We start from the raw sequence: 57,671 nt of genomic DNA on the forward strand, positions 1-57,671 counted from the left end.
CCTGCGTTGAGCATGGCAGGGCCGTACGTGTACGTCAGTTCCACGGCATAGGTGGCGCCGAGACCGACCGCGCCCGGCTGGTTGCCAAAGCCTTAGAGGGCATTGACATCCAGGCCATCGAAGCTGCCCTTGTACTTGACCGAGTTGTTGACTTCGAGGTAAGGGCCGATGCCGTTATACATCCAGCTGTTTTGCCAATAGTTCCCAACGGTCAGCGGGTCGAAGATATCGCCCAAGGTGTCATAGGCCGGCGCATATTGCCTGCCAAAGGTCAGCGAGCCCCACGTTTTGTTCGACAGACCCACGAAAGCTTGCCGACTGAACAGTGTGCCAGGGACGTGTAGTTGCCCATTAAAGGCTTCGAAGCCGTTTTCCAGACGGAAGACTGCGGACCAGCCGTCCCCCAGATCCTCACTGCCCCTCAAGCCCCAGCGGCTGTGGGTTTCCGGGCCGGACGTCATGGCGACCTGGTCGTTGCCACCCGGGCCAGCATTCGTCTGATACCGGATTGCTTCATCGACGATGCCGTACAGCGTGACCGAGCTTTGTGCGAATGCCAACGCCGCCGCGGCAGCGAAAAGCGCGCCAGTGGCGCTGGAAATGAGTATTTTTTCATTAGCAATCCACAGTAATTGGTAAGCTGACTGGGAAAGTTTTTCAACGTTCGAACAATAAGACCGTGAAGCGAGCGTAGCGTGTCATTTCATTGAGGCACAGATATTAGTTACGGAGTGTTGTTTATTTGCAGTGTCGGGACAGGTAAACCTTTTTCGCTCGGGCCTTCATGAAGTTCGCCAGGCCTGATCTTTGTTCGCGGCCGGAACGGCTGCTCCAGCGAAAGCGCCATTGGCCTGTTGCGTGTGGCAGACTTGCATTTACGGTCTGCCTGGCAGGTAATGCGTCCCGCGCTTCCCGCGCCAGCTGCGACCCGCTTAATGGGGAGGCACCAGTTGAACCCGGTTTTTCGGTTCGGACCGCTTGGGGACGAGAGGGTCGAGGTCTTGCTGGAGGACGGCGAACTTGCCTTGTACCGCATACGGCGTCAGGACGCCGACGGCAATGAGAGCGCAGTGCTGGGAGTGCTGCCCGCCGACGAGCACCCCAAGCCCGCCATTTTCGATCGCCTCGCCCACGAATATGGCCTAAAGGACGAGCTGGACAGCGCGTGGGCAGTGCGGCCGCTACAGCTCGTGCGCACAGGCGTTCGGCCCCTGCTGCTGCTGGAGGATCCAGGCGGCGAGCCGCTCGAGCAACTGCTCGGCCTACCGATAGAGACCGAAGGTTTCCTGCGCCTCGCTGTCGGCATCGCCTCGGCCTTGGGCAGTGTCCATCAGCGCGGCCTCATTCACAAGGACATCAAGCCGGCCAATATTCTGGTGAACCGCGCAAACACGGAGGTTAGGCTCACCGGCTTCGGCATCGCCTCACGCCTGCCTCGCGAGCGGCAGGCGCCTGAGCCGCCCGAGACCATCGCCGGCACCCTCGCTTATATGGCCCCGGAGCAGACCGGGCGCATGAACCGTTCCGTCGACGCCCGCAGCGATCTGTACGCGCTCGGCGCTACGTTTTACCAGATGCTCACGGGCGTTCTGCCCTTCACGGCGGACGGCGCGCTGGAGTGGGTGCACTGCCATATCGCGCGAAAGCCGGTGCCGCCCTGCGAGCGGTTGGAGACGGTGCCAGCGCCACTGTCCCAAATCGTCATGAAGCTGCTCGCCAAGACGGCCGAGGAGCGTTACCAAACCGCGGGCGGCGTCGAACACGATCTGCGGCGCTGCTTGCGTCAATGGCAAACGGTGCGCCGGATCGACCCATTTCCGCTCGGCGAACGCGACATCCCGGACCGGCTGCTGATCCCCGAGAAGCTGTACGGGCGAGAGCGCGAGGTCGAGACGTTGCTCGCGGCCTTCGAACGCATCGTCCATGGCGGAGCGCCCGAACTGGTGCTGGTATCCGGCTACTCCGGCATCGGCAAGTCCGCGGTCGTCCATGAACTGCACAAGGTGCTCGTACCGCCGCGCGGGCTTTTCGCCGCAGGCAAGTTCGACCAATCCAAGCGTGACATTCCATATTCGAGCCTCGCGCAGGCTTTTCGCGGCCTGGTTCGAGCCCTGCTGAGCAAGAGCGAGGCCGAACTAAACGGTTGGCGCGACGCCTTGCTTGAAGCGCTAGGCCCCAACGGCCAACTGATGGTCGATCTGGTCCCCGAGCTCGAACTGATCGTCGGCGAGCAGCCGCCTGTGCCGCCGCTCGAACAGAAGCAGGCACAAGGCCGTTTCCAGCTGGTTTTCCGCCGCTTTCTCGGTGTTTTCGCCCGGCCCGAACATCCCCTGGCGCTCTTCCTCGACGATCTGCAATGGGTCGACGCGGCGACGCTCGATCTCATCGAGGATCTATTGACCCGGTCGGATGTGCAGTACCTGATGCTGATCGGCGCCTACCGCGACAACGAAGTCACGGTCGCCAATCCGCTTAAGCGCAAGCTCGCTGCCATCCAGACCGCCGGCGGACGGGTCGCGGAGATCACACTGGCGCCGCTCGCCCGCGAGCATCTTTTGCAGTTGCTGGCGGACGCGCTGCGCTGCGATCCCGCGCGCGCGGCGCCGCTCGCTCAACTGCTGCACGAGAAGACTGCCGGCAATCCGTTTTTCGCGATTCAGTTCATGACTTCGCTTGCCGATGAGGGCATGCTCAGCTTTGAGCATGAGGCCGCGCGGTGGTGCTGGGATCTCGATCGTATTCGCGCCAAGGGTTACACCGATAACGTCGCAGACCTTATGGTGGCAAAGCTCGATCGCCTGCCGGCAGCAACGAAGGTCGCCGTGCAGCAGCTGGCATGTCTCGGCAACGCCGCCGAACTCGCGACACTAACGGTCGTCCTGGAAGCCTCCGAGGAGCAGGTTTGCACGGCATTGTGGCCGGCCGTCCGTCAGGAATTCCTCGAGCGCCTCCCGGGCGCCTACCGGTTCGTCCACGATCGCGTTCAGGAGGCCGCCTATTCGTTGATTCCGCGTGAACGGCGCGGCGCGGCGCACCTGCGCATCGGCAGGCTGCTGACGGCCCACACGCCGCCCGACAAGCGCGAGGAGGCCGTCTTCGACATCGTCAATCAACTCAACTGCGGCGCGACATTGATCAGTTCACCCGAGGAGCGCGAAGCGCTCGCCGAAATGAATCTGCTGGCAGGTAAGCGCGCGAAGGCTTCCACAGCCTACGCCTCGGCACTCAGCTATCTCAATGCCGGTGCAGCGCTGCTCGTGGAGGCTGACTGGGAGCGCCGTCATGAGCTGACCTTCGGTATTCAGCTGCTCCTCGCCGAATGCGAGTTTCTGACGGGCGCCTTGACGGCTGCGGAGGAGCGGCTGAACGAGCTTTCACGCCGCGCTGCAAATGTGCTCGAACGCGCGAATGTGACGTGCTTGCGCGTCGACCTATACATGAGGCTTGATCAGGCCAGCCGCGCCATTGCAGTAGCGCTCGACTACCTTGGGCATCTGGGGATCGACTGGTCGCTGCATCCCCCGGAAGAAATTGCGCTAGACGAATATCAACGGATCTGGTCCCAGCTTGGGGACCGCAAGATTGACGACCTCATTGAGCTGCCGGTGATGACCGACCCGGAATCGCTGGCGACAATGGACGTCTTAACAAAAATCGGGGCCGCGGCATTGTTCACGGACGCCAACCTGTGGTGTCTGGTCAACTCCTGGGCAGTCAACCTGAGCCTCGAGCGCGGCAATTGCGACGGATCGGCCTCCGCCTACGTCCGGCTCGGCATGCTGGCCGGAGCGCGTTTTGGCCACTACAAGGTCGGATATCAATTCGGCCAGCTGGGTTACGACCTTGTCGAACAATGCGGGTTCGAGCGTTTCCGGGCAAGGACCTACATGCATTTCGGAAATGTCATTTTGCCCATGGCCAGACATGTCCGGGCGGGCCGGGAACTGTTGCGCCGCGGCTTCGAGGCTGCAAAGACGGTCGGCGACCTCATTTGCGAGACGTACTGCCACGGCCATATGACTTCCAACATGCTCGCCGCGGGGGATCCGCTCGCCGACGTGCAGCAGCAAGCCGAAGCCAGCCGGACGTTCGCGCAAAAAGTACATTTCGGATTCTCCGTCGACGTCAGTACCGCTCAGCTCGGGTTGGTACGAACGCTGCGAGACCAGACGGCTTCCTTCGGTCATTTTGATGATGAACAGCTTGATGAGACGCAAATCGAGCGTCACTTCATGGAGAATCCCGACGTGGCGGTTGCCCAGTGCTTGTACTGGATCCGGAAATTGCAGGCGCGCTTCTTTGCAGGCGACTATGCGGCGGCCGTCGATGCCTCGTCGAGGGCCCAACGTCTTTTATGGACATTAGCGTCTTATCTCGAAGAAGCTGAATATCATTTCTTCAGCGCGCTGTCGTTGGCCGCCCGCTGGGACACCGTTTCCGGCGACGAGCGGCAGGCGTACCTCGAAGTAATCGCCGCTCACAAAAGACAGCTTGAATTACGAGCAGAGACTTGTCCCGAAAACTTTGAGAATCGTGCGGCGCTGGTCGGTGCCGAGATTGCCCGCATTGAAGGCCACGATGCGGAGGCGATGCGCCTTTACGAGCAGGCCATCCGCTCGGCGCACGACAATGGTTTCGTCCACCATGAGGCGCTCGCCAATGAACTCGCTTCCGGGTTCTACCGGGCGCGCGGCTTCGATCAGATCGCTGACCTTTATCTACGGAACGCCCGCTACGGCTATCTCTGCTGGGGAGCGGACGGCAAGGTGCGGCAACTCGACCAGAGGTACCCGGTCATCAACCGGGAACAGCCCACAACCGGCGCGGTCGGGACGATTGGGGCGCCGGTCGAGCAACTGGATCTCGCCACCGTGCTCAAGGTCTCGCAGTCAGTCTCGGGTGAGATCGTGCTGGACAAGCTGCTCGACACGCTCATGCGTACTGCGATCGAGCAGGCGGGCGGCGAGCGGGGGCTGCTGGTCCTCGCGAGCGGGGGCGAACCGCGCATCAAGGCTGCAACGGCAGTCGAGGGCGGCTCGCTCTTCGTGCAGGTGTGCGACGAGCGTGTGACAAGGGCGATGCTTCCCGAATCCGTGCTGCACTACGTCATGCGCACCCGCGAAAGCCTGACGCTCGACGACGCCGTGAACCAGGACCCGTTTCGCGCCGATCCGTACATTTGCCAACAACAGGTCCGCTCCGTCCTCTGCCTGCCGCTCATCAACCACGGTGAAGTCATCGGCGCGCTCTATCTCGAGAACAATCTGACGCCGGGTGCGTTCGCGCCGGCCCGCATCGCGGTGTTGAAGCTGCTGGCGTCGCAGGCCGCGATGACGCTCGAGAACGCCCGCTTATACCGGGATCTGGCGGAGCGGGAGGCAAAGATCCGGCGACTCGTCGACGCCAACATCATCGGGATCTTCATGTGGCGGCTTGAAGGCGAAACGCCTGAAGACGCCGACGCAGTCCTCTATGAAGTGAACGACGCGTTTCTGAGGATGGTGGGATACGACCGCGACGACTTCCTGTCCGGCCGCGTACGGCGTTCGACCCTCACGCCGCCGGAATGGCGCGCGCGCACGGCACAGGCGCACGACGAGCTGCTGAGGACTGGAACGTTCAACGCTTACGAGAAGGAGTACCTGCGCAAGGACGGCACTCGCGTACCCGTGATGGTGGGCGCGGCCGCCTTCGAGGGCGGGAGGCAAGGCGTTGGGTTCGTCCTCGATCTGACCGAGCGCAAGCGGGTGGAGGCCGAGATGCGCGAGGTCGAGCGCCGCTACCGTGAGGCGCAGACGGCGCTCGAGCATGCGAACCGGGTAGCAACCATGGGGCAACTGGTCGCATCCATCGCTCACGAAATCAAGCAGCCGGTTGCCGCGAATGCCATGAGCGCGCAGGCGGGGCTGCTCTGGCTCAGCGCTCAGCCGCCGGATTGGGAGCAAGCCCGGCGGGCGTTTGATCGGATCGTCAAAGACGCGAAGCGCGCAAGCGAGGTCGCCAACTGGATTCGCGGCCTCATCAAGAACGCTCCGCCGAGTAAGCAGCAGTTGCAGATTGGCGAGGCGATTGCCGAGGTCATTGCCCTGACTCGAGCCGAGGCCGAAAAGAACAGCGTGTCGCTGCGAACGCAACTGGCCGACAACTTGCCGCTGGTGGAAGGGGACCGCATCCAGCTCCAGCAGGTGACGCTGAACCTGGTGCTCAACGCCATCGAAGCGATGAGCGCGGTTGACGACGGGGCACGCGAATTGACCATCAGCAGCGGCAGGGACGATTCGGGTGACGTCCTCATTTCCGTGTGCGATTCGGGGCCGGGCGTGGCGGCCGAGGACGCCGAGCGCGTCTTCGAGCCGTTCTATACGACGAAGGCTAGCGGAATGGGCATGGGGCTGTCGATCTGCCGATCCATTATGGAAGCGCATGGGGGCCGGCTGTGGGTCGCCGCGAACGTGCCCCGTGGCGCGATATTCCAGTTTACCGTGCCCGCCCTTGCCCTCACCCGCAGCGCCTCCGCCGGCGCAATCGAATCAAGCTGACAATGATCCTCGCCATCACTGTCCGGTGTCGCGACAGTTCCAGACGGACGCGCACTTTGTGCGATGGACAGAAATGGGTCGGACAGCGCCCGATGTCGGCCGGTGCAGACTAGCTCTCCATTCACTTGAAAGGAGATAGTCATGAAAGCCACAGACGATGCGGCGGCCGCCAGGATACCTTGGAACAAAGGCAAGCTCACAGGCCAGAAGCCTCCGCTGAAGCTCAAGGAAATCTGGGCGATCCGTATCCGCCTTCAGCTTTCGGCAAGCGTTCGCGACCTCGCGATGTTCAATCTTGCAATCGACAGCAAACTGCGCGCATGCGATCTGACGAGGCTGCGGGTTTGTGACGTTTGCCATGGGCAGCACGTCGCGAGCCGGGCAACGATCATGCAGCAAAAAACTCAACGGCCGGTTCAATTCGAGGTTACCGAGGAGACCCGGGACAGCGTCGAGGCGTGGATCAAGTCGGCAGCGCTGGCGTCGACTGACTTCCTGTTCCCGAGCCGGCTCCGCGAATCACCGCACATCTCGACGCGTCAGTATTCGCGCGTGGCGCATCGGTGGATCGCATCAATCGGGCTGGATGACACCGCGTACGGCACCCACACGATGCGCCGAACGAAAGCGTCACTGATTTATCGCCGCACGAAGAACCTCCGCGCCGTTCAGTTGCTCCTCGGCCATACCAAGCTTGACTATGTCCGGCGCTGAACTATGTCCCGTGGCGCACGAGACTGACATGACGTCATCAGTTGGCCGCGCAGCGCGGGATATAGTCCGGACCTACAGGCCCTTCAGAAACGCCAGCAATCGGTCATCCGGCCGATACCGTCCCGGCTTGCCGTTGGGGGGCGTCGTCCGATCTAGGACCTCCTGTTTCAACGTGAGGTTAGCGTCGAGGTAGACCTGTGTTGTTTCCACCGATTCGTGACCGAGCCACAGTGCGATCACCGAGGGTTCGACGCCTTCTTGCAGCAGATCCATCGCTGTCGTATGTCGCAACACATGCGGGCTGACGCGCTTGTTCTTTAGCGAAGGGCATCTGTCTGCTGCCGCCACGACATACTTGCGAAGCAGGTAGTGCATGCCGTGTGCGCTCAGCCGGCCCCCACGTGCATTTGGGAACAGTGGCTGATTCGCGGCCCGCGGCGGCTCCTGAACCCACGCGGCCAAGACGGCACGAGTGTTCTTGCTCAACGGCGTGCAACGCTCCTTGCGCCCCTTGCCGAACACGCGGACATGTGCACCAGCGCCAATGTGCAGGTCCTCGCGCCGAAGGCCGGTCAGCTCAGACAGGCGCAACCCCGTCTGAACCGCGAGCAGCAACAGGGCGTGATCGCGACGACCTGACCAGGTGTGTTGGTCAGGCGCGGCCAGCAATGCATCGACCTCCTGTCGGCGCAGGAAGGGGACCAATGCGCGGCTAACCCGTTTAGCCGGGATGGCCAGCACTCGCTGGATGTGCGCAGCGTGTGACGGCATCTCGAAGGCCGCATACCGGAAGAACGAATGCACTGCAGTCAGACGCAGGTTTCGCGTTCGAGCTGTGACGCCGCGCACCTGCTCCTGTTCATCGAGGAAGTCCATGACCAGCGGCGCGTCAATGTCTTCCAGGGCCAGAGTTGATGGCGCTTTATGCAGGCTTCGCTGTACAAACTCCAGCAGCAACCGGAATGTGTCGCGGTACGAAGCAATTGCGTGAACGCTGGCTTGACGCTGGTGCATCAGGCGCTGGATGAAGAACTTCTCCAGTAAGCTGGCGAAGCTGGGTTCCATCGTCATGATGACTCTCCCCAACGGCGTTCCAGGCGAGCCATCGCTTGTGCCATCAATTCGGGCGAGCCGCTCAGATACCAGTATGTGCCGGCCACGTAGATGTGCCCAAGATAGGTCGACAGCACCGGCAACAAGCGCCATGCGTCCTGTCCCGACTGATACCAATGTGTCAGCACTTCAACTGCGAAGCGATGCCGGAAGTCATGTAGTGTCAATGCCGCCCGTAATTTCCCCACAAGGGGGTGCGGCGGAAAACTTGGACTACCTGGAGGTAGTTCATGTACTCGTACGAAGACCGCATTCGAGCGGTTCGGCTTTACATCAAACTGGGAAAACGCTTAGCGGCGACCATTCGACGGCTGGGATACCCGACAAAGAACTCGCTTAAGTCCTGGCATCGCGAATACGAACAATGTCATGATGTGCGGAGCGGCTATGTACGTTCGAGGCCTAAGTATTCACTCGAACAGAAGGAGGCGGCTGTCGATCACTATCTAAACCATGATTGTTGTGCTGCTGAAACCTTGAGGGCTTTGGGATACCCGGGGCGAGGAACGCTTGTAGCGTGGGTTGAAGAACTGCGCCCGGGAACCGTGAAGCGCATTGTCGGCAAAGCTGGGTGCGTTCCGAAACCCCGCGAGGTGAAGCAGGCGGCAGTCATCGAACTGTGCACCAGAGACGAAAGTGCAAGCGTGGTTGCCCAAAAGATAGGCGTGAGCAGGCCGACGCTATACAACTGGAAAAACAAGCTACTCGGTCGTGAGGTTCCGGCATCCATGAAACGCCCCAAGAATCCAGCATCGACCCCTGAGCGGGCAGAACTGGAGCGGCAGGTCGAATCGCTTCGACGCGACATACGGCAGTTGCAACTCGAACACGACATCCTGAAGAAGGCACATGAACTGTTAAAAAAAGGCCTGGGCGTCGACCCGCAACTCCTGAGCAACCGGGAGAAGACGATGCTGGTTGATGCCCTGAGACCAATCTATGCGCTGCCAGAACTGTTCGCCGTATTGGGGCTTGCCCGCAGTTCCTACTTTTACCACCGCGCACGACTGCGGGTGTCTGACAAGTTTGCTGACGTGCGTCGTACCATCACGAGCATCTTCGAGCTCAATCATCGTTGCTACGGATATCGTCGGATTCGGGCGGCTCTCGGTCGGCAGCAGGTCTTCATCTCGGAGAAAGTCGTGCGGCGTCTGATGAAGCAGGAGCGCCTGGCCGCTGCCACCACGAGGCGGCGTCGCTACGGCTCTTACCTGGGAGAAATCAGCCCTGCGCCGGAGAACCTCATCAATCGCGACTTCCAGGCGGCAGCCCCGAATCAGAAGTGGCCCACCGACATTACGGAGTTGCAGATCCCGGCCGGCAAGGTATATCTGTCACCCGTCATCGACTGCTTCGATGGACTGGTCATCAGCTGGTCAATCGGCACGCGTCCGGATGCCGAGCTTGTGAACACCATGCTGGACGCCGCCATCGAGAAGGTGGCCAACACCAACGATCGGCCAGTCATTCATTCTGATCGCGGTGCCCACTATCGCTGGCCAGGGTGGCTCTCACGTATCCGCAATGCGAAGCTCATCCGCTCGATGTCGCGCAAAGGATGCTCGCCTGACAATGCGGCCTGCGAAGGCTTTTTCGGCCGGTTGAAAACCGAACTGTTCTATCCTCGGGACTGGCAGGCTACAACCATGGACCAATTCATTGCGGCAGTTGATTCCTACATCCGCTGGTATAACGAAAAGCGGATCAAAATCTCGCTTGGCTCACTCAGCCCTCTCGAATACCGTCAGAGCCTTGGGCTTGCAGCATAACCAATAAACGAGTCCAGGATTTCCGCCGCACCCCCATGCGACGCGCGGCTGTTTCGGCGACCAGGCCTGGCGCATGGCGCGCGCGCATGCCGGGCTTCTGCGCGATGAGCGGGCAAGCGATCAATCCCGGCGACGCCGTCTACAAGCCGACCTCACGCCCAACGCCCATCAATGCGGAAGCGATGATCCTGGCCTGCGTGGTGCACGACGCGGCGACTCTCTGAACCGCGCACATCGTTTTTTGCCGCAGCGGACGATGCCTGCTGCAATTTTGGCCGCGCGGCGTGGATAGCGTGTCCGCGGCTTGCGTACGATGGATTTGGCAGTAGAAGTGATTGCCAGCGCGCGGCGTGCATGACGCTGGAAGGCGTTGCCGACCACGTTGCGGTGCCGGCCCTGGTGATCTTCGGGACAGCGGACGCGTTGCTGGACGCCGGCCAGCACGGTCGGCGGACCGCCAGCGAGATGCCCAAAGGAGAGCTGTGGATGTTCGAGGGCGGCAACCACGGCGTCAGCAACTTCGCGGCTGAGCATCTTGGCCCCGGCGCCGACTGGCTCCTTGTCCACATGTAGCCGCGAGGATCTTTCTACCTATACGTTCACATGTGCGCCTCCCGTGCGGACAACGCCTTTCCGGTCAGGAGAGAGGTCATGGACAAAAGTGTCAGCTTCCCGCGGATCTCGAATAATCACAGTCTGCGGGGTTGCCAACGTAATGGCCGCTGCACGCAACCGCTTGAGAATGTCGAACAGCAGGTCGCTCCTCGTATCGCCTGCTATTCTTGGGCTGCGAACATAGCCGGTGACACTCAATGTGATGCCGTCGGCGGCGAGCTGACTGAACATGACCGACGGTGCCGGATGGTCCAGTATCGACGGGTGCGCTTCGTACGCCGCGAGCAGCAGATTGCGCACCTGTTCGGGATCGATGTTCAACGGGAAGGTGAGCGTGAGGGTCGTGACACCCTGGGTCCGGTTTCCCATCGTCACGTTGCGCACGGTTTGCGAGATCAGGTGGGAATTCGGGACGATGACCGTGGACCGGTCGGCGAGCTGGATTTCGGTAGCGCGAACGTTGATGCGGCGGATGTCGCCCTCGACGCCCGCAATACTGACGATATCCCCGACCTTGACCGGGCGCTCGGCCAGCAGGATCAGCCCGGAGATGAAATTCTTGACGATTTCCTGAAGCCCGAAGCCGATGCCGACCGACAGCGCGCTGACGATCCATGCGAGGCTGGTCCACCGCACACCCAGTATCGACAGCGTCAGCAGCGTGACAAGCACCCGGCCCGTGTTGACGAATAGCGCGAGCAGTGTGGCTCGCATGCCGACGCTCATACCGGTTTTCGGCAGTAACTCCTGATCCAGCCATTTGCGCACGGACCGGAGCAGGTACAGGCCAACACCCAGCGTGAGAACCGCGTTGACAATGTGTTCGGGAACGATGTGCAGCCTGCGCAGCCGGTTGCCGCCGACGATCTCGAGGATGCTGCTAGCCAGGCCGGCGGGCGTGGTGCCGAAGCCGCCGGTCAGCAGCGCGATGACCGCGATCGCCAGCAGCAGGCTGCGGCCCACCGCGGACATCACCGTCGAAGCCTGTTCGAGGTGGATGTCGTCCAGCCCGAATAGCTGCTTGATGGTTTTGCCGCTGGCATGATGCGCCGAGAAGAGGTTTTCGCAGATGTCCTCGGTGAGCCTGCTCAGCAGGTAGAAGCTGCACAGGACGAGGTCGAACCAGACGAGTTCATAGGTCAGGAATCGAGCAACCGAAATGTAGCCGGTAAGCAGCGACAACAGCGCCCCCACGACGGCAATGGTGACACCGGCGTGGATCAACCCGGCGACGGTCGAACGGACCTCCGGCGGTTCTCCTGCGGCGGCCAGCGCATTACGCACGCGGTTTGCCCGCAGCAGAGCGGCGCCGATGGTCAGTGCGACCACCAGCGAGACCACTCCGCGTCCGAGCAGCGTCATCTGCACACTGGTATCGACTGTTCTGTTGAACTGCTCCACCGTGCCTGAGAGCATGAGCAGGGCGGCAAGTATCCTGGGGAATGGCTCAATGGCGCGCGCCACCGGATCGGCCATGACCGTCAGGCGCCACGAGGGTCGGTCACTGCACAGCAGCGCCCGGCCCAGTCCCGCGATCATTGCGCAGGTCAGGGCAAGCGTAGTCAGTTCGCTGGCGAAATCCCGCAGGTTGGCGTTTAGTGGCTGCTGATGAGTCAGGGCAAGATAGATGAGCCGGACTGCGCATGCAGCGGCCGCCACGCTGGTGAGCGTGGTCGACAGCGCGATTGCGCTGCGTCGCAAACGGCCCTCGGCAAGGCGGTGCAGGCAGAACCATACCAGTGCCCGTTCGAGAAGATGGGCGCCTGCTGTCCATGTTCCGAGCGCGAGCAGCAGCATCAGTCCAATCGTGAATCGCTCGCCGGGTTGCCACGCCGACTGCAGTTGACCGGTAAGCAGCGAAATGAATGCCTTCAGCCGGTCAAGGTCGGTCGGTTCGGTCTGTAAGAGCGGTGCCCAGAACGCAGGGCCTAGAATGCTGCCGGAGCGAAAAGCGAGCTGGTTCTTGAGATGGTCATTGTGCAGCCGGCCAATCTGGGTAGTCAGGTTCGGCAGGTTCTCCCTGATGTTTTCCGCCTGCCCGATCTCGGCGTTGAGCCGCGCCCGCTGTTCCGCCATAGCGAGGCGCTGCTCCGCGACCGCGGGCGTCTCGACACTGGTGCCCGGAGCCGGCGCAGGACCGAGCACGTCAAACTGGGCCTGCAATTTCGCGCGCCCGGGCACCAATGACGTGGCCAGGAGGTTGTCCACCCGGGCTGAAAGCTGCTGGATTGCTGTCTGCAGCTCGACGAATTGCGCGTCGCTTGTCGCCGTCGATGCCCGCTGCTTGATCTGGTCCTGTTGAGTCTGCAGCTCCCCCAGAATTGCCAGGGTGTCAGTGCCATCGCCAGGCGATGCCAGAGGCGCAATTGCGATGAACTCCGACGGAGTGGCTGCCCAGACTGTCGGGAGAATCAGGCTGAATAACGCCAGCAGGGCGAGACGAAAGACGAAGTCCGGTACTTTGCGCATGATGGTGGACCCGGCAAGGGCACGTAATTGCGTATGGGGTGTGATGGCTCAGGCCTGTGGCGTGCAGCCACGCTGTCGCGACTGCGCCCAGCCTCGCGCATCCTCCGTGATGCGGCCGGCCAGGCTCGCAATGGCGAGTTGCTGCGCGCGCACCAGGTCCGCGTAACCACCCGGCGCCGCCTGCTGCAGCTGCGTATGGCAGCTCAGGCGGACACCGTTGGGGTCCTGCGCGAAACCGAGGCTCCAGTCAGCCTCGAGCTGCACCGCGTGCCCCGGCCAGGCGTCGAGGCGCCGGATCTGCAGCCTGATGCCCAGCACCGGTTGATTGATCGGCCGGGTGAGACCGGCCACGTCCTGGGTGCCCAGGCGGCGCACCAGTTCGGTGGATAGCGCGGCGCGCAGTTGATCGCCCAGCGGTGCGACCCAGCGCTCGTCGTCGAGCACCGCAACGCCGCTGTCGCCCTGCCGTACGACCATCGCCTGCTGGTCGAGCTCGGCGGGAACGCCCACTGGCAGCACGTCGATCGCGAACGGCGCGGCTGGCTGGGCGGAAGCGGGCTGTGCTGCCGGGAAAACCAGCGTGTAGTAGTGCACCGGCGCGGACGAGCAGGCGCTCAGGGCCAGCGCGACGGTGAGCGTGACTGCGCGCAGGCTGGCGCGGGCTGAAAAACTCATTGTTTGGACTCCTGTGAAGCGGAGGGGCTGGCCGCGGTGACCGGGGCCACGGCTGAACGGTCCGCTGCATGGCCGCGCAGCAGCGCTTCCGGATGGCGGCCGAGCAGATCAGTGAGCGTGCGCAGCGAGCGGGCAGTGCGCTGCACTTCCTGCAGCGTCTGGCCCAGGTTTTCCTGGAGCGGCCCGTCTTCGGCCAGCATGCCCTGCGCGGCGCCGAAGGTCTGGCGAGCCTGCTCCAGGGTCCGCGTGGTCGCCGGCAGCACCTGGCCGTTGATCTGCTTCAGGGTGCTGTCGAGGTCCGCCAGACCCGTGTCGAGATGGCGTGCGATCGAGTCGAGCGGCATCTTGTCGATCTTGCCGACGATGCTTGCTATCTGCTCCTGCAACTGGTCGAAGCCCCCGCTCGCGGTCGGTAGCGTAAGCGGTCGCGCGTCGACGTCGTATGAGACCTTCGGGGCGTTCGGTACGAACTCGAGCGAAATATAGAGCTGTCCGGTCAGCAGATTGCCGGAGCGCGCCTGTCCGCGCAGACCGTGCGCGACCATGGTGGACAGGAATTGCGCTACCTTTTCGATATCGCCATTTATTTTGGGCAGCTTGTCGAGCACCGGTCCGAGCCGCTGCGGATAGACCTCGATGCCGACGATCATGGGAAAACGCTGCGTGGCCGGGTCGTAATCGAGTTTCATGGAAACCACGCGCCCGAAGTTGATTCCCGAAAACACCACGGGAGCGCCCCTGGACAGGCCGCGCAGCGACTGTGCGAAGCGCAACTCGATGTACTGGGCCGGACCGTCTGGCGGCGCCATCGCGGTCTCTTCATCTTTCGCCAGAATGAACCGGCTGCCGCCTGGGCCGGCGCTCGTGCTGCCGACGGGCGTGGCGAACGCAATTCCGCCGCCAACGATCGTGGCCACGGATTGCGTCTTGAGCTTGAAACCGTCAGCACCCAGCGAGAGGTCGACCCCGCTCGCATTCCAGAAGCGGGTATCCGCCGTGACAAACCGGTCATACGGTGCATCGACGAAGATCTGTACGCTGACGCCGTGGCCATCGGCGTCGAGCCCATACGACGCGACGCGGCCGACCTGAATGCGCCGGTAGTAAACGGGCGAGCCGATGTCGAGCGAACCGAGGTCGTCCGCATGAATCGTGAAACTCGTTCCCGGCGTCCCACTGATGACGGCGGGAGGCGTCTCCAGCCCCGTGAACGCTGTGCGCGCGACCTCCGAGGTGCCGGTGTCCACGCCGATATAGGCGCCCGACAGCAGCGTGTCCATACCCGAGACACCGGTCATGCCCAAACGAGGCCGGACGACCCAGAAGCGGCTGTCCGCGCGCGCCAGGCTCCGCGCGCTCCTGGCAAGCGAAACCGAGGCGACCACGTGCGAGCCATCGTCGCTGAGCGCGACCGTAGATACGGTTCCGACCGTCACGTCCTTGTATTTGACAGGGGTCTTGCCGGCCTCCAGCCCCGCAGCGGTCCTGAACGAGATGGTGATTTCCGGGCCGGCCGAGAGCCACGCGTGGATCACCATCGACAGCCCGATCAGCGCGGCGACGAGCGGCACGAGCCAGACGGGCGATACCCGCCAGCGGCTACGGGTGACGCGAGGATCTCGGGGTTCGGGTAGCGGCTTGTTTGATACAGGATTCATGTTTCCTCAGCGTCCCAGATGAGTCGGGGATCGAAGTTCATGGCGCAGAGCATGGTGAGAATCACCACGAGGCCGAAAAAGAGAATGCCGATGCGCGGCTCGCTGTCGGACAGCGCCTGGAAGCTGACCAGCGCGCAGACGATTGCCACCACCATCACGTCGAGCATCGACCAGTAGCCGACCGCTTCGACGAGCCGGTACAAACGGGCACGCTCGCTCATTGCCCAGCGACTGCGACGTTGCGTGGTCGCGAGCAGCATGCTGAGGATCAGGAACTTGGCGCACGGCACGACTACGCTTGCAATAAAGATCACCGACGCAATGCCCCAGGACCCTGCTTTCCAGAACTCCACGACGCCGTAGAGAATCGTGCTGTCGCTGCCGTGTCCCAGAAGGCTCGTGTGCATGACCGGCAGCACATTGGCGGGGATGTAGAAAATCAGGGAAGCGATCAGGAACGCCCACGACCGTGCGATGCTGTCCGGGCGCCGCCGATGCAGGGCTCGTCTGCAGCGCGGGCATTGGGCGTGTCCGTCCACGCGCGGCATATGTGCGCAAACCAGTCCGCATCCATGGCAGGCAATCAGGCCGAGTTGTCCCGCGCGAGGAGGTGGCTTCATGCTGTCTCCGCGTCGGTCCATTCCCACAGCAAGTGGACATCGCGACTGGCGATCATTGGGATCAGCACCATCAGCGTTGCCGTGGCCCAGATGCCGGGACCAGCTGCCACCTGCACGAAGCTGGAAAGTTTGATGATCGCCACGAGCATGCCAAGTACGCCGACCTCGACGATGCTCCACGGGCGCAGCATCGCAAGCAGCCTCATGCTCCATGCGAAACCCGGCGCCCGGCGTGCGGCGCGGGCAAATGCCAGCACCCAGCCGAGCAGCGCGATCTGCAGAAGCGGTACCACGACAATCATCATCGCAGTGGCGAGCGCAATCGGTGCAACCGCGCCGTGCGCCAGCGCTGCCGCGGACTGCCAGAGCGTCGTCTCGCTGTGCAGGCCCTGCAGGGAGATCCGGATCACCGGGCAGACGTTGGCGATCACGAAGACGATGGCTGCGGCGACGGTTAGCGCGAGCCACCGATCGACATCGAGCTGGCTCGCGCGATACAGGACCGCCGAACATTGCCCGCAGCGCGCCACCTCGCGCGTGGCCAGCGCGCGGCGGCGGTACACGCTGTCACAATGCTCGCAGACGACGAGCGTAGGGAAGGTTTGCATGAGCATCCAGCAATCAGGACGGCCTGCCACTGCCGCCGGCCACCGTCCGCTGCTGTTGGACGTGGCCCATCTGAGCCGCGCGCGCGTCGAAGTACGACGTCGCATAGTCGATGAACGCCCGGACCTTCGCCGTCATCAGGCTCCTGTCCCGATATGCGAGCCTGAGTTCGGCGTCCCCGCTCATGAGCTCGAAGTCGGGCAGCAGTTGTATCAGCCGGCCATCGTCCAGCTCATTGCCGATCATCGTAAGAGGCAACGCGCCGAGACCCGCACCGCTCATCACCAGTTCCTTGTTCAACGCGGCGTTGTTGCTCGACACGTCGTATTCCAGTGGCACGGCGATCTGTTCGCCACCGCGCCGGAACCGCAGTTGTGGTTCGCTGATCGACGCAAGTATTGTGACGAAGCGGAATGCGGCAAGGTCGATAGGCCTTTGCGGTAGCTGGCGCCCCTGCAGATAGCTGGGCGAGCCCACTACGGCGAGGGGCAGGCGACACAACGCACGGGTGATCGTGAGCTCGCTCGTGAGCATGAACGGCAGCACGATGCCGAGATCGAAGGCTTCCTTGATCAGATCGACTGGCCGTTCCGCCAGCGTCAATTCGAGCTGCACGGCTGGATACCGGGCACGGAACCCGGCGATCAGCGGTGGCAACTCTATCAGCGCCGCGGTGGTGTGGGCGACGAGCCGCAGTATCCCCGCAGGCGCCCGTGCGCGCTCCCCGGTACCGGCCTCGAGCACGTCCAGTTCAGCCACCACGCGCGAGCAGCCGGCGTAGAACTCCTCCCCGGATTCAGTGAGTGCGAGGTGTCGGCTCGTGCGCTGAAAAAGACGCACACCGAGCCTGGTTTCGAGCCCCGTTATCGCGCGCGAGACGACTGCCTTTGAGATGCCCAACGCATGCGCGGCGTGCGTAAAGCTCTGCATTTCGACGACAGTGCAAAAAGTCCGCAGCGTTTCGAGGTGGTCCATAAGTGTTCGCAATCCAAAGTATATCTAAATTGAAACCATGCGGTTCAGTATAGTGAAAACAACACTGTTGCTGTCAACGTAAATAAACCATACAGTTTAGTTATATTAAAGTCCAAACCTGTAAAGATGGAAGCTCGGTCAGGTGCGTTGCCGCCGGCGGCGTCGTCGATCGATCGCTAAACAAAAGGAGAGCCCGGGATGAGGGGGGAAACGGAAGAAAAGCGGCAGGCGATTGTTGACGCCGCGTTTGAGGTGTTCAGTGAGGTGGGGTTCGAGCACGCGTCGATGTCCGAGATCGCGGCACGGGCAGGAGCGTCGAAGGCCACGCTCTACAGCTATTTCGAGTCGAAGGAAGAGATGTTCACTGAGTTCATGACCGCGGCCGCGCAGGAGGAAGTCCGAGAGGGGTTCGAGCTGCTCAAGACCTCCGCGCCGGTTCGCGATGCACTGGTGAGCTTCGGCACGCACTGTCTGGTTGCGGTGCTGAAACCGCAACTGCTCGCGGTGCGCCGTCTCGCGCATCGTGAAGGCGGCCGGTCGAAAGTCGGCGCCCTGTTCTATGAGCGCGGGCCGAAGCTCGGCTGGCAAACGGTGGCTGTCTTCCTGCAGCAATTGATTGATGCCGGGCAGCTGCGCAGCTGTAACGCAGCCATCGCGACAGCGCATCTGCGCACGCTGTATGAAGCTGAGTTGATGGAGGTGTGCCTGTTTGGCGTGCCGGCCGATACGAGCCACCGCAACATCGCGAAGGTCGTTCAGAGAGCGGTCGACGTGTTCCTGGCCGCCTACGGACCCACGGACCCAGCACAAACCAGGCATTGATGATCGGGCAGCGGCGATGGCGCTCCAGACGAGGATCTGGCGCTGATAGGAAGTCAGGATCATGGTCGGGAGTCGTATTCAGGTGACCCGCACGCCGCTTGCCTCGATGTCGGAGATGCCACGCTCAGTCATCATTTCTTCCAGATTTCGCAGCCTCAGCACATAGGCCACGTACCAACGCACGCACATCAGGATCACATCAAGCGGATAGTGCAGCCGCTGCAAAAGCTTGGCAATCCATGGGGCAGGGTCGTTTGCGGCGTCAGTGTCTTGTTCATCGTGGGATCAATGCGTTTTCCTCAGGCCGACATTTCAGTGTTTCCGCGCTAATGCGACAAAACCCTAAAAGCCGTCGAACAGTCTGGGGAGAGTGTTACTGAGACTCGACGGCGTCGAGGCGCGCTTGCGCTGTCTCGGCAGGGTATTGGCAGTGGTACGCGCCGAACAACTGCGAGCACAGTTGAGCAAGTGCGAGTAGGATCACGGCTTGATCTGCGTGCTCGACCTCTCCTGCATTGAGTACGTCATCGTGGACCGGAGCAAGAGGGCGCAGTTGCCGGAAAGTGGCGGCGTCAAATCTCATGTTGGACCTCCTGTGGTCAGACGGTGGAGCGCACACTAAGCAGCCGGTCCCAAGGCGTCGTTTACGCTTGAGCTGCCGGGCTCGTTGAAATGTTGGGCGAGCTGCAGCGAATTTCAGATGTGCCTCCCTCAGGACACTCAGCACCCAAGGTCGGCACCACGGTCGCTGGGACGGCAAGTCGCGCATGCCAGGCTCTGTTCACATTTTCACGAATGGTCCAAATGCAAAGGCCGGCCTGCCGAACTCAGCGCCGAGTGCAGTTTGGTGCTCAGTCTGCGTCGCGAATGTGCGAGCGCTTGTGGACCCGTGGCAGGCTGCAAATCCGCTGCATCCGCCGGTGATTTCGGCGAAGCACTTCGCACAGCAAACGGCTGTAGTCTCTGGCCAAAAATAGCTCGTGCGCTTCTGGACGCCTTCCTTCAACTCGCCGCATTCGTCGCAGCGATCCAAGACACGGACCTGCATCGGTCGGGAGCGCCATTCGAGTTCGTTCATGTCAGCAGCCCTCGCGCTGATCTCCGACGCTGACGGCGATGAAGTTCGCGGCCATCCGTCGCAGTTCTGGCGAGGTCGGATCAGCTCGACGCAGCTCGACCAAATCTCTTGCGTTCGTGCTCATTGTGGCCTCACTGAATGCAGATGCGGCTAAGGTCAACGGCCCGGCGGTACACGTTCTTACCCAGCCAAGGGACGAACGTGTACTCGTCGTACGCGTTGCTACCGATATAAATCAAGTTATGCAGAACGTTGAACATGGCGCCACCACTTAATTGAAATCACAAGGTCCATGGAATCAGGATAGATGGACGACCCAAATAAAACCATTGTACGAACGGTCGCTGCAGTCCAACGTTGGCATAGCGCGCTCATACGTTTGAATGCCTCTGGGCATCCAGCAAGGGGGCTCCGAGTCTTGGCGGCGATGTAGCCGGAGCCGTTACCCTAAGCCAGTCATGCGATGGTATGAGACAGCCATACCTCTAACGAGGCTCCGCCTCAGACCGACGAGTGGATTGGTGACTGCGTGGCGCGGCCGGTGTAGGGAGAGGTGGGCGCGCAAATTCGGACAGTCGGATAAGTGGAACGCTCGGGGCCTGAGCCGGCGATAATGCCGACAAAGGAACCAGGAAGATGACGAAGAGAACCCGACGGACGCACTCAGCCGCGTTCAAAGCGAAAGTGGCGATGGCGGCGGTCAAGGGCGAGCGGACGCTAGCCGAACTGGCGCAGCAGTTCGATGTGCACCCGAACCAGATCACCGAATGGAAGCGGCAGTTGCAGGAACGTGCCGCCGACGTGTTTGGCGCAGGCGGCACGGCGTCGAGCGAGCCGCAAGTCGATTTGAAGGAGCTACATGCGAAGATCGGCCAACTCACGCTCGAGAACGATTTTTTAAGCGGCGCGCTCAACAAGGCGGGATTGCTGAGCGCAAAGCGATGATCGATCGTACACACGCATTGCCGGTCTCGCAGCAGGCGCGACTCGTTGGTATCGCAAGATCGAGCGTGTATTACCGGGCGCAACCGGTGAGCAACGCAGACCAGTTGCTGATGCGCCGGATCGATGAACTGCACATGGAGTTTCCGTTTGCCGGAGCGCGGATGCTGGCGCGACTGCTGCGTCGCGAGGCACACGAGATTGGCCGTCGGCACGTGCGCACGCTGATGAAGCGCATGGGTATCGAGGCGCTGTATTGCAAGCCGAATACGAGCCGACGCAATGCGCAGCACAAGATCTGGCCGTATCTGCTACGGGGCATGACGATCAGTCGGGCAAACCAGGTCTGGGCACTGGATACCAGTTATATCCCGATGGCGCGCGGCTTCGTGTATCTGACCGCCGTGGTGGACTGGGCCAGCCGGAAGGTACTGGCCCACCGCGTAGCGATCACGATGGAGGCGATGCACGCTGTCGAGGCGTTGGAAGAAGCGTTCGCGAAGTACGGGCAACCTGAGATCGTCAATACCGACCAGGGCAGCCAGTTCACCGCGATAGCGTTCACCGGGGCCGTGCTCAGCCGGGGCATCCGCCTGTCGATGGACGGCAAAGGTGCCTGGCGAGACAACGTGTTCGTCGAGCGCGTGTGGCGAAGCGTGAAATATGAAGCGGTGTATCTGAAAGCCTATGAATCGGTAGGCCACGCCCGGCGCTCAATCGGCGATTACATCAATCTGTACAAGTGCGTTTCATACTGCCCAACCTCGCTATGTTGTTGATAAATCTAGAGAGCCCTGTTGTGTCGTTGGTATTGTGGGGTGTCCACGCCGTGCGCGAGCCCGTCCGACGAGTTCGGTAACTGCGTCCCCGGTCAGCGAATTGCGATTGAAGATCCATGGCCCGTTGGGTAACGGATGTTCGGCTGGGATCTTGTTGCGCTCAACTGCGAGCCTGAGCGTTCCGGGGCTCACACCGATGAACGCCGATGCCTCGGTCAACGTCATCCATCCTTCAGCAGCACGTCGTTCGCTCGAATAGACCGGGATCTGATGGTGGCTGCGCAACGCGGTGACTCGCTCCTGGGTCCAGAAGTTACCCCGGCCGGTTCGCAGGTCATTGCGATTGAGTACGCCGGCGATCACCAGATCCGGACAGATACGGACAAGCTGGCGCACGGCATCAATTGCTTCACGTGACGTATGCGTAGTGTTCTCTCCGCGGCGCCGCCGCGGCACGCGAATCTCGGTATGTACTCCGCCCTTCCAGTGAATGACGAGCACGATTTCGCTCGTTGCGTCGTCAACGTCAACGACGACTTCGTGGATCAGGGTGCGCACTATGCGCTTCTTCAGGCGGGCGTCGGCCTGCGGCCAGATCGATTCCAATGCAGTGGCAAGATCGGCAAACTCCTCTGGCTGGGTAGGCGGTATCTGGCCGGATGTGCGCGACTGTTGCTCGATACGCGATTCCAGTTCCTCTACGCGTAGTAGCGCATGATTCCAGCGCCGCTCCAGTTCGTCGGCGACGAGCCGGTTCTCGGGGTCAGCAGCATCGTACTGTTTCTGCGCGCGTTGCGCGGCGTAGCGTGCAGCCTGAAGATCCCGCTGCAACGCGGCCAGCACTTCGTCCTGCTTCAGGGTCTCTTCTTCGCGCGCCACGATTGCTGCCTCAATTGCCGCCGGTTGAACGACCTGCAAGACCGCCTCGGCGATGGCCGCGTCCGCGCGTGTGCCACCGAACGCAATACAACGCGGTTGCCCCTTGTCCATCCAGCCGCGATGACAGCTATAGCGCAAGGCGTCGTGCCTGTTACCCGTGTAGTGTAGCGTCAGCTTGCTCGCGCAGCGCCTGCAGCGCAATAGTCCCGCCAGCAGGGCCTCACCGTTCTTCGGGGCGCCAGCGTGTCCGGCCAGACGCAGGTTGCCGCTAATGGCACACTGGATCCGTTCGAATTCGTCCCAGTCAACGTACCCTTCGTGGGCATTCGGAATGAGCGCAAGCCACTGATCCCGTGGTTTGCGGCGATCACGTTTGCGTGGTTCCCCAGCCTCGTAATGGATCGCGCATTCGGTTTTGCCATAGGCATACGTGCCACCGTAGATCGGGTTGGTCAGGATCCGGTACACCGTGCCGTAGCTCGGCCGTTTCCATTGGATTTCGCCGCGCGGCATGCATGCCGGCAACTGCAGGCCGTGCTCCAGGAACCATAACAACGTCTGACGCACCGAACCAATCGCGCCGAACTGGCGGAATACTGAGCGGATGGCGTCCTGCACGCGCAAATCCGGATCCTTCTCCAGGCGCTGGTCTTCGGTCTTGCAGTAACCCACCGGCGCCGCGACAATGAGTTCGCCGCGTTTGGCCTTCTCCCGACGAGCTTCGAGCGAACGCTGACGCAACAGATCCAGCTCGTATTCGTTCAGGCTGCCCTTCAAGCCGAGCAGCAAACGATCGTTGCTCTGCCGCGGTGAGTAGACGGTCTCCTGATCGACGAGCACCGTGTCGACGACGCGGCACACCTCAACCAGTTGCTGCCACTCGCGACTGTTGCGCGCGAATCGTGAAACCTCGCGAGCGGCAACTGCGCCGACGTGCCCAAGACAGACCTCTGCGACCATCCGTTCGAAGCCCGTGCGCGTTTGCGTTCCGGCCGCAGAGCGTCCCAGATCCTCGTCGATCACCTCGATCTCGTTCCAGCCCAACTGATGCAGACGATCCTGCATCGCATACTGCAGCTTCTGGCTCTCCAGATTGTGGCTGACCTGGTAGGCCGACGACTGGCGCACGTACAGCATGGCCTTGCGCGCCAGATGCTGCGCCCGAATCTTGTCACTCATCGCGCACCTCCGGCTCGTGTACGGCGGCGAGCAGCCCGCGACGGTGTTGCCGCAGCAGCTGCGCCAGCAAACGCACCGTCTGCTGCCGGACCTCTTGCGGCAGGTGCTCCCATTGTGGTGTCTTCGGAAAGAGACGGAACAGGTCGAGTTGACCGCCCGGTTGGGGGTTTGTCTGGCGTCGCATCAGCACCTCCTGTACGGAGCAAAGGATGGTGCTCGGCTTGTACCATACCGCGCGGCGTGGCAGCAGGCGCCTGCGCCAACAGGTACTTCAGTTCCCTCAATGCTTCACAGCTGACGGCGGGAGACGTTGCCGAGGTAATGCGACAGCAGGCAACGGGATCGAACATCCATTGCGGCACCTCCAGCAAGCCCGCCGTGTCGAACGGCTCTCGCCCACAGCGCAGCACTGACTCGGCGTTCTTCCTCTCTATCGTGGTGAAAATCCATACCGTGTGCCCGTACCACGGGTGCCAGCGGTAGAGAACCTCCTTTGATTCGCCGATATGGGCGTTGTGTTGACGGCTTGTACAACCAGAGACGGCCTCATTCGAGTCTGGAAGACCGCACGCCGGATGAGGCATACTTCGCAACACTGCCTGCGATCAAATTGGCAGCATGACTGCCCCGGACGTTCCACTTAAAAATATCGAGAACCTGTCCGAACAAGCGAGGCCATCTCTGGGCGGCGAGATCGTGCTGGACGCGAGCGCGTCCGCAGAGGTCGTGTGCGTCAGTGTGGAGAACCAGGGGCAGCCGATTTCCGCCGGGAATCTCGAACGGATTTTCGATCGCTTCTATCGGATCGATCCGTCGCGCAGTTCGCTGCCGTCATCGGCGCTGTCAAAAGGGCCCACCGGGTCCGCCGGGTCCATCGGATCGACCGGGCTCGGGCTCGCCATCGTGCGCATGATCATGGAACTGCACGGCGGCTCGGTGCATGCGCAAAGCGATGCGCGCAGCACGCGGTTCGTGCTGATGTTCCCGCGGCTTGTGTGAGTGTGTCCAGCGGGCCTAAACCGGCCCCGCCGTGCTTCTGGCTTCACTGCCCCACGTGCCCCCGAGCGCTTTCAGCAACAACACACTAGACTCCAACCGCCGCTCGGCGCTCTGATCCGCGATCCGGCGATTCGTCAGCGCAATCGTCTGCGCGGTCACCACGTCGAGATAGCTGACCGCGCCCGCCTTGAAGCGGTTCGTCGTGAGCCGCAAGGAGAGATCCGCGGCCGTGGTGCGGCCGGCGTAGCCCGATAGGAAAAGACAGCCGGATCGGCTTGCGCGTCTCGATCACGTTGATCGAGACGGCAGAGGGGTCGTCGGCGGCGAGCACGCTCCGTTGCATAGTCTCGCCGGTGTCGTTGCACAGAGGCCCTGAAGCACCGGGCGCGCCATGGGCAACGAACAGCCTAAATGCCGATACCTCAAGGTTTTTAACGCACCCGATGCCGAGCCCGTCGACGACCAGCATCGTCGTCGAGCTCGAAGTCGTTGCGAAGTGCGCAAATCAAGAGAGTCGCGCCGCACTCACGCTGCTTGTGCACATTGCGCAAACTGACATGGCTGATCGTGTCATGCGGTGAACTTCCCGGTCGTCTTCCTTTTATCGGACGGCCATCATGACGTGGAGTACGCGTTCTCGCGAGAAACGCTCGAAGTCGAGTTGACATAAAGGAAATGAGCAAAATTTCGACTGTCAGAGCTTTTTAGAAATGTCCGGTTCTGGCTCATTAGAAATGTCCGGTTTCCTGCTCCGGGCTGGCTGTGGCGCATGCTGCGCATCACAGCCAGCCCGGAGCCAGACCATGAACGGACGTGGATTCATCACGATCAGCATGCACGAACTCGAGCGCGTGAAGATCATCGAGGCGGTCGTCCAGCATCGCCTGACGATCGTACTGGCGGCTGAACGGCTGCAACTATGTGAGCGTCAGATCAGCCGGCTGGTGCGACGCTACGAGTCCGCTGGACCGGCCGGGCTCGTGTCGGCGCGGCGTGGACAGCCCAGCAATCGCGAACTGCCGGTTGATCTGCGGGCGCGGGCTATGGCGCTGGTGCGTGAACGTTACGCGGATTTTGGGCCAACGCTGGCCTGCGAGAAGCTGGCCGAATGTCATGGTGTGGTGCTGGCGAAGGAAACCGTGCGACGCTGGATGCGCGATGCGGGCCTGTGGATTCCGCGCAAGCAGCGGCCGCCGAAGCTTCACCAGCCGAGAAACCGGCGGGCATGCCTGGGCGAACTGGTGCAGATCGACGGCAGTGATCACCGGTGGTTCGAGGACCGCGCGCCGGCGTGCACGCTGCTGGTGTTCATCGACGATGCAACAGGCCGGCTGATGGCACTGCACTTTGCGGCGACCGAATCGACCTTCAGCTACTTCGAGGCGATGCGCGCGTACCTTAAACAGCATGGCAAGCCGGTGGCGCTGTACAGCGACAAGGCCAGCGTCTTCCATTGCAACAGCCATTCGGTGACGCCTGGCAAGGGTGTGACGCAGTTTGGCCGCGCGCTGTACGAGCTCAATGTGGATACGTTCTGCGCCAACAGCAGCCAGGCGAAGGGGCGCGTCGAGCGCGCGAACCTGACGTTGCAGGATCGTCTTGTGAAGGAACTGCGGCTACGCGGCATCAGCACGAAGGAGGCCGCCAATGCTTATGCGCCCCACTTCATCGCTGACTTTAACGGCCGGTTTGGCAAGATGCCGCGGAGCACATTCGATGCACACCGGCCGCTGCGTGCCGACGACGATCTTGATCTGATCCTGACCGTTCGTGTGCCGCGGCGCGTGTCGAAGGTGTTGACGGTGCAATATGACCGTGTGATCTATCTGCTGGAGGATACGGTGGCGAACCGTAGTCTGATTCACCGTTATCTGGATGTGTTCGAATACCCGGACGGACGTATCGAAATCCGGGTGAATGGTGCTGCCCTGCCCTGTGCGCCATACGACCGGCTCTCGGAAATCGATCAGGCGGCGGTGGTCGATAACAAGCGGCTCGGGCACACACTGCAGATGGCGCAGCTCATTCAGGCACAGCGTGATGACAGGCGGGCGTCGGGCTCGCCATCGAGGACCAACCAGGGCGAAGCGCCGCGGCCGAAGGAGCGCAAGGTGGGCACCCGCAAGCAGCGCGAGCTGACGTGGGAGGAGCTCAATGAAGCGATTCTGGGAACTGCCGGAATGCGGGTTGGCTCGGTGCTTAAAAGCCCGGCGGCCTCAAATCTGAAGTGCAACACCTGTTTCGTATAAGGTGTTGCGATGCACGAAAGAACTCAGTATCAACAACTTCAGCCTGAAGAGCGCCTGATCATTGCAAGTCTGCATCTGCAGGGTTCGAGTATCCGGGCCATGGCCCGGATACTCGGGCGCTCGCCAGCCACCGTTAGCCGTGAACTGGCGCGAAACAGCTTGCCTGCTGGCTACGCGTCCGTGTCGGCTGAAGCGCTCAGTGCCGCACGCCGCAGCGCGGGTCGCCGCCCCCCAAAGCTTTGCCTGCAAAGCGTCTGCTGGCGCATCGTTCTCACTCTGCTCGAGTGGAAATGGTCACCTCAGCAGATATCGGGCACACTGAAGCGACGCGTTGCTCGAGGCTGACGTGATCTACTGCGACGAGACGACGTTCCAGGTCCTGAAGGAAGAAGGGCGCAAGCCGCAAACGAAAAGCTATCTCTGGGCGCAAATGACCGGATCGGGAACACCCATCCGCTGTTTCGCCTATACGGCTGGTCGCGGCGCGAAGCTGGCCGACAAACTGTTCGCCGGCATTCGCAAGGGTGCGGTTCTGATGACCGACGGATACGAGCCCTACAACGGCATCGCGCAACAGTATCAGCTCGTGCACCTCGGATGCTGGGCTCATGCGAGACGGTATCTGGTCAAGGCCGAAGATAACGTGCCCAAGGCGGCCCGCTCCGCCGATCTGCTCGCCACACGCTTCATCAACCTGATCGGCAAGCTGTTCGCAGCGGAGGCGCGCAGTGAAACGTGGCCGGCTGAACGACGACAGCGATTGCGACGACGATACAGTCCACGCGTGCTGGATGTCATCGAAAAGCTGATGCTTGAACAGTTGCCCGGCGTCGTGCCGCAAAGTTTACTCGGCAAGGCGCTGACCTATCTGTATGGACAGTGGCCCAAGCTGATCCGATACGTCGAGAACGGCAACTGGCCCATATCGAACAATCCCTGCGAAAATTCCATTCGCCCGTTTGTCGTCGCACGCAAAAGCTTCCTGTTTGCCGATACAGTTGCTGGCGCACATGCGAGTGCGAATCTTTATTCGCTGGTCGAGTCAGCAAAAGCCAACGGCATCGACCCGTACTGCTACCTCACCTGGCTGTTCCAACGTCTGCCACTGGCGAAGACCGTCGACGACTACGACGCGCTGTTGCCGTGGAGGATGCCCGCCAATCTCCGCTGACCCTTCTCCCGGCCACACAATTTACGCCTCAGAGCACCTCTGAGTGGCGTCGTTCGTGGACCGCATACGTTCATGAGGCAGCGCAGCCATGATCGGTCGCGCACTTCTGAAGCGGATCAAACCCTCATGGTTGGTCTGGCAGGGGCGGGGGGGAACACACACCACGAACCGTCATCGTGTCTGAAAAAAAGAATCGCAAGCAAGCCACCTGGACGCAACGCCTCGACGCATACGCAACGTCGAGGACTCGTACCTTTGTGACTCAACCGTACGACGTGAACCGGCATCCCTGGGGTGGGTGCCAGCCATTTATCGATCAGCAAATGCAGGGACCTCTCACCGGTGTTCATTGCATTCTCCTCGGACCTCATTTACGTCGCGCAGCGGCGAGTATTTTTCGCTACCAGACCGAACGCTGAAAAAGCGCTGCCACCGGTCTTTGCCACGTCAGACGCATAGATCGCGCCGGGTTCGGCGAAATATTTCAAGGCGTTGATTTCGTTGGTATTTTCTGGAGGTCGACGCCACACTGACGTACGTAAGCCGTTCGACGCGTTCGAATTTCGGACGGTCCTGTATTTGGGGGATAGAATTTGGACAGACGCCTGCGCCGCTATGGAACGCTGATGAGCAGCGACGACTCCGGGAAGTGCTGACCGACGCGCCCCGCGCGTGCCTCGTCCTGTGCGATCTGGCGAGGTGTTCGGAACCGCTTCCTTCGTTATCGCCATCGAGCACGCCCGGTCCGACGACGGGCGATGTACGACGCATGCAAGCGGTGACCGGGCGTCAGTTCAGGCAATCGTGTTTCAGGCGCAAAAAGATGCCGGACGCAGAGCTAACCCGCTGATCGGGTGATGTACTCGTGCTCATACGGAGACAGCATGAAAGAGATAGGTACGCCAATGGACTGGTTTGCCAGTCCGGAGCGCGACACCAGCGTCATGGCTGCTTGGGAGCGTCTGATTCAAGGTGGCTACTCGCCCACGGGTGCGCTGCGTGGGATGGTTGACGAATCCTGGCACCGATGCATGGACGGCCGCGTGGATCCCGATACGGCGGGCGCTCCACCTCCGCTGGAAGAAGGGCCGCTCTTCGACTTGCGCGTCAGGAACGACCGCCTGATGCGTGTCAGCGTGCCGTTTATCCATCAGACACGCGAGTTCCTTTCGCAGACGGGGACCGTCCTGCTGCTAGCGGATCCAGATGGGATGATTCTCGAACTTGCCGGAGACACGCGCATCATGGAACCGGCCGGCGAGGTTCACTTGATCCCCGGTTGCACCTGGAACGAACTCAGTTGTGGGACCAATGCGATCGGCACCGCCCTGGTGTTGCAGCAGCCCGTGCAGATTCATGGCTCCGAGCATTTCTGTGCGCCGATCAAACGGTGGACGTGCTCGGCCACGGTAATCCGCGATCCGCTCGACGGTACGGTACTCGGCGTTCTGGATGTCTCGGGGCTTGCGCAAACCTACAGCCAGCATAGTCTGGCGTTCATCGTCTCAATGGCCGGGCGGATCGAGAGCAGCCTCGGCAAGTTCGCCATGGAGCGGCGACTGCGGCTGATGGAACGTTGCATGGCCTATTGCTCCGGGCGCACGGACGGCGTGATTGTCGTGGACGATTGCGGACGCCTCGTCAGAGCGAATCCGCAGGCGCCGGCCGCATTTGCCCGGCTTGGCATATCGGGCGCACTGGAAGGCGCTTTTCCCATCCCGGACATCGCGAGGATCGCGGTCGGCTCGATGTCGCCGCAATCGGCGGCGTGGCTGCGTCTGGCGCAAATCGAAAGGGTCTCGGAAGGCAGCGACACGCTCGGCTTCATGCTGATCGCCCCGGCCGCCGCCCGGCGCGCCGCCTTGCTGTCTGACTTGCCACTTGCCGCCGAGTCGATGGCCGCACCGGCGTTCTCCCGCATTGTCGGCACGAGCCCCGCACTGCGTGCGGCGATCCAGAAAGCGCAGCAGCTTGCGAAAGCATCGGTCCCTGTACTGCTCGTCGGCGAAACGGGCGTGGGCAAGGAATTGTTTGCGCAGGGCATCCACCAGGCGAGCGTGAGGGCCGGCGGCCCTTTCATCGCGCTGAATTGCGGCGGCATGTCCCGCGATCTGCTAACGAGCGAACTCTTTGGTTACGCGGAAGGGGCGTTTACCGGCGCACGTAAATCCGGGATGACAGGGAAAATCGAAGCTGCGAATCACGGCACGCTGTTCCTCGACGAAATCGGCGAAATGCCTCTCGACATCCAGCCACATCTGCTGCGTGTGCTGGAAGAAGGAGAGATATACCGGCTGGGCGAGAACACGGCTCGCAAGGTCGATTTCCGCCTCGTCGCTGCAACGCATCGCGATCTGCGTGCAGATGTCGCTGACGGCAAATTCCGCATGGACCTGTACTACCGGCTGGCCGTCACCAACATCTCGATCCCGCCGCTGCGCGAACGCAAGACTGACTTGCCAAGCCTGCTTGAACACTGGTTGCACGTCTTACGCGAACGTTACGGCGTGGCCGATGCCGTGTTCGACGATGCGGCCTATGACTGCCTGCTGAACTATGCATGGCCCGGCAACGTGCGTGAGCTGCGCAATGCGATCGAGGGCGCGGTGCTCATGGCGCAAGGTGGCGTGATTACCGTGAGCGATCTTCCACCCGAGGTAGGCGCCTGCGCAGCTTCTGCGGGTGCCAGACAGGCGGCATCCTCCACCGGGGCCGAGCTTACACGCCAGAAGGTGTGCTCGCTGGAAATGGCAGAAGCAGAGTCGATCCGGATGGCGATCCAGCAAAGCGAAGGCAACCTGACACAGGCGGCTGCACAGCTTGGCATAGCTAAAAGCACGCTGTATCTGAAGATCAGAAAGTACGCCCTGGCGCGGGACCTAGGAGTCACCCGGCACATCATTCGATGACGTAGAGCCTGGTTAAATGCGCCGCCGTGGTGTGAATTTCTGTGCTTTACAGGCCCGTCAGACGAGCGTTCGAATTCCGCTCTTCAAACGCCTGACCGTCGCGGAACCGGTCGTTGCGTGAACCCGTCGTCCGCCGCGGGCACATCGCCAGACATCCAGAAAAGTCAATCCAGTCAATAGCTTGCCGACAAAACCCGAGTTCGGCGGTCAGTGGCATACCCCTTGCAAATATCTCCTCCGAAGCGAGTCGCCGTGCTCGCTTCGCTTCGCATCGCGCCTCCTCGTTGAGGCGATGTTCAATCAAGCAGAGCTGGAGACACTAATGGAACAGCAACTTTCACACGTCCAGGTATTGGGCATCGATGCCGGTGGCACGATGACCGATACCTTCTTCGTGCGCTCGGATGGCCGGTTCGTTGTCGGCAAAGCCCAAAGCAATCCCGCGGACGAGTCGTTGGCGATCCTCGAGTCGTCGCATGATGCGCTGGCTCAGTGGAACCGTGAGGTCGACGACGTGTACCCCGAACTTGTTACGTGCGTCTACTCCGGCACCGCGATGCTCAATCGCGTTGTTCAGCGTAAAGGCCTGGATGTCGGCCTTATCTGCAATCGAGGTTTCGAACAGATTCACTCGATGGGGCGGGCCATTCAGAGCTATCTCGGCTACGCTCTGGAAGAACGCATCCACCTGAACACCCACCGCTACGACGAACCGCTTGTCCCGCTTGCGCGCACTCGCGGTGTCACGGAGCGTACCGATGTCCAGGGCGAAATCGTGATTCCCCTGCGTGAAGATGAAGTACGCAAGGCAACGCGGGAACTCGTGCACGCCGGATCGAAGGCAATCGTCATCTGTCTGCTCCAGTCCCACAAGAACGAAACGAGCGAGAAGCGCGCTCGCGATGTATGCCGCGATGAACTGAAGAAGATCGGCGTCGACGTGCCCGTTTTCGCCTCGGTCGACTACTACCCGTCGCGTAAGGAAAGTCATCGCACGAACACCACGATTCTCGAAGCCTATGCGGCTGAACCGTCGCGGCAAACACTCAAGAAGGTCAGCGACCGTTTCAGGAAGCACGGCGCGAAGTTCGACCTGCGCGTGATGGCCACACATGGCGGCACCATTAGCTGGAAGGCCAAGGAGCTTGCTCGTACCATCGTGTCCGGACCGATTGGTGGGGTCATCGGTTCGAAGCTGCTGGGTGAGAAGCTCGGTTACGAGAATATTGCCTGCAGCGATATCGGTGGCACGAGCTTCGACATGGCGCTGATCACCAAAGGCAACTTTGCGATTGCCTCCGACCCGGACATGGCCCGTCTCGTGCTGTCGTTGCCGCTGGTTGCGATGGATTCGGTGGGGGCGGGCGCCGGCAGCTTTGTGCGCCTCGATCCGTATAGCGGTTCCATCAAGCTCGGTCCGGACAGCGCAGGTTATCGCGTTGGCACCTGCTGGCCCGAGAGTGGGCTCGACACTGTATCGGTGTCCGACTGCCACGTTGTGCTGGGTTATCTCAATCCCCATAACTTCCTCGGTGGCGCCATCAAGCTCGACGTCGAACGCGCTCGCCAGCACATCAAGGCACAGATCGCCGATCCGCTCGGGCTGTCGGTGGAAGACGCCGCTGCGGGCGTCATCGAACTGCTCGACCTCAGCCTGCATGAGTATCTGCGTTCCAACATCAGCGCCAAGGGCTACAACCCGACCGACTTCGTGTGCTTCTCTTACGGCGGAGCCGGTCCGGTCCACACGTACGGCTATACGGAAGGTCTCGGCTTCAAGGACGTCATCGTGCCTGCGTGGGCCGCTGGATTTTCCGCATTCGGCTGCGCATGCGCCGACTTCGAGTATCGCTACGACAAGAGCGTCGATATCGCGGTTGCACCGGACGCTCCTGACGAACAGAAGGCGGCGGCCTCGACGGTCATCCAGGAAGCGTGGCGGGAGCTGGCGGACAAGGTCGTCGAAGAGTTCGTGATCAACGGCTTCAAGCCGGAGGACATCACCTTGCTGCCCGGCTACCGGATGCAGTACATGGGGCAGTTGAACGACCTGGAGATAACGGCACCGATCAGTAGCGCAACGACTGCGGAAGACTGGAGAAAGATCACCGAGGCGTTCGAGGAAACCTACTCGCGCGTCTATGCGAGCTCCGCACGCTCGCCAGAGCTTGGCTTCAGCGCGACCGGCGCGATCATGCGAGGCCTCGTCGCGACCCAGAAGCCGGTGCTGCCGGAAGATCCGGAGTCAGGTGTTGCAGCGCCCAAGTCCGCGTATCTGGGCAAGCGCCCGTTCTATCGCCACAAGAAGTGGGTCGACGCCGCCATCTGGCAGATGGAATCGCTGCTGGCCGGCAACCGTATTGTGGGACCGGCGATCATCGAGTCCGCTTCCACCACCTTCGTGGTTCCAGACGGCTTCGAGACGACACTCGACAAGCATCGCCTGTTCCACCTGAAAGAAGTCAAGTGAGGAGACGGAAATGAACATGATGACATCGAAGGAGCTGGGCAACGCAGGGTTGCTCGGCGACGGCAAGACGCTCAAGGCTTTTCGGGCCGAGATCATGACCCGCACCCGCGAGACCGGTCATTACAACGGACTCAAACGGCTCGAGTTGCGCGAGAAGGACCCGATTGGCTACGAGAAACTTTTCTCGAAGATTCGCGGCGGACTGGTGCACGCTCGCGAAACCGCGAAGAAGATTGCAGCCTCGCCGATCGTGGAACAGGAAGGCGAGCTGTGCTTTACGCTGTACAACGCGGTCGGCGACTGCGTACTGACCTCGACCGGCATCATCATTCACGTCGGCACGATGGGCGCCGCCATCAAGTACATGATCGAGAACAATTGGGAGGACAACCCGGGCATCAACCCGGGCGACATGTTCACCAATAACGACTGCTCGATCGGCAACGTTCATCCTTGCGACATTGCGACCATCGTACCGATCTTCTCGGCCGGCAAGCTGATCGGCTGGGTGGGGGGCGTGACGCACGTGATCGATACCGGTGCGGTGACGCCGGGTTCCATGTCGACGGGCCAGGTGCAGCGCTTCGGCGACGGCTATCAGATCACCTGCCGCAAGACCGGCGTGAACGATACGCCGTTGCGCGACTGGCTCCACGAGAGCCAGCGTTCGGTCCGCACGCCTAAATACTGGATCCTTGACGAGCGTACGCGGATTGCCGGTTGCCACATGATTCGAAACATGGTCGAGGAAATCGTCACGGCCGAGGGACTGGAAGCCTATGAGAAGTTCAGCTACGAGGTGATCGAAGAGGGGCGGCGCGGGTTGCAAAGCCGCATCAAGGCGATGACGCTGCCTGGCACGTACCGCAAGGTCTCCTTCGTGGACGTGCCGTATTCGCATGACGATATCCAGACGCCCTCCGCGTTTGCGAAGATCGACACCATCATGCACTCGCCGGTGGAAATGACGATCCGGCCCGATGCCACGTGGCGGCTCGACTTCGAGGGCGCGAGCCGCTGGGGCTGGCACACCTTCAATGCCCATCACGTCGCTTTTACGAGTGGCATCTGGGTGATGATGACCCAGACGCTGGTGCCAACCCAGCGCATCAACGACGGCGCTTACTTCGGCACCGAGTTTCACCTACCGAAGGGCACCTGGATGAACCCGGATGACCGCCGCACAGGCCATGCGTATGCGTGGCACTTCCTCGTGTCGGGGTGGAGCGCACTTTGGCGCGGCCTCGGACAGGCGTACTTCAGCCGCGGCTATCTGGAGGAAGTCAACGCCGGCAACGCCAATACGTCGAACTGGCTGCAAGGCGGGGGCATCAACCAGGATGGCGAGGTGCATGCGGTCAACAGCTTCGAGGCCTCCTCCTGCGGGACGGGCGCGGGCGCCATCAAGGACGGTCTCAATCACGCCGCAGCCATCTGGAATCCGGAAGGCGACATGGGTGACATCGAGATCTGGGAGATGGCCGAACCACTGCTCTATCTCGGGCGCAACGTGAAAGCCAATTCGGGCGGCTACGGCAAGTACCGCGGCGGGTGTGGCTTCGAAACCCTGCGCATGGTCTGGAAGGCGCAGGACTGGACGATGTTCTTTATGGGCAACGGTTACATGAACAGCGACTGGGGGTTCATGGGCGGGTATCCCGCGGCCACCGGCTACCGGTTTGAGGCCCACAAGACGGGCCTGAAGGAGCGGATCGCGCAATCGCTTTCGCTGCCGCTTGGGGGCGACCTGAACCCCGACGCTCCGGACTATGAGCACCACATCGACGCGACTTCGAAGGTCAAGCGCGACAAGCAGTGCATGACCACGGAAGATTGCTACGAAAACCACGACCTTTACCTCAACTACCTGCGTGGCGGTCCAGGGTTTGGCGACCCGCTCGACCGCGAGCCTGAAGCCATTGCGAAGGACCTCAATAATAGCTTCCTGCTTCCGGAGTATGCAGAGAAGGTGTATGGAGCGGTGCTGTTGCAGGATGCGGCCGGGGTGTGGACGGTCGATGCACAAAAGACGGTGAAGCGCCGTGGCGAAATCCGCAAGGAGCGGCTTGCGCGTTCCCTGCCGACGCGTGAATGGATGAAAGAGGAGCGCGAGCGCATCCTCACCAAACACGCTTCGCGGCCGGTGCGCCATATGTTCGCGACCAGCTTCGGGTTGTCGGAAAAATTCCTCAACCAGTTCCGCAAGTTCTGGGACCTGCCCGAAGACTGGAATCTGACCGAGGCAGAGCTCGACGTCCCGTCCTACGGCTCGAAGTACCGCATGGACCTGTCATTGCTGCCCGACGTGACCACGGTGGTTCAGGTCGAAGAGTAACCCGTCCCGCTAACGGCACCAGCCATTGGGCCTAGTGCCGATATTGAACAGATCCGGAATCAAGGAGCACCGAAATGTCTACTTACACGAAAGAGCAGGTCAGCAATCTGGTCGACGGCCGACTCGACTGGGATACGACCGTGCGTATGTTGTCCATGCCGAAGGACCACGAACGCTTTAGCCAGTACCTCGAGGTACTACAGGGAAAAGTTTCGTTTCCCGACAGGATCGTCTTGCCGCTCGGACCTCACCTGCATATCGTGCAAGCCGCGAAGAGCAAGCAATGGGTTGTCAAGTGCGATTGCGGTCACGAGTTCTGCGACTACCGTGAGAACTGGAAGCTGCATGCGCTTGTCCATGTGCGGGATACCGAAGAGGAAATGCTGGAGGTCTATCCGAAGCTCATGGCGCCCGATACCCAATGGCAGGTCTACCGTGAGTATTTCTGCCCGAGTTGCGGCACCATGCACGACGTCGAAGCACCGACGCCGTGGTATCCGGTGATTCATGATTTCGAGCCGAATATAGAGGCGTTCTACAAGGACTGGTTGCAGTTGCCGGTGCCCGAGCGCGCTGCCTGACGCTTGAGCGTGGCACACAGAGGGCGCGGCCGTCTCGCGCCCGGTTATCCCGCAGGGCGGTGCCATGCCACTGGTTGGCGCCCCCGCGCGACGGGCTTGTCAGGCCGCGTACTCCGAGAACAGATCTGAGAGCTCGGCGCAACCGTCGCTAGTACGGCTATGACGCGCAATGCGCGCATTTCACTGACTTCATCCGCCGCCTCCTACGCCGTCCAGTTTGATGCGCCGCAAAAAATCGCCATTCACGCCCGCGAACGGCGAGGCGCCACCGTTCGAAAATCGAACGGTGCCTTTTCAAGGTTCGTTCGGAAATCGGCCGCCCGGCGGCGGGCCGGCCTTCCTCCGGCTGCATTCTTGCATTGGCATTGTTCTTGCCGATTTCCTTGCCGGAGCCGATCACGCCTCTCATGTTGCGGCGCACTGGAAATGCAGTGCGAGCCCCACGGCACATTGAGCAGAGCCTGACTCAGGTACACGTGAACCTCGGATGGACAACAACTTACCCTCGAGACGGCCTTGCGGACCGACGTGAGTGCGCGACATTGTCGGCGGAGACCTGCGGCAGGGCATGGAGAAGGAGACAAGTTATGAGCACACCAGATGCCACTCAGATGTTCTCGAACCCGGGCGACGAAGCGGTCATCATGGCGGCCTGGGAGCGGTTCCTGAGTGGCGGGGAAGCACCGCACAGCGTTGTGCGGCACCTTGTCGACACGTCGTGGCATCGCTGCGTCGAGCGACAGGTCGATCCCCGGCTGGGCCATGCACCGCCGCCACTTGACGAGCACTTGCTGTACTCGCTGCAGCGCAATCACCGCGATCTGCTTGAGGCAAGTGCACCGGTGATGGCGCACGCACGTGATTTTCTCGCGCAGACCGAAACGGTCATGGCCCTTGCCGAGCCGGCCGGCACCATCTTGAACCTTGAAGGCGACCCGGCCGCCATTGCTTCGGCGCACGGGATTCAGTTGCTGCCCGGCGCGTCCTGGAACGAGATGATCTGTGGCACCAACGCGATCGGTACCGCCATCGAGGTCGGCCAGCCCGTGCAGATCCATTCCGCCGAACACTTTTGCGCTGGCATCAAGCGCTGGACCTGCTCGGCCAACGCGATTCGCGATCCGCGTGATGGCACGATTGTCGGCGTCATCGACGTGTCCGGGTTGTCCGAATCCTACAATCGGCACAGCCTGGCGCTGGTCGTCACGGCCGCCAGCCGGATCGAGAGCCGACTGGCGGCACGCACGATGGAGCTTCGCTATCGGTTGCTCGATCGATGCATGAGCCGCCTGGCGAGGCTCGCGTCCGACGGCGCCGTTGTGTTCGATCATGGTGGCTACCCCATCAAGGCCAATGAAAACGCCGAGGCCGCTATCGCGGCAGTCGGCGGGGATTTTTCGCTTGCCCGGCCAAGGCGCATCCTGGCGCTCGCCACCGACTCCCCGTTCGCCGGCGCAGCGCCCGTCGATCTACCTTACTGGATCCAGTCCGACTGGATCGAACCGGTGGTCGAAGACGGTAGACGTATTGGCAGCTTGCTGATCGTACCCTTCGGGCCGCGTCGCGGCGTCGCGGGTGGCGTCGGCAGCGCGTCCCGCTGCGGGGCTGATAGAGAATCGGCGGCTGGCTTCGAACGTATCCTTGGCGAAGCCCCGGCATTGCTCGAGGCCATCGGCAAGGCACGGCAGATCGCCCGCTCGCGCGCGCCCGTCGTGCTGCTCGGCGAGACAGGGGTGGGCAAGGAACTGTTTGCGAAGGGCATCCATCATGCGAGCCCGGCGAAGGACGGCCCGTTCGTTGCGCTTAACTGCGGCGGCTTGTCGCGCGAACTGCTGGCGAGCGAATTATTCGGCTACGGTGATGGAGCGTTCACCGGGGCACGGCGCGGGGGCGCGCTCGGCAAGATCGAAGCGGCTAACGGCGGAACCCTGTTTCTCGACGAGATTGGAGAAATGCCGGTGGATCTGCAGCCACATTTTCTGCGCGTACTCGAACAGGGAGAGATCTATCGGCTCGGTGAAACCGTGCCCAGGTCAGTGACTTTTCGTCTCATTGCAGCGACCAATCGCGACTTGAGAACGGAGGTCGCGGAAGGGCGCTTCCGAATGGATTTTTTCTATCGCGTCGCCGTGACCAGCATTCGCATTCCGCCGTTGCGCGACCGGCCAAGCGACATTCGCCGTCTCACCGAATACCTTGTCCGCGAGTTTGCGACGGAGCAAGGTAGGGCGATTCCTGCGATGGACGACGATGTGCTTGCGGCGTTTAGCGCTTATTCGTGGCCAGGGAACGTCAGGGAGCTTCACAACGTGGTCGAGAGCATGCTTCTCACAGCAAGCGCAGCGGTTCTGACGTCGGACGATTTGCCGCCAGAACTGCGCACGAACAATGCGTCGATCCGCTCCACATACGATGAGCTGCCTTCCTGCGACGAACGGGTAACACTGGAGGCGACAGAGCAGGGAGCGATTCGCAACGCAATATTCGTCTCGCACGGGAACTTGACGTCTGCGGCAAGGCATCTGGGTATAGCGAAGAGCACGCTGTATCAAAAGCTCAGGAAATATGGATTGGATCGCACGTTGGTTGAAGTCCGCGAGCAGGGCTGTTAGGGGGCGCGCTTACCGCCAATGGTACGGGCGAAGGTGCGCATCGCGCGCGTTTGAGCGAGGCGCGCGACTGGTGCGTAGTCCGCGCAGGACGCAGGCACAGTCAACGTGTCTCACGCCGGGACGCGGATGAAATCCTCAATGTTTGGTCGTTGGTCGCCGGCAAACTGCGTAGTTAAACGCCGGTTCATGCGGCGAATGGCTCGCCGAACAATCTGTCGAGAGGCTTGTGCGTGCCGGAAGATACGCGCCCATGCCGTTCAGTGCTGCCAAGGGCAAAAAGCCACCACATTACGCTCTAGTTGTAACCCGCGCAGGGGCAATAGTACGCATTCGCGACCGGACAAGGTGATTCGTCGATCATCGAAGGCCGTGGAGTGAGCAACGCCGGCTGAACGACTCCATCGAACTATTGCATCGACCGGTTGAATCCGCCCTTGGAAGCTGTCGGTGACGCAGCGCTGTGTCGAACGGCTCAAACGGGTCGTAAGTACTCGTTCGCGGATTTGAGAGTCGCCGCTCCGGAGCCGCCTCGGGCGAACGGCCGGTTAGCGCTGTGTAGCCGCCCGATGAGGGTCGTTAGCTGAGCGTCTGCAATGGCCGACGACTTGTCGTCATGCCGAAAGCGTTGACACCTTGGAAGCAGCCGCAAACCTCTCGTGAGTACCACAGGATGTTGAGGGTCGCGAGGCGCCTGATAGATTGATATCCCTTTGTCCGGTCTAAGTTTCAGGCGCTTAGCGGTTGTTGTTTGAACGGCTGTGCGTCAGCTCGCCGACCAAGTGTGGATTCCGTTCGACGCTCGAGCGACGCCTTGCGCTTTTCTTCAGCGGTCGCGATGAAGTCGGACAGTTCGCGCTCCATGGCTGAATCTTTGGCACCCGGTTTCCACGTAGCGGCACTGTGCCGCCTACGCGTGGTTCTAGCCAGCGCGAGTGCTGACATCGCGGCCTTCGCACACTCATATTGGACCTGACCGCAAAGGTCTATCGGCTCGCCGAATTCCCGAAATGCCTCCAAGTACTCTCGGGCAGCGTGCACAGTAGCCGGGTATTCACGCAACTCGGAGATAACTCGGCGGCTCAGGACGTGCCACTGCAGCCTGTCCGGATAGGCAAAAGCAGGGATGGACACGCCCTTGCTGGCTTCGCGGCTGATAGGGCCGACCGGCTCCGCTGCCGCCCAAACAGCCTTATGCATCATTGTCCGACAGCTTCGAGCGTAGCTTTCCAGCGATAACGCCAGCTCCAATGCAGTGTCGCGTCGCTGACGCCTGCGCTCCCGGGCATCTCGCGCCGAAATCCACGCTAGCGTCACGACAGAGCCGACTGCTGCCGACGCTAGTGCCAAAGTTATCGGAGCGTTCCAGCTAAGTCGCTGGAGAGATTCAAGCCATTCCTGCCGCATAGGGCGCGCCTCGGAGAAAGAGGTGCACAGAGTATACGCAATCGTTTGCGGGAGTATTCAGCGCAAAAAATGCAGTGTGCATTTTCGCCACAAACGGTTCGATCGGGCGACCCCATCTTGACAGATCAGACCGAACCCTGGTAATCGTCCGCCCAGCATCATCGGAGGGGCCGCCCAAATTTGGCGCTGCTTTACTTCTTTAAGCGGACGGGGCGTCGGCGTTGGTCCGAACGGTGGCAGCGGGTCCGCCTGTTGCCGCTCATGGGAAGTGCCGTTCGATTGATGGATGATCGACAAGGTTCGGCCAACGACGGACGATGGCCTACGGTTTCACGCGGACGTTCGGATGCCGGCTCCGCCCAGACAACGGACCTTCGCGCGCGCGATCATGTCAGTCGCGTCGTCGGCCATTGCCGACGGTGGCGACATCGGGCAGCCGGGCGGCAGCTTCCTGCATCAGCGAACCCACACTTCCGGTAGAGTCGAGATGTGGCGCGGTAGCGGTAGGTTCGGTTTGTCTGTTGCCGCCCCTTTCGTTTGGCGGTGCCCGAGTAACCTCGCCTTAGCCCCGTTTCCACACCCCGCTCATCGAACCGGACATGCAGATCTCCCGCATCCGGCTCTCGGACAAGACATCACGCCTTCGTACACGGCACGTTACACCCAAGGCCCCGTCAGGCGCACGAGACCGAAGTGCTTGTAGAGATGCGGGCGTGGATAGCCCCCGTGCCTGCTTCGCCTGACTTTGTACTTGTTGCGTAACCACCGGCGCAACCGCGTCGCGGTGTAGCTGTCGAGCGCCCGATATGCGCGTCTGTCCGTGCCTACGTTGAAGTAGTTCGCCCAGCCGCGTAACGTGCGGTTCAACTTGCCCACCAGTTCCGTGGTTTCTTGCCACACCGTCCTGAGAGCAGTCATCGCATGGATCTTTTCGACCATGCGACGGATACTCTTCTTCGACGGGCGCATGCCCATACGGGCCTGGCCTGTCGTCGCCGAGTACAGCCGCCCAAAGGTGTAACCCAGGAAGTCGAATTCGCCTTCCGGCACCTGGCAGATTCGTGTCTTCTCCTCATTGACCGTCAACTTCAGCTTGCCCATGATCGCGCGCAGTCGCGACAAGGCTTCCTCAGCCTTACCCCGCTTGCACAGGATGCATATTCCACGCAAATCGAGCGGCCATTCTGCGGCAAAGCGAGCAAGCATTCCACGCGAAACCGAGCAGGCATTCCACAACAAAGCGAGCGCTGCGGACATGGCGACGCGGGGTGAGTTTTTTTACTCCTTCCCGCCTTCGGCGGTCAAACTATTTCGGCGCTTGCGCATCGATTCGCCTGAGAGCGTGAAGCGATGCGCGTTGTGAACCAGCCGGTCGAGAATTGCATCAGCGAGCGTCGGATCTCCGATGGCAGCATGCCAGCTGTCGACTGGAATCTGGCTGGTGACGATCACCGAGCGCCGGCCGTGCCGGTCGTCGAGCACCTCCAGCAGATCGCGCCGCGCCGCATCTGACAGCGGTGCCATGGCCAGGTCATCCATGACGAGGATGTCGGTCTTGGCCAACTGTGCCAGCAGCTTTGCGTAGCCCCCACTGCCGTGCGCGATGGCCATCTCCTCGTTGAACTTCGGCATGCGCAGATAGCAGGCCGAGAAGCCCTGGCGACACGCCTGGTTGACCAGCGCGCATGCAAGCCAGCTTTTACCGAGCCCGGTTGGTGCGACCAGAATGATGTTCTGGTGCGCCCGTACCCATTCGCCAGTGAGCACCCGGGCGAGCAGCGCACGATCCAGTCCACGGGGCTCGCGGTAGTTGATGTCTTCGGGCACCGCGTCCGGGAAACGCAGCTTCGCGCGGCGTAGCCGCGCCGTGAGCAGGCGCGACTGACGTTCGCTTGCTTCCCGTTCGACGAGCAGCCCCAGGCGCTCCTCGAAGCCGAGCTGGTCGATGCTGCTCTGGGATTGCTGGTCGGCCAGCGCGGCGGCCATGCCGAACAGGCGCAACTCGTGCAGCCGCTCGACAGTTGGATGATGCAGCATGTCATGATCTCCTTTCAGTGGTAGTAAGACGGTCCACGCACGTTGGCATGCGCGAGCGGCAATTCGGTCTGGGCGGCGGCCGTGTCGGCCCTGTTCTCCAGACCGTTCTTCAGCGTCGAGGCGATGAACCGATAGCTCGGCGCTTTAAGATCAATGGCACGCTGGCAGGCGGCTTCCAGTCGCGCATGGCCATAGTCCTTGCCCATGCGCAGCACGCCCAGACAGGCGCGGTAAGCCTGCTGTGGATGCTGGCGACCGCCAAGCAGGTGTTCGATGACTGCGGCGGTGTGCGGGCCGATCTCCATGGCCCAGTTGATCAGCCGCTGCGGATTCCACTCGGTGGTCGCTGCCCGATGATTCGCCGGCATGTGGGCGGCGATCGTGGTGTGATGGCCGCGGCGCTCGCTCTTCGCGTGCGCGGCAATGCGCTGACCGCGCAGGAAGATCTCGACGGTCGTCTTCGTGTGGCGCACCTCCACCTGCTCGCGGGCGTGGCTGTATGAGACGGAGTAAAAGTGTTCGTCGAGCTCGACATGGTAATCAATGCCGACGCGAGCAACCTTCCACTGCGCATACTGGTAGGGTCTGTCTGGCAGCGGACGAAGTGCCGGACGATCAAGTTCCTCGAAGGCGCTGCGGCGGCAACCGGGCAGTTTCTTGAACGGCCTGTTGTTCAGTTCAACGAGGAGTGCCGCGATCGCGCGGTTGGCTTCGTCGAGGCTGAACAGCCGCTGGTTGCGCAGCCGTGCCAGAATCCAGCGCTGCGCCAGGAGCACCGACTGCTCGACCTTCGCTTTATCACGGGGCCGACGTTTGCGGGCTGGGATGATCGCCACGGAATAATGCGCGGCCATCTCTCCATAGGTCCGGTTCAGAACCGGATCGTAGAAGTCGGCTTTGTGCACGCCGGACCTCAGGTTGTCGGGGACCAGGATCTCGGGACAACCGCCAATGAAGTTCAAGGCGCGCACATGCGAGCCAATCCAGTCCTCAAGCTGCTGGGTCCAGGTGACTTCGGCGTAGGTGTAGTTTGATGCGCCGAGCGTCGCGACGAATACCTCTGCTTCACGGATCTCGCCGGTGTGCGGATCGACGATGCCCAACCTGTTACCCGAATAGTCGATGAACAGCTTCTCCCCGGGCGTGTGCGTCTGGCGAAGCGTGACCGGCAACGCTGCCGCCCATCGCTCGTAATACTTGCAGAACCAGCTGTAGCCGTAGCCTTCGGGCTCCTGCGCTTTGTACTCGTTCCATAGCAGGTCAAGCGTCACGCCTTTCCTGCCGAGCTCACGATGTACCATCGGCCAATTGGGCATCGGCCGTGTCCGGCTTGACGACGGCGGCGGCGGGAATAGCAGCGCATCCAACGCTGTCTCCTCCATCGTCATCGCCTTCTCGAAGTCCAGTTGTGCGCGCCGTACGCGATCCAGATAGTCCCAGACCGTCGCGCTCGATGCGCCTATCGTCGTCGCGATCTCACGCTGGCTACGCTGGCACACAAAGCGCAGGCGTAGCACTTCCTTGATTTGACGCATGGATAACCTTTTATTCGACATTCGCTCGCTCGACAAAATCGTCAAGCGTGCCATGGTTATCCCGCGTTGCCGTCCCTCCAGCTTACCGCTCGGTTACGCGTGGAAATCGCGCTCGGGCAGTCGCGGAATCCCTGCTCGATTTGCCGTGGAATCGACGCTCGGCTTGCTGTGGAATCCGTGCTCGGTTCGCCGTGGAATTGGTGTTCGGTTTGGCGTGGAATACGCACACAGGATCACGAGATCGTCCGCGTAGGTCACGATTCGACTGCCAGGACTTCGCTCAAGCCCGAGTTTCTTCCATGCCAGCACAAACCGGCGCATGTACACATTTGCCAGCAGTGGTGAGATGGGTGAACCCTGGGGAATGCCGCGCCTGCTGTCCCTGGCCTCCGTCGTACGTTTCTTCCGGCCTCGGTCATCGGTTTCTTCAACGGGCATTCCAGCCACATCCTGATCAGATGCAGCACGCGCCGATCGACGATGCGTCGCGCGAGCGACAACATCAATTCGGCGTGGGGAATACTTCCGAAGTAGTCCGCAAGGTCGGCGTCAACAACGTCCGTACGACCGCGAAACAGCAGTTCCTCCACCTCGACTACCGCTCGCTGGGCATTGCGGCCCGGCCGGTAGGCGTACTGCTCGGGTGGAAGGTCGGCTTCGAAGATCGGTTCGAGCACCAGCATCGCTGCTGTCATGCACACCCGGTCCCGCAGGGTCGAGATGCCCAGTGGCCTCAGCTTGCCATTGGCCTTCGGGATAAATACTCTTCTGATAGGGTCCGGCCGGTAATTCTCCTGCCTGAGCGCAAGCGCCAGTTCGCCGAGCCACCGCTGCACCCCATACGCTTCGACCGCCGCGAAGTCCTGCCGATCGACACCCGGCGCGCCCCTGTTCGAGCGACACTGGGCGTACGCATGCGCCAGCACATCCTCGCGATAGATCTTGTCGTACAGCGCGTAGAAGCGATACCCGGCTTCTGCCTTCGCTTTCGCGTGTAACGCCATCTGCAGCTTCTGAACACGAATCGGAGTTGATAGGTTGCCCAATCTCCACGTCCTCACTACGTATTGCGTCTGTCTTGAACTGAGGCCCCTTCCCTCCACCGGCATTACCCGGCTTCAGCGGTACTACGGGCCTCTCCGTCATCCCAAGGCGCCCGGCCTGTCCCTCACGGGCGTCCGGTTGGTCATCCCTGACCACGCCGAGGGACTTCCCGTGTTGCGTACGCTTTCCTTGTGTACATGCTGTCGCCACTACCCCGGCGCAGCGACTGGGCGTCCAGCCTGCTCATTCGCCCAGCCGTATCAGCCTTCCCCGATAGGGTTGTCGGGTCGGCCTGCGCATCGACCTTTTCGAGGTTTGCTCGGCGTTCACTCGCGTTACGGCCTGCACACTCGCGCTGTCACCAATTTGTGACACGCATCGCCGAAGGCTTCAGCCATTTCGTTACCTCCATAGCTGCTCCGAATTAGAAAGGACTTCCCCCATCCCGTGGCGTAGCGATATGCCACGATGGTTGGTGCTGGCAACCCATCTGAGAAGGGGAAAGTCATGGAGAAGATTACTCGTATCGGCGTCGACCTCGCCAAGAACCTGATCGTGGTACATGGAGTCGGACTCAATGGAGCGCGTGGCGGTCAGGAAGGCGATCCCAAGGCAGAAGTTTCTCGAATGGTTCGCCAGTCTCGAGCCCTGCCTGGTGGCCATGGAAGCCTGCAGCGCGGCCCACTACTGGGGCCGAAAGCTGCGCGCGCTCGGCCACGAAGTCCGCCTGATCGCCCCACAGTTCGCCGCGGCGTACCGCAAAGGTGGAAAGCACGTGAAGAACGACCGGCTGGACGCGGAAGCCATCTGTGAAGCGGCGAGTCGCCCCCATATGGGCGGCGACAATGACTACGTCCGGTCGTGTTGCCTCACGAAGGAATGTTACTCGGCGGATTGTTGTCGTTTTCGCTTTCTTTTTTTTCTTCTTTCGTGGTTTGCCGGGCGCGGAGCGCGCGGCCCCCGGCGACTTTCAACTTTTGCGCAACTTACACTTCGGCTGGCGCATCAGCGGACTTTCGCAGGCCGCCCAGAATAAGTTCTTTTACGCGCTCTGCGCGCCACGCCTTGACCCGACGCTGTAGCGTTCTTAGTTGTGCCTGACTTGCGTACGCTTCTGGAAACATCGCGGCCAACCGATCCATCAATACGTTGGCCGGCACCGAGGGCTCTGCAATCAGCCATCCTTCGATTAGCGGCCACGCGTCGGCGAACGGATCCACCCGACTTCTCCACCAGTGCTTTGCCTTGGGTTGTTTTCGGTGCGTTGGACGTGCCTCACCTTCCTTCCATGCGGAAGAAAGGCCTGCGAGGAAGACGGCGACGTCTGAGTCGCCCGCCGGCGCGGCTTCAGCACGCACGCCGTGGGCCGCGAACTCGCTCAATGTTTGCTGTGCCGTTCGCATCTCCTGCAGCAGCCGCACAGGATCAAGGCCTTTGAACTGTGCCTTCAGCTTTTCCTTGATAGCGGGTTCAACGCTGTCGTGTGCCAGAAGCCGATCGCACGGCGTCGCCGGCGCTAGATAGACCTTGTGTACGCGCGCACCGTCACGCGTCTTGGACTTCAGCTTGAACGAAGGCTGGAAGAAGTTAATGTATAGCCGTGATGACGCGTACAGCTGCGCCAGCGCGTTCCTGGCATCGACACCGCTCAGCCGGCCATAACCGACCAGCCGCCGCACGACGGCGCCGTTCTTCTGCTCCACCCAGGCCTGATCGTTCTTCTTGTAGGCCCTCGAGCGCGTCTGCACAAGACCGCGGCCCTTGCAGTAGTCGAGGACGCTTTGGTTCATGAACGCACTGTCATTATCCGAGTCCACTCCAAGCATCGCGAATGGCAGATCGGCAGCCGCTTTCTCAAATCCTTCAATCACCAACATCTGGTTGCGTACCCGCATGGCCACACATTCTGTCCAGCCGCTGGCGATATCAGTCAGCGTGAGGGTGTGGACGAACTCACCGTCTATCTTCGAACCGCCGCAGTGTTCGACCATGTCGATCTCGAAGAAGCCCGGTGGTGGATCGCGCCAGTCGGCGAAGGTACGCACTGGAATGCTGCGCCGGATGGCCGAGCCCACCCCCGTGCGCCGTTTGCGCTGCCCATCAATGTGCGCACGCGCATTGGCCAGCATGCGAACGATGGTCGCCGCGCTGACCTGAAGGAGTTTGGCCTTGACGACCGGATCCAGGTCGAGATGACCATGCCGCTCCATGGCATCAACCAGCTTCGGGATCAACGCCTTCAGTCGCTTGCCGCAAACCCTGTCGGCTGCTTCCCAGAGCACCGTCAGCGCCTGGCGTACCGCTTCGTCGTATAGCCGGTTGCGCTCGCGTGTCCCCTTTGCCGCGCCGGGTTCTTCCCGTAGCAGCCGAATGGCGTGCTTGCGGTGATACCCGGTCAGAGCCACGAACTCATCGAGAATCCTGATCCGGTCACCGAACGTCGCGCTGCCATACCGCAATTGCAATGCTGCCACCAACTCCTTGCGTGTCGTCATGCTGATTTGCCTCGTCACCTCGTGCCGCTCCCGCCGGACAATCCGACGGGTAGCAAACTACGTGAGGCAACAGGTCAGCGCGAGTTGCAATTCCGATGAGTCAATGCGCCGGCCAAGATGTTTGTCGGTAAACCGGACTTCCTGCTTGACGCTATCCACCCATATGCGTTTCGTCGCGCTGAAGACCGCTGACCAGCAGAACGTGCTGGTGCTGCACCGGATGCGCAGCGGCTTTGTCGAGGAGCGTACAGCATTCGTCAACCGCCTGCGTGGCGAACTGTTCGAGTTCGGCGTGTTCCTCCCACAAGGCATCGACGCGTTCCGTGCCCACTTCGTCGAGGCACTGGAGGACGGGACCACAGAGCTGGACGGTATCGCACGCGCCGCGCTCCTCGCCGGCTGGCATCACATCCACGCCCTCGACGAGCAGATCGCGTGGTGTGACTCGCAGATTGCCGCGCGGGTCAAACATGACACCAGCGCGCAACGCCTCATGGCCGTCGTTGGTATCGGGCCGCTCACCGCGTCGGCCGCCGTCGCGACCGTCGGTGACGCGCGCGTGTTCAGCAACGGACGGCAATTTTCCGCCTGGCTTGGCTCTGTGCCCAAACAGGCCAGCAGTGGCGGTAAGACCCGGCTCGGCCACATCACCAAGCAGGGCAACACCTATCTGCGCACCCTGCTGTTCCAGGGTGCTCGCTCGGCCCTAATGAGTGCACATCGACGAACCGACCGGCTGTCGCGCTGGATCGTTCAGCTCCGCGCGCGGGCGGGCTGGTATCGAACGCTGGTCGCCATCGTCAACAAGCACGCGCGAATCCTCTGGGCGATCCTCGCCAAAGGCGAGCGCTTCGATCCCTCCTATACCCCGATCCGTCCGTCGTGACTCGTGAGCCGCACCACGGATCCCTGAAACGCAGGACACCACCGTACAGCACCCCAAAGGGGCCACTCCCAACACAAGGACGCAATAGGCATGGATAGCGACAGGTCAGACCGGCAGCAGGCGAACTCGAGGAAGCTCCAGGCGACGCATCTCATGCGTGGCGCCGCGCTCCGGATGGAGTCCTGCTGCGCGGTTACTATCCGGGCCCGGGCACAGAAGCGACAGTGCCCCAACAAGGCCGTTTATAGGTATGCAGTCTGCCCCGCCGCCGGTCTGCCATCGCGTCCGCCACAACGTCGGAATCAATCAATGACCGAATGAACACCAAGCTTGCAAAAAGGGAAAGTCCTTATAGGTTGCTTCCGGCTGGAGCGGTTGCCGGGCGGGGCTTACACCCGCTGGAAAGCGCCACCTTTTCACGGCGCACACCCTGTCCGGCCATTGACCCAAGTGCAGTGAACCTCCGGTGATCTACTGGGACCAGCCGACCAACGGACGGCATGAGACGGTGCCGTAATTGTACCTACAAGCTGGTGTGCAGCTTTGCTTGCCTTCCTGAAGGCCGGACTGGGTTGGGGCGGCATGCCGCTGCACGTCGTTCAGGCCGACGTGGACAGTGGCGCGCTCGTGCCGCTGGAGTTTGAAGAGACGCGGGCGAACGTTGCCATTTCTCTGTCGGCCATCTACCGGACCGATACGCCACCTGGCCCTGCCGGGCGGTGGCTGCTCGATCAGATCAAGGCGGTTGCGGGTCAGGTGAAGACCGCACGCCCGTCATTCTGACGCGTCAGGCGGTGCGGCACCCTGCCAGGAAAAAGGCGACGCTGTCCTTTACGTGAGGCTCGATCTGCGCCCGCAGGACCTCCAGGTTTTCGCCAACGAGAGCGCGCATGAGCAGCGGGCCAACGATCAGATCAAGAAAAAACCGCGTTGTGCGCTCGATGCGTGCGGGTCCGAGGGCGGGGAACCGCCGGATGTCCGCTGCATTCGCGGCCCCGCGCAGGGCTTCCAGGGCGGCTGCGGCACCGCGCTCGCGTGCGCCTCGCCCGAAATGGGCAAGTTCAGGGACGCGGCGCGCTTCCGCCGCGGACAGCCGCATGAAGTCGATGACCTCGCCTGCGAGCAGTTGCCCAAGCATCTCCTGTCCGATGTTGCTCAACCTCGCCTCGAGGGTTGCCCCGGTGTTCCCATAGTTGCCGAAATGCGCGCTCACCCTTGCAGCGTTGCGCATGCCCACCGCCGCAAAGAGCGCCTCCTTGGTCGCGAACCGCGCATAAATACTGGGTTTGCCGGCACGCGCCAGGCGGGATATTTCGTCAATGCTCGCGCCGTGGAGGCCGCGCTCCACGAATACCTGGTAGGCGGCGTCCAGGATACGTTCGTCAACCTCGCCGGAGAGCGTTCCCGGAGGGCGTCCGGTGCGCCCGGAAGAGCTCGCGGAGGCAACATGTCCCTCCTTTTTGGGGACGACGATTTTAGGGTTTGGCATGCGTGGGGCGGACGTGGCCTGGGTAATGGAACATCACTGATGTAACACGACGGGTGTTGGGCTGTAAAGAAACGAAACGATTTCGTTTCGATAATGTTTGACGCGTTGAACTGCGCCTGTTACGTTAATAGAACGAAACCGTTTCGTTCAGTTTCCACCGACTGGTTCAAAGGAGCGTGTCAAATGAATACCGAAATCACCATTCGCCCGAAGCTTCAGCACTTCGGGCTGGTCACCGGCAACCTCGATGCGATGACCGAATGGTATCGCCAGGTGCTGGGCATGACGATCAATCATCGCTTCGGCAACGACGGGGGCGCACAGGGTGGGCCGCCTTTCCGGGCAGCATTTGTCAGTAACGATAAGGTGCACCACCGCATCGTGTTCTTTGAGCTGCCGGGCCATGCGCCGGATGCCAGTCGACGGGCCGGCATGCAGCATGTTGCATTCGAATACCGCACGCTGGACGACCTGTTGGGCACTTACGTGCGCCTGAAGGGCCTTGGCATCATGCCTCTGTTTGCTGCAGGTGAAGGCTTCCAAACCGTATTCAATTACGCAGACCCGGATGGCAACGCGGTCGAACTCAACGTCAACAACTACGGCAACGACTGGACCGCAACCGAGCACATGCGCAACCCCCCGCAGGGGCATGCACGGCGGAGCCTCGTCGATCCCGACAAGCTGGTCGCCGCGCGTCATGCAGGCGTTATGCCGGAGCAGATCCATGAGCGCATTATGGCCGGCGAGTTTGTGCAGGAGCGGGCACACGGCGGGCATCACGTCAGCCATCCATGAGTGTGGTGGGTCATTTTGCCGCTGCTGCCGTTCTATTCGCAGCACTTTGGCGCCAGCCCGTTCGCCCTCGGCGCGCTGGTGGCCATCTTTTCGCTCGGTCAGTTCATCGCCGCCCCGATGCTCGGCAGACTTTCCGATCGCTTTGGACGCAAAGTGGTCCTGCTGGGTAGCCAGATCGGCACGTTTGTCAGCCTCGTGCTGCTCGCCTGCGCAGGCAACCTTCTGATTGTCTTTCTGGCGCGTATCCTGGACGGCATCACTTCTGGAAATCTTTCGGTCGCGAGTGCCTATGCGGTTGATCACAGCTCACCGCAAAACCGGCGTCGCGCTATCGGACTCGTCAGCGCAGCCGTCGGGGTAGGTATGATGGTTGGCCCGTCACTCTCAGCGGGGTTATCGCGTATCTCGATCTCCGCTCCGATCTTGGCTGCGGCGTTATTGTCGGCGTTGAGCGCGACGGTCAACCTGATCTTCCTGCCGGGCGACGATAAATCAGCGCCGAGTAAAGGAAAGCGTCAGGTGCTGTCCCTATGGCGCACGCTTCGGTCTCCGGGCGCTGCGCCGGTGCTTCTTGTGCTGGCACTGTTCTATTTTGGCTTTTCCATGTACGTCTCGCAGTTCGCGCTGTTTCTTCAGGCGCACTACGTCTGGAACGGAGCCGCTTTTGGACCGCGTGAGGTGGGCTATATCTTCACCGCATCCGGGGCCATCAACATCATCGTTCAGACCGTCGCGATGAAAAAACTCGATGAAGTGATTCCTGAGAACCTGCTTGCTGCTGTCAGCCTGCTACTGTTTTCCATAGGGTTGAGCATTTTCAGTTTTCTACCAGGGCTTGCGCCGCTGGCCGTCGGCCTTGTCATGGCAAGTGTAGGAACGGCGATGACCAGGCCAACACTGATGGCCGCGTTGTCCATGACATCGTCACCTCAGCAGCAGGGTGCAATCATGGGCTTGAATACGTCGCTGATGGCGGTCTGCAACGTCATTGCGCCACTTGTTGCGGGGGCGCTCATTGATCACGGCCTGTATTTCGGCTGGGCTTTCGCCATTGCCTCCATTATGGCTGCGGGTGGTTGCTGCACCCTTGTTCTGGTCAGGCTGAAGAAATGGCCGGGTGGCTCACCCGAATCCCCTGGGGATTACCAGACCCGAGCCGATTGCAGTCGAATCGCATAGTCGAGATGCAAGATGAAAATCACGCGCGCTCTGACGAGCAGCGCCTTCAGTTCCGCGTTCTTCGCGGAGGGAAGCAGCGCGTTGTCCACCGCATGAACCAATTGCTGGTGATATGTGATCTCTTGATAGAGGTAGTCTCCGTCGAACGCGTACTCATCGGCCGCATTCAACCTGGCGAGGTTGTCATCCCCTTCGTTCCGGAACGCCTCGCTCATCCTGCTATTTTCGGGGTGGAGCATCAGCCTCTGCGTCAATTCGACGGCTGATTGATACAAGTCCCTGTGTTCTGCAACCATTTTTCCAGCGAAATTCTGGATGCTTCTTCTCTGGCTTCGGCTTAGCGCGAGGTTGCCCGCCTCGATTTCGGCTCGATTCGCGACCATGAGGATGGCGGCGATTTGCTGGTCAGTGTGTTGCGCGTGTACGTCATACATGCGCAGCGACAATGCAGCGAGTAACACCAGCGCGGCGGCTTTGTGGCTCGGGATCATCTTTCGCCTCCGGTTCAAACCATTGAATGGACACGTCTGCTGCGGTACTGCATCGACCGGTTGAATCCGCCGGTCGAAATCAGTCAATCGGATGGCTGGTTTAGCGCCGTGGTGCGTAACCGCTCATGGCCGATCTTTGTCCGACGTCGATCGACGGCACGCGAGCCACTTCTGCCCTTCGACTTGGCAAGACCGCAGCAGCAGCTTCCAAAGTAGCGGCTGTTCACGCGGATGTCTATGCCCACACAAGGCGCGCGCGACGGTCAAAAGGAGAGCCTTGACCGCCTGCCTCGAAGTACTCAGCTTCAACGTCCGATACAAATACTACGAGCGTCATAATCACGCGGGCGCTAGCTGGAGCGCAAACACGCGCCAGTTGAGGCGTTCAGCGTTCCTTGCCATGTGTACTGGAGTCGGGCGCCTCCGTGCAGCGCGTTGAGGCGTAACCTTTCAGCACGCTGATCGTGCACGTGGTGAGGTGGCTTCCAATGCGTCACGCGTTCGGATCTGCGGTGAAGCCTCGCCAGCGATACCGCGGCTGCTCATTCGCGAACTCGCCCGATGATCGGCCTGCCAGCGGGCGCGCGTCTGGATACGGGCTTTCCCTTAATCGTGCAAGCAGCTTTGTTAGAAGCGGAATGTTGGCTATCTTTGACTCACCATCTGCAAGGCCGAACGAGGGAGGCAATCATGAAAGCATGGAACGTCGTGAATCTGCTCGTCGTCGTGGGATGCGTGACGTTGACGTCGAACGTCTACGCGCAAGCCAGCACTGTTATGCCGATGGGCTCGGGTCCGGCTGCAAGTTCAGGCAAGGCGACGCCAGCGGACAGGAAGCTGGCTCGGGATGTACGCAAGGCGTTGTCGAAAGCGCCCAACTTCAACGTGTCGAACGTATTCGTCAAGGCGCGCGGCGGTGTCGTGACATTATCCGGCAGCGTGTCGGACGGTCCTCAGATCCAGCAGGCCGCGGAAGTGGCGAAGGGCGTGCCGGGTGTAACGTCGGTGAGTAACCATCTGACGCTCTATACGAAAGGGTATTGACCCTTCGAGGCGGCGCCGGGAAGTACTGACCGTTTTCAGCCGTGAATATTGCAAGGAGCCGACGCTTCGTGAAATTTCACGCGCTTCTTTAGCGCCTTCGATTTGCAATAGCGTTGGCAACGTTACGCCGTTCTTCGCCGCTGTCATTCGGCAAGAATCGACACGAGCATTTCAGGCGGGGCCGATCTACAGCCAAGTCGCGCCAGAGCACAGATTCATGTTCCAGGCACGGCTCCGGCGCTTCTGTGAGGGGGCTCAGCACCGCCGGTTGCGATTGGCGGTACCCGACCCGGAGCAGCCCTTCGATCCGGCGCGAACTCAACGTCAGTTGCCAATGGGCGGATTCAACCGGTCGATGCAATAGTTCGATGGAACCGTTCAGCCGGTGTTTCGTAATCCAGTGTCTTCCTTGGACTGCAGCCGGTCATCCATGTCTGATCCTGGCGATCACGAACAATGGTTCGGACCGCCTAGCAGCGGATCAACGTCGCATCTCAGCGGTTGGCGAGGGCGGCCCGTTGAAATGGCTGACTATAGAGATAGGACATTCGGAAGTAACGTCGAATATGTGCGCATGGGGCATCCACATTGGAGCCGACGCCGAGCGATTCGAAGCAGTTGCCGTAAATCGATTCGAACTGCAATTGCCCATTTTTTTTATTTCTTGCCGCTTTGTCGAGCCCGTTATGCACTTCAAGCTGCACGCCGATTATCGGTCATTGAGGGTCGCGCGATCCGGGGCGGAAATACGCACCAGCAGCCGTCGTCGTGCCGAAAGAAAAAGATTGCATGCGAGCCGTTCGGCGCTGATGCCTCGACCTGCACGTAGCGCCTCCGGTCTTCCCGTATATGCCCAAACTGGAGTACGCGAATTTGCGTGTGCGGAGCGGGCGCAAGCCACTTTTCCACCAGATAATGCAGGGACTTCTCGGCAGTGTTCATGACCATCTCCTTCGATCGCGTCCCTCAGCCTGCTAGCGGCTCAAGCGCTGCGACCTGAGCACAATGCGACGGGATGATTAAAGCGTAGGGCCGGACGTCAATTTACGATAGTTAATGTTTTTTTACGATAACGATAATATGTTATTTATACGTCCGTCTTTCAGACGGACGTTGCACTGCCCTAACCGGGCGGGTCGCACATTTCTGACTCCGCTCGCCGACGCGATTGTTCGACTCGAAGCATCCCGCGTGAACGATCACGCCCTTAGCAGGCCGAGGTAAAATCGCCGATCATAGCTCGCAGGACATCCGGGCATCAGTGACCGAAGTAGATCGAGTGAGTACCTTCGGTCGCCGTTGGCGCACCCGCCTGCGAGGAGCCATCCGACACTCCGCCTTCGCCTGTGCTCCCCGACATCGTGACGTTCTGCGCTTGAAGCCGCGCCTCAGCCGCCTGGATATCTGCCGGGTAGTGCACATCATTGGCGGCCGGCCGGTACCCGGCGTGTTCTAGCCGAACTAGATCAGCGCGCACTTCGGCACGTGACAACGGCGCGGTAGCGTCCTGTGCAAAAGAGACCGCGGGAGCGACAAGTACGCCGGCAACCAGCGCTGCATAGATAAGAGCCTTCATAGTGAATCACCTCCTGAATTTAGGGTATGGTGAGCTTCACGCGCGATGATTGAAGCCCCCGATCTCACCATCTCGTCGGAAACGGGAGTGAGTAAGCTTCATTCTGTACAACGAAGGTTGATGCACGCTGACGCTCACATTACATTGATGTCATGTTCGGATTGCCTGCGAAGCGTAACCAGCAGAAATCATCGGCAAGAGATACGTTTGGCTGCAACCGTCGAATGGTCTATCGAACGCTTTTTGGCCACGCTTGCGATGCGGCAATCTGAACTGTCGTTTGCTAGATCAGGGACGACCATCGCGACGTAGTTCGGGAGGGTCAAACACGCTGTTACTGAAGCACCCGCGCGGTGAAAGCGGGTGCTCGACACGGGCTGCGGATGCGGGGGGCGAGTTCCTGCTTCGGCCGGAAACGCAATGATGGTGTCTTGAATCCGAACGTCTGTTGGCAGGGGCGGAGAAGACGTTCGAATGTCCGTTTGGAAGCTCGGACCAACGACCGTAGTTGGCGTGCGCCGTGTAAAGGCGGCGTTTTCCCAGTGGGTGTAAGCCCCACCCGGCAACCGCTCCAGCCGGAAGCAACCGGAGCAGCTATGGAGGTAACGAAATGGCTGAAGCCTTCGGTGTAGCGTGTCACAAATTACGGTGACAGCGCGAGTGTGCAGGCCGTAACACGTGTGAACGCCGAGCAAGCCTCGAAAAGGTCGATGCGCAGGCCGACCCGACTGCCATTACGGGGAAGGCTGATACGGCTGGGTGAATGAGCAGGCAGGACATCCAGTCGCTGCGCCGGGGTAGTGGCGACAGCATGCACACAAGGGAAGCGCACGCAACACGGGAAGCCCCCTGGCGTGGTCAGGGATGACCAACCGGACGCCCGTGAGGGACAGGCCGGGCGCCTTGGGGTGACGGAGAGGCCCGTAGTACCGCTGAAGCCGGGTAATGCCGGTGGAGGAAAGGGGCCTCAGTTCAAGACAAACGCAACACGTAGTGAGGGACCTGGAGATTGGGAAACCTATCAACTCCGATCAGTGTTCAGAAGCTGCAGATGGCGTTACACGCGAAAGCGAAGGCAGAAGCCGGGTACCGCTTCTATGCTCTGTACGACAAGATCTATCGTGAGGATGTGCTGGCGCATGCGTACGCCCAGTGCCGCTCGAACAGGGGCGCCCCGGGTGTCGATCGGCAAGACTTCACGGAGGTCGAAGCGTATGGGGTGCAGAAATGGCTTGGCGAACTGGCGCTTGCGCTCAGGCAGGAGACTTACCGGCCGGACCCTATCAGACGAGTGTTTATCCCGAAGGCCAATGGCAAGCTGAGGCCACTGGGCATCTCGACCTTGCGAGATCGGGTGTGCATGACAGCAGCGATGCTGGTGCTCGAACCGATCTTCGAAGCTGACCTCCCACCAGAGCAGTACGCTTACCGCCCGGGGCGAAATGCCCAGCAAGCGGTGATCGAGGTGGAAGAGCGGCTGCATAGAGGGCAAACGGACGTCGTAGACGCCGACCTCGCGGACTACTTCGGAAGTATTCCCCACGCCGATTTGATGTTGTCGCTCGCGCGACGCATCGTGGATCGGCGCGTGCTGCATCTGATCAGGATGTGGTTGGAGTGCTCCGTTGAAGAAACCGATCACCGAGGCCGGAAGACACGTACGACCGAGGCCAAGGACAGCAGGCGCGGCATTCCGCAAGGCTCACCCATCTCACCACTGCTGGCGAATATCTACATGCGCCGGTTTGTGTTGGCATGGAAGAAGCTCGGGCTTGAGCGAAGTCTTGGCAGTCGAATCGTGACCTACGCGGACGATCTGGTGATCCTGTGCAAGCGAGGCAAAGCTGAAGAAGCGTTGTCTCGACTGCGCGAGATCATGAGCAAGCTGAAGCTGACGGTCAACGAGGAGAAGACACAACTTTGTGCGGTTCCGGAAGGGGAATTCGATTTCCTGGGTTACACGTTTGGGCGGATGTACTCAGCGACGACTGGTCAGGCCCGCATGGGCATGCGTCCGTCGAAGAAGAGTATCCGGCGCATGGTTGAGAAGGTTCATGCGCTGACCGCCGCTTCTATGACGTGGCTGGACACCACGGAGCTGGTTGGCAAGTTGAATCGCATGCTACGCGGCTGGGCGAACTACTTTAAGGTAGGGACGTTCAGACGCGCGTACCGGGCGCTCGACAGCTATACCGCTGCGCGGTTGCGCCGGTGGTTACGGAACAAGCATAAGGTCAGGCGTCGCCGGGGCGGGAGCTATCCACTCCAGCACCTCTACGGGCACTTCGGTCTCGTACGCCTGACGGGCCCTTGGCTGTAACTTGCCGTGTACGAAGGCGTGATGTCTTGTCCGAGAGCCGGATGCGGGAAATCTGCATGTCCGGTTCGATGAGCGGGGTGTGACAACGGAGCAACGGTGAGGTTATTCGGGCACCGCCAGACGAAAGAGGCGGCAACAGACAAACCCAGCCTAACGCCACCGCGTCACATCTCGACTCTACCGATCGCGGAAGCCGCAATCAAGCGATGAGCCCTGCTTTCGCCTCCGTCAAGCCGGGTGCAGTAGTTTGCCTCGGGAACAGCGCCGCCAAAGCGGCTCAATTCTGGATGTTTTCCTCGCAATCGTTCCAGTACCGCAGCGGGTCGCGATGTTGTGGATAGCGTAAGTTGAGCCACGCTGACAGCCTGGTCCAATCTGGATGATTGGTACCGGTCTGAGCGGACCAGATCGATGACCGCTCAAGAATTTGACCGTTCCCGCGATCACGGACAAGCAGGCTGCCTAGTCCGCTTGAACTGTTCGCTTGTGACTCAATAAGATACCGCGGCAGAATTTTGAGTTCAGCATCCGCAGCCCAACCGTATAAGGCGCGGACCACGCCAGACGGATCTCTCAGCTCTATGGGGCCGCTTTCCGGGCGAACGGCCGTCCATC

41 protein-coding genes and 10 pseudogenes (2 of these 51 cut by a window edge) are annotated in these 57,671 nt (G+C 61.2%); 23 read left to right on the forward strand and 28 right to left on the reverse strand.

Translation table 11 applies throughout. The features are described 5' to 3' along the window. Positions 1-623 (reverse strand): annotated as a pseudogene (locus tag OKW41_RS05165) (porin) (it extends 559 nt beyond the left edge of the window). Positions 624-950: 327 nt separating this feature from the next. Here OKW41_RS05165 and OKW41_RS05170 point away from each other — a divergent pair. Next, positions 951-6,539: a trifunctional serine/threonine-protein kinase/ATP-binding protein/sensor histidine kinase gene (locus OKW41_RS05170; RefSeq protein ID WP_429571762.1), complete on the forward strand. Its 5,589-nt coding sequence runs from the start codon at positions 951-953 to the stop codon at positions 6,537-6,539. A 141-nt stretch (positions 6,540-6,680) separates the two neighbouring features. Continuing rightward, on the forward strand, positions 6,681-7,253 hold the full coding sequence (locus OKW41_RS05175; protein WP_429571763.1) for a tyrosine-type recombinase/integrase: 573 nt from the start codon (positions 6,681-6,683) through the stop codon (positions 7,251-7,253). A 72-nt stretch (positions 7,254-7,325) separates the two neighbouring features. On the opposite strand, the gene OKW41_RS05180 is transcribed toward OKW41_RS05175, so the two are convergent. Continuing rightward, complete coding sequence (locus OKW41_RS05180) at positions 7,326-8,324, reverse strand: site-specific integrase (RefSeq protein WP_429571764.1); 999 nt, start codon at positions 8,322-8,324, stop codon at positions 7,326-7,328. Further along, positions 8,321-8,494 (reverse strand): hypothetical protein, encoded by a 174-nt coding sequence (locus OKW41_RS05185; protein WP_429571765.1) that lies wholly within the window; start codon positions 8,492-8,494, stop codon positions 8,321-8,323. The genes OKW41_RS05180 and OKW41_RS05185 overlap by 4 nt, the downstream gene beginning before the upstream one ends. A 102-nt stretch (positions 8,495-8,596) precedes the next feature. Here OKW41_RS05185 and OKW41_RS05190 point away from each other — a divergent pair, with 102 nt between their 5' ends. The 3 genes from OKW41_RS05190 to OKW41_RS05200 all read left to right on the forward strand — a co-directional run bounded on the left by OKW41_RS05190 (position 8,597) and on the right by OKW41_RS05200 (position 10,708). Then, positions 8,597-10,135, forward strand: coding sequence for an IS3 family transposase (locus OKW41_RS05190; RefSeq protein ID WP_429571766.1), 1,539 nt, complete (start codon positions 8,597-8,599; stop codon positions 10,133-10,135). An 86-nt stretch (positions 10,136-10,221) separates the two neighbouring features. Continuing rightward, on the forward strand, positions 10,222-10,359 hold the full coding sequence (locus OKW41_RS05195) for a DUF3331 domain-containing protein (RefSeq protein ID WP_429571767.1): 138 nt from the start codon (positions 10,222-10,224) through the stop codon (positions 10,357-10,359). A 130-nt stretch (positions 10,360-10,489) separates the two neighbouring features. Next, positions 10,490-10,708, forward strand: a complete 219-nt coding sequence (locus OKW41_RS05200; protein WP_429571768.1) for a hypothetical protein — start codon at positions 10,490-10,492, stop codon at positions 10,706-10,708. A gap of 18 nt (positions 10,709-10,726) precedes the next feature. Here the strand turns inward: OKW41_RS05200 and OKW41_RS05205 are convergent, their stop codons facing one another. The 6 genes from OKW41_RS05205 to OKW41_RS05230 are packed head-to-tail and all read right to left on the reverse strand — an operon-like array spanning position 10,727 to position 17,753. Further along, on the reverse strand, positions 10,727-13,219 hold the full coding sequence (locus OKW41_RS05205; protein WP_429571769.1) for a DUF3772 domain-containing protein: 2,493 nt from the start codon (positions 13,217-13,219) through the stop codon (positions 10,727-10,729). A gap of 48 nt (positions 13,220-13,267) precedes the next feature. Beyond that, positions 13,268-13,894: a PqiC family protein gene (locus OKW41_RS05210; protein WP_429571770.1), complete on the reverse strand. Its 627-nt coding sequence runs from the start codon at positions 13,892-13,894 to the stop codon at positions 13,268-13,270. Then, positions 13,891-15,552 carry an intermembrane transport protein PqiB gene (locus tag OKW41_RS05215; protein WP_429445196.1) on the reverse strand — a complete coding sequence of 554 codons (1,662 nt, stop codon included), beginning with the start codon at positions 15,550-15,552 and terminating at the stop codon, positions 13,891-13,893. Before OKW41_RS05215 ends, OKW41_RS05210 begins: the two co-directional genes overlap by 4 nt. Next, on the reverse strand, positions 15,549-16,172 hold the full coding sequence (locus OKW41_RS05220; protein WP_429445198.1) for a paraquat-inducible protein A: 624 nt from the start codon (positions 16,170-16,172) through the stop codon (positions 15,549-15,551). Before OKW41_RS05220 ends, OKW41_RS05215 begins: the two co-directional genes overlap by 4 nt. Further along, positions 16,169-16,735: a paraquat-inducible protein A gene (locus tag OKW41_RS05225; protein WP_429571771.1), complete on the reverse strand. Its 567-nt coding sequence runs from the start codon at positions 16,733-16,735 to the stop codon at positions 16,169-16,171. Before OKW41_RS05225 ends, OKW41_RS05220 begins: the two co-directional genes overlap by 4 nt. Before the next feature lie 58 nt (positions 16,736-16,793). Further along, positions 16,794-17,753 carry a LysR family transcriptional regulator gene (locus OKW41_RS05230; protein ID WP_429571772.1) on the reverse strand — a complete coding sequence of 320 codons (960 nt, stop codon included), beginning with the start codon at positions 17,751-17,753 and terminating at the stop codon, positions 16,794-16,796. 198 nt (positions 17,754-17,951) lie between these two features. Between OKW41_RS05230 and OKW41_RS05235 the strand changes: the two genes are divergently transcribed. Further along, a complete protein-coding gene (locus OKW41_RS05235) occupies positions 17,952-18,575 on the forward strand; it encodes a TetR/AcrR family transcriptional regulator (RefSeq protein ID WP_429571773.1) in 624 nt (207 codons plus the stop codon). Between the two features lie 114 nt (positions 18,576-18,689). Here the strand turns inward: OKW41_RS05235 and OKW41_RS05240 are convergent. Beyond that, positions 18,690-18,853, reverse strand: a pseudogene (locus OKW41_RS05240) (IS6 family transposase); the annotation flags it as partial. A 1,436-nt stretch (positions 18,854-20,289) separates the two neighbouring features. On the opposite strand from OKW41_RS05240, the pseudogene OKW41_RS05245 reads away from it, so the two are divergent. Continuing rightward, positions 20,290-21,335: pseudogene (locus tag OKW41_RS05245) on the forward strand (IS3 family transposase); the annotation flags it as partial. 27 nt (positions 21,336-21,362) lie between these two features. Here OKW41_RS05245 and OKW41_RS05250 read toward each other — a convergent pair. Both OKW41_RS05250 and OKW41_RS05255 read right to left on the reverse strand, forming a co-directional pair. Beyond that, entirely contained in the window at positions 21,363-23,432 is a 2,070-nt protein-coding gene (locus OKW41_RS05250) for a recombinase family protein (RefSeq protein ID WP_187639680.1), read from the reverse strand. Beyond that, positions 23,425-23,616 (reverse strand): hypothetical protein, encoded by a 192-nt coding sequence (locus OKW41_RS05255; protein WP_187639681.1) that lies wholly within the window; start codon positions 23,614-23,616, stop codon positions 23,425-23,427. Before OKW41_RS05255 ends, OKW41_RS05250 begins: the two co-directional genes overlap by 8 nt. A 500-nt stretch (positions 23,617-24,116) precedes the next feature. Between OKW41_RS05255 and OKW41_RS05260 the strand changes: the two are divergent. Then, a pseudogene (locus OKW41_RS05260) lies at positions 24,117-24,431 on the forward strand (ATP-binding protein); the annotation flags it as partial. A gap of 15 nt (positions 24,432-24,446) precedes the next feature. On the opposite strand, the pseudogene OKW41_RS05265 reads toward OKW41_RS05260, so the two are convergent. Continuing rightward, positions 24,447-24,665: pseudogene (locus OKW41_RS05265) on the reverse strand (RND transporter); the annotation flags it as partial. Positions 24,666-25,234: 569 nt separating this feature from the next. On the opposite strand from OKW41_RS05265, the gene OKW41_RS05270 reads away from it, so the two are divergent. The 3 genes and pseudogenes from OKW41_RS05270 to tnpC form a co-directional block, all read left to right on the forward strand. Next, entirely contained in the window at positions 25,235-26,680 is a 1,446-nt protein-coding gene (locus OKW41_RS05270; RefSeq protein WP_429573350.1) for an ISNCY family transposase, read from the forward strand. Between the two features lie 9 nt (positions 26,681-26,689). After that, positions 26,690-27,004, forward strand: a pseudogene (locus tag OKW41_RS05275) (transposase); the annotation flags it as partial. A gap of 1 nt (position 27,005) precedes the next feature. Next, a pseudogene (gene tnpC, locus OKW41_RS05280) lies at positions 27,006-27,851 on the forward strand (IS66 family transposase); the annotation flags it as partial. 116 nt (positions 27,852-27,967) lie between these two features. On the opposite strand, the gene OKW41_RS05285 reads toward tnpC, so the two are convergent. After that, on the reverse strand, positions 27,968-28,201 hold the full coding sequence (locus OKW41_RS05285; protein WP_429571774.1) for a hypothetical protein: 234 nt from the start codon (positions 28,199-28,201) through the stop codon (positions 27,968-27,970). Positions 28,202-28,735: 534 nt separating this feature from the next. Between OKW41_RS05285 and OKW41_RS05290 the strand changes: the two genes are divergently transcribed. The 5 genes from OKW41_RS05290 to OKW41_RS05310 all read left to right on the forward strand — a co-directional run bounded on the left by OKW41_RS05290 (position 28,736) and on the right by OKW41_RS05310 (position 38,758). Continuing rightward, positions 28,736-30,760, forward strand: coding sequence for a sigma-54-dependent Fis family transcriptional regulator (locus OKW41_RS05290; protein ID WP_429571775.1), 2,025 nt, complete (start codon positions 28,736-28,738; stop codon positions 30,758-30,760). Between the two features lie 322 nt (positions 30,761-31,082). Then, entirely contained in the window at positions 31,083-33,230 is a 2,148-nt protein-coding gene (locus OKW41_RS05295) for a hydantoinase/oxoprolinase family protein (protein ID WP_429445212.1), read from the forward strand. Positions 33,231-33,240: 10 nt separating this feature from the next. Then, positions 33,241-35,565: a hydantoinase B/oxoprolinase family protein gene (locus OKW41_RS05300; RefSeq protein WP_429571776.1), complete on the forward strand. Its 2,325-nt coding sequence runs from the start codon at positions 33,241-33,243 to the stop codon at positions 35,563-35,565. Positions 35,566-35,639: 74 nt separating this feature from the next. Then, positions 35,640-36,146 carry an acetone carboxylase subunit gamma gene (locus tag OKW41_RS05305; protein ID WP_429445216.1) on the forward strand — a complete coding sequence of 169 codons (507 nt, stop codon included), beginning with the start codon at positions 35,640-35,642 and terminating at the stop codon, positions 36,144-36,146. Between the two features lie 587 nt (positions 36,147-36,733). Beyond that, positions 36,734-38,758 carry a sigma-54-dependent Fis family transcriptional regulator gene (locus tag OKW41_RS05310; protein ID WP_429571777.1) on the forward strand — a complete coding sequence of 675 codons (2,025 nt, stop codon included), beginning with the start codon at positions 36,734-36,736 and terminating at the stop codon, positions 38,756-38,758. 726 nt (positions 38,759-39,484) lie between these two features. Here the strand turns inward: OKW41_RS05310 and OKW41_RS05315 are convergent. From OKW41_RS05315 to OKW41_RS05340, 6 genes are all read right to left on the reverse strand, one after another. Beyond that, on the reverse strand, positions 39,485-39,619 hold the full coding sequence (locus OKW41_RS05315) for a hypothetical protein (protein WP_429445220.1): 135 nt from the start codon (positions 39,617-39,619) through the stop codon (positions 39,485-39,487). A gap of 1,200 nt (positions 39,620-40,819) precedes the next feature. After that, a complete protein-coding gene (locus OKW41_RS05320) occupies positions 40,820-41,419 on the reverse strand; it encodes a group II intron maturase-specific domain-containing protein (RefSeq protein ID WP_429571778.1) in 600 nt (199 codons plus the stop codon). Positions 41,420-41,440: 21 nt separating this feature from the next. Further along, entirely contained in the window at positions 41,441-42,199 is a 759-nt protein-coding gene (gene istB / locus OKW41_RS05325; RefSeq protein WP_429571338.1) for an IS21-like element helper ATPase IstB, read from the reverse strand. 14 nt (positions 42,200-42,213) lie between these two features. After that, positions 42,214-43,755: an IS21 family transposase gene (gene istA / locus OKW41_RS05330; RefSeq protein ID WP_429571339.1), complete on the reverse strand. Its 1,542-nt coding sequence runs from the start codon at positions 43,753-43,755 to the stop codon at positions 42,214-42,216. A 72-nt stretch (positions 43,756-43,827) separates the two neighbouring features. Further along, positions 43,828-44,100, reverse strand: coding sequence for a reverse transcriptase domain-containing protein (locus tag OKW41_RS05335; RefSeq protein ID WP_429573351.1), 273 nt, complete (start codon positions 44,098-44,100; stop codon positions 43,828-43,830). Further along, complete coding sequence (locus OKW41_RS05340; RefSeq protein WP_429573352.1) at positions 43,989-44,738, reverse strand: reverse transcriptase domain-containing protein; 750 nt, start codon at positions 44,736-44,738, stop codon at positions 43,989-43,991. The genes OKW41_RS05335 and OKW41_RS05340 overlap by 112 nt, the downstream gene beginning before the upstream one ends. Positions 44,739-45,285: 547 nt before the next feature. Here OKW41_RS05340 and OKW41_RS05345 point away from each other — a divergent pair. Further along, positions 45,286-45,613: pseudogene (locus OKW41_RS05345) on the forward strand (IS110 family transposase); the annotation flags it as partial. A 151-nt stretch (positions 45,614-45,764) separates the two neighbouring features. Here OKW41_RS05345 and OKW41_RS05350 read toward each other — a convergent pair. After that, positions 45,765-47,273 (reverse strand): integrase catalytic domain-containing protein, encoded by a 1,509-nt coding sequence (locus OKW41_RS05350; protein WP_429571779.1) that lies wholly within the window; start codon positions 47,271-47,273, stop codon positions 45,765-45,767. A gap of 160 nt (positions 47,274-47,433) precedes the next feature. Here OKW41_RS05350 and OKW41_RS05355 point away from each other — a divergent pair. Both OKW41_RS05355 and OKW41_RS05360 read left to right on the forward strand, forming a co-directional pair. Further along, positions 47,434-48,159: pseudogene (locus tag OKW41_RS05355) on the forward strand (IS110 family transposase); the annotation flags it as partial. A gap of 543 nt (positions 48,160-48,702) precedes the next feature. Then, positions 48,703-48,942, forward strand: coding sequence for a LysR substrate-binding domain-containing protein (locus OKW41_RS05360; RefSeq protein ID WP_429445232.1), 240 nt, complete (start codon positions 48,703-48,705; stop codon positions 48,940-48,942). A 4-nt stretch (positions 48,943-48,946) separates the two neighbouring features. Here the strand turns inward: OKW41_RS05360 and OKW41_RS05365 are convergent, their stop codons facing one another. After that, positions 48,947-49,648: a TetR/AcrR family transcriptional regulator gene (locus OKW41_RS05365; protein ID WP_429571780.1), complete on the reverse strand. Its 702-nt coding sequence runs from the start codon at positions 49,646-49,648 to the stop codon at positions 48,947-48,949. Between the two features lie 183 nt (positions 49,649-49,831). Here OKW41_RS05365 and OKW41_RS05370 point away from each other — a divergent pair, with 183 nt between their 5' ends. Beyond that, a complete protein-coding gene (locus OKW41_RS05370) occupies positions 49,832-50,446 on the forward strand; it encodes a VOC family protein (RefSeq protein ID WP_429571781.1) in 615 nt (204 codons plus the stop codon). Beyond that, a complete protein-coding gene (locus OKW41_RS05375) occupies positions 50,447-51,625 on the forward strand; it encodes an MFS transporter (RefSeq protein ID WP_429571782.1) in 1,179 nt (392 codons plus the stop codon). Here OKW41_RS05375 and OKW41_RS05380 read toward each other — a convergent pair. Next, positions 51,589-52,203, reverse strand: coding sequence for a DUF4142 domain-containing protein (locus OKW41_RS05380; RefSeq protein ID WP_429571783.1), 615 nt, complete (start codon positions 52,201-52,203; stop codon positions 51,589-51,591). The genes OKW41_RS05375 and OKW41_RS05380 overlap by 37 nt on opposite strands. A 603-nt stretch (positions 52,204-52,806) precedes the next feature. Here OKW41_RS05380 and OKW41_RS05385 point away from each other — a divergent pair. Then, positions 52,807-53,160, forward strand: coding sequence for a BON domain-containing protein (locus tag OKW41_RS05385; protein WP_429445241.1), 354 nt, complete (start codon positions 52,807-52,809; stop codon positions 53,158-53,160). Between the two features lie 54 nt (positions 53,161-53,214). Here the strand turns inward: OKW41_RS05385 and OKW41_RS05390 are convergent. The 4 genes and pseudogenes from OKW41_RS05390 to OKW41_RS05405 form a co-directional block, all read right to left on the reverse strand. After that, positions 53,215-53,357 (reverse strand): annotated as a pseudogene (locus OKW41_RS05390) (XdhC family protein); the annotation flags it as partial. Between the two features lie 297 nt (positions 53,358-53,654). Further along, on the reverse strand, positions 53,655-53,864 hold the full coding sequence (locus OKW41_RS05395; protein WP_429571784.1) for a hypothetical protein: 210 nt from the start codon (positions 53,862-53,864) through the stop codon (positions 53,655-53,657). Continuing rightward, positions 53,854-54,102: a hypothetical protein gene (locus tag OKW41_RS05400; protein WP_429445243.1), complete on the reverse strand. Its 249-nt coding sequence runs from the start codon at positions 54,100-54,102 to the stop codon at positions 53,854-53,856. Before OKW41_RS05400 ends, OKW41_RS05395 begins: the two co-directional genes overlap by 11 nt. 316 nt (positions 54,103-54,418) lie before the next feature. Next, positions 54,419-54,736 (reverse strand): DUF4148 domain-containing protein, encoded by a 318-nt coding sequence (locus OKW41_RS05405; protein ID WP_429443982.1) that lies wholly within the window; start codon positions 54,734-54,736, stop codon positions 54,419-54,421. A gap of 1,051 nt (positions 54,737-55,787) precedes the next feature. Between OKW41_RS05405 and ltrA the strand changes: the two genes are divergently transcribed. Further along, positions 55,788-57,056 (forward strand): group II intron reverse transcriptase/maturase, encoded by a 1,269-nt coding sequence (ltrA, locus tag OKW41_RS05410; protein ID WP_429571360.1) that lies wholly within the window; start codon positions 55,788-55,790, stop codon positions 57,054-57,056. A gap of 277 nt (positions 57,057-57,333) precedes the next feature. On the opposite strand, the gene OKW41_RS05415 is transcribed toward ltrA, so the two are convergent. Beyond that, a protein-coding gene (locus tag OKW41_RS05415) for a hypothetical protein (protein WP_342963573.1) crosses the window boundary here: on the reverse strand, positions 57,334-57,671 show its 3' portion. It continues 307 nt past the right edge of the window; the window shows 338 of its 645 coding nt (coding positions 308-645); the start codon falls outside the window, past its right edge — the gene reads right to left on this strand; the stop codon is at positions 57,334-57,336.

It is taken from the genome of Paraburkholderia sp. UCT70 (assembly GCF_050434085.1).
Taxonomy (GTDB): domain Bacteria; phylum Pseudomonadota; class Gammaproteobacteria; order Burkholderiales; family Burkholderiaceae; genus Paraburkholderia; species Paraburkholderia tuberum.

What these genes read in the sequence shown, in the direction of transcription:
- OKW41_RS05175 (WP_429571763.1), top strand. Translation starts at nt 6,681, where the DNA reads ATGAAAGCCACAGACGATGCGGCGGCCGCCAGGATACCTTGGAACAAA.
- OKW41_RS05180 (WP_429571764.1), bottom strand. Translation starts at nt 8,324, where the DNA reads ATGACGATGGAACCCAGCTTCGCCAGCTTACTGGAGAAGTTCTTCATC.
- OKW41_RS05190 (WP_429571766.1), top strand. Translation starts at nt 8,597, where the DNA reads ATGTACTCGTACGAAGACCGCATTCGAGCGGTTCGGCTTTACATCAAA.
- OKW41_RS05195 (WP_429571767.1), top strand. Translation starts at nt 10,222, where the DNA reads ATGCCGGGCTTCTGCGCGATGAGCGGGCAAGCGATCAATCCCGGCGAC.
- OKW41_RS05200 (WP_429571768.1), top strand. Translation starts at nt 10,490, where the DNA reads ATGACGCTGGAAGGCGTTGCCGACCACGTTGCGGTGCCGGCCCTGGTG.
- OKW41_RS05205 (WP_429571769.1), bottom strand. Translation starts at nt 13,219, where the DNA reads ATGCGCAAAGTACCGGACTTCGTCTTTCGTCTCGCCCTGCTGGCGTTA.
- OKW41_RS05210 (WP_429571770.1), bottom strand. Translation starts at nt 13,894, where the DNA reads ATGAGTTTTTCAGCCCGCGCCAGCCTGCGCGCAGTCACGCTCACCGTC.
- OKW41_RS05215 (WP_429445196.1), bottom strand. Translation starts at nt 15,552, where the DNA reads ATGAATCCTGTATCAAACAAGCCGCTACCCGAACCCCGAGATCCTCGC.
- OKW41_RS05220 (WP_429445198.1), bottom strand. Translation starts at nt 16,172, where the DNA reads ATGAAGCCACCTCCTCGCGCGGGACAACTCGGCCTGATTGCCTGCCAT.
- OKW41_RS05230 (WP_429571772.1), bottom strand. Translation starts at nt 17,753, where the DNA reads ATGGACCACCTCGAAACGCTGCGGACTTTTTGCACTGTCGTCGAAATG.
- OKW41_RS05235 (WP_429571773.1), top strand. Translation starts at nt 17,952, where the DNA reads ATGAGGGGGGAAACGGAAGAAAAGCGGCAGGCGATTGTTGACGCCGCG.
- OKW41_RS05250 (WP_187639680.1), bottom strand. Translation starts at nt 23,432, where the DNA reads ATGAGTGACAAGATTCGGGCGCAGCATCTGGCGCGCAAGGCCATGCTG.
- OKW41_RS05255 (WP_187639681.1), bottom strand. Translation starts at nt 23,616, where the DNA reads ATGCGACGCCAGACAAACCCCCAACCGGGCGGTCAACTCGACCTGTTC.
- OKW41_RS05270 (WP_429573350.1), top strand. Translation starts at nt 25,235, where the DNA reads ATGAACGGACGTGGATTCATCACGATCAGCATGCACGAACTCGAGCGC.
- OKW41_RS05285 (WP_429571774.1), bottom strand. Translation starts at nt 28,201, where the DNA reads ATGAACACCGGTGAGAGGTCCCTGCATTTGCTGATCGATAAATGGCTG.
- OKW41_RS05290 (WP_429571775.1), top strand. Translation starts at nt 28,736, where the DNA reads ATGAAAGAGATAGGTACGCCAATGGACTGGTTTGCCAGTCCGGAGCGC.
- OKW41_RS05295 (WP_429445212.1), top strand. Translation starts at nt 31,083, where the DNA reads ATGGAACAGCAACTTTCACACGTCCAGGTATTGGGCATCGATGCCGGT.
- OKW41_RS05300 (WP_429571776.1), top strand. Translation starts at nt 33,241, where the DNA reads ATGAACATGATGACATCGAAGGAGCTGGGCAACGCAGGGTTGCTCGGC.
- OKW41_RS05305 (WP_429445216.1), top strand. Translation starts at nt 35,640, where the DNA reads ATGTCTACTTACACGAAAGAGCAGGTCAGCAATCTGGTCGACGGCCGA.
- OKW41_RS05310 (WP_429571777.1), top strand. Translation starts at nt 36,734, where the DNA reads ATGAGCACACCAGATGCCACTCAGATGTTCTCGAACCCGGGCGACGAA.
- OKW41_RS05315 (WP_429445220.1), bottom strand. Translation starts at nt 39,619, where the DNA reads ATGGAGCGCGAACTGTCCGACTTCATCGCGACCGCTGAAGAAAAGCGC.
- OKW41_RS05320 (WP_429571778.1), bottom strand. Translation starts at nt 41,419, where the DNA reads ATGTCCGCAGCGCTCGCTTTGTTGTGGAATGCCTGCTCGGTTTCGCGT.
- istB (WP_429571338.1), bottom strand. Translation starts at nt 42,199, where the DNA reads ATGCTGCATCATCCAACTGTCGAGCGGCTGCACGAGTTGCGCCTGTTC.
- istA (WP_429571339.1), bottom strand. Translation starts at nt 43,755, where the DNA reads ATGTCGAATAAAAGGTTATCCATGCGTCAAATCAAGGAAGTGCTACGC.
- OKW41_RS05340 (WP_429573352.1), bottom strand. Translation starts at nt 44,738, where the DNA reads ATGGCGTTACACGCGAAAGCGAAGGCAGAAGCCGGGTATCGCTTCTAC.
- OKW41_RS05350 (WP_429571779.1), bottom strand. Translation starts at nt 47,273, where the DNA reads ATGACGACACGCAAGGAGTTGGTGGCAGCATTGCAATTGCGGTATGGC.
- OKW41_RS05365 (WP_429571780.1), bottom strand. Translation starts at nt 49,648, where the DNA reads ATGCCAAACCCTAAAATCGTCGTCCCCAAAAAGGAGGGACATGTTGCC.
- OKW41_RS05370 (WP_429571781.1), top strand. Translation starts at nt 49,832, where the DNA reads ATGAATACCGAAATCACCATTCGCCCGAAGCTTCAGCACTTCGGGCTG.
- OKW41_RS05385 (WP_429445241.1), top strand. Translation starts at nt 52,807, where the DNA reads ATGAAAGCATGGAACGTCGTGAATCTGCTCGTCGTCGTGGGATGCGTG.
- OKW41_RS05400 (WP_429445243.1), bottom strand. Translation starts at nt 54,102, where the DNA reads ATGAACACTGCCGAGAAGTCCCTGCATTATCTGGTGGAAAAGTGGCTT.
- OKW41_RS05405 (WP_429443982.1), bottom strand. Translation starts at nt 54,736, where the DNA reads ATGAAGGCTCTTATCTATGCAGCGCTGGTTGCCGGCGTACTTGTCGCT.
- ltrA (WP_429571360.1), top strand. Translation starts at nt 55,788, where the DNA reads ATGGCGTTACACGCGAAAGCGAAGGCAGAAGCCGGGTACCGCTTCTAT.